Annotated in this window: 37 protein-coding genes, 4 tRNA genes and 1 riboswitch (1 of these 42 only partly in view); of the genes, 20 read left to right on the top strand and 21 right to left on the bottom strand. The window is 72.3% G+C overall.

Translation table 11 applies throughout. The features are described from left to right. On the bottom strand, nt 1-334 hold the beginning of the coding sequence (locus ACFQRI_RS12695) for a bifunctional copper resistance protein CopD/cytochrome c oxidase assembly protein (protein WP_380667973.1). The gene continues 1,688 nt to the left of window position 1, outside the view; the window shows 334 of its 2,022 coding nt (coding positions 1-334); the start codon lies at nt 332-334; the stop codon falls past the left edge of the window. Between the two features lie 90 nt (nt 335-424). Here ACFQRI_RS12695 and ACFQRI_RS12700 point away from each other — a divergent pair, with 90 nt between their 5' ends. Both ACFQRI_RS12700 and ACFQRI_RS12705 read left to right on the top strand, forming a co-directional pair. Then, nucleotides 425-991 (top strand): DUF3558 family protein, encoded by a 567-nt coding sequence (locus ACFQRI_RS12700; RefSeq protein WP_380667975.1) that lies wholly within the window; start codon nt 425-427, stop codon nt 989-991. Nucleotides 992-1,181: 190 nt separating this feature from the next. Further along, nucleotides 1,182-1,255 (top strand) — tRNA-Arg (locus ACFQRI_RS12705). Nucleotides 1,256-1,472: 217 nt separating this feature from the next. Here ACFQRI_RS12705 and ACFQRI_RS12710 read toward each other — a convergent pair. Next, nucleotides 1,473-1,964: a DUF1059 domain-containing protein gene (locus tag ACFQRI_RS12710; RefSeq protein WP_380667977.1), complete on the bottom strand. Its 492-nt coding sequence runs from the start codon at nt 1,962-1,964 to the stop codon at nt 1,473-1,475. A gap of 362 nt (nt 1,965-2,326) precedes the next feature. Between ACFQRI_RS12710 and folP the strand changes: the two genes are divergently transcribed. From folP to ACFQRI_RS12725, 3 genes are read left to right on the top strand one after another with little or no spacing between them, the layout of a single operon-like run. Then, a complete protein-coding gene (gene folP / locus ACFQRI_RS12715) occupies nt 2,327-3,142 on the top strand; it encodes a dihydropteroate synthase (protein WP_380668069.1) in 816 nt (271 codons plus the stop codon). Beyond that, complete coding sequence (locus ACFQRI_RS12720) at nt 3,142-3,882, top strand: dihydrofolate reductase family protein (RefSeq protein WP_380667979.1); 741 nt, start codon at nt 3,142-3,144, stop codon at nt 3,880-3,882. The genes folP and ACFQRI_RS12720 overlap by 1 nt, the downstream gene beginning before the upstream one ends. Continuing rightward, a complete protein-coding gene (locus ACFQRI_RS12725) occupies nt 3,879-4,886 on the top strand; it encodes an acyl-CoA dehydrogenase family protein (protein ID WP_380667982.1) in 1,008 nt (335 codons plus the stop codon). The genes ACFQRI_RS12720 and ACFQRI_RS12725 overlap by 4 nt, the downstream gene beginning before the upstream one ends. Here the strand turns inward: ACFQRI_RS12725 and ACFQRI_RS12730 are convergent, their stop codons facing one another. After that, nucleotides 4,887-6,461 carry a FadD3 family acyl-CoA ligase gene (locus ACFQRI_RS12730; protein ID WP_380667984.1) on the bottom strand — a complete coding sequence of 525 codons (1,575 nt, stop codon included), beginning with the start codon at nt 6,459-6,461 and terminating at the stop codon, nt 4,887-4,889. It lies immediately after the preceding gene. Between the two features lie 369 nt (nt 6,462-6,830). On the opposite strand from ACFQRI_RS12730, the gene ACFQRI_RS12735 reads away from it, so the two are divergent. Beyond that, nucleotides 6,831-8,162 carry an MFS transporter gene (locus ACFQRI_RS12735; RefSeq protein ID WP_380667986.1) on the top strand — a complete coding sequence of 444 codons (1,332 nt, stop codon included), beginning with the start codon at nt 6,831-6,833 and terminating at the stop codon, nt 8,160-8,162. Here the strand turns inward: ACFQRI_RS12735 and ACFQRI_RS12740 are convergent. The 12 genes from ACFQRI_RS12740 to ACFQRI_RS12795 all read right to left on the bottom strand — a co-directional run bounded on the left by ACFQRI_RS12740 (nt 8,155) and on the right by ACFQRI_RS12795 (nt 26,873). Then, nucleotides 8,155-8,328 carry a hypothetical protein gene (locus ACFQRI_RS12740; protein WP_380667988.1) on the bottom strand — a complete coding sequence of 58 codons (174 nt, stop codon included), beginning with the start codon at nt 8,326-8,328 and terminating at the stop codon, nt 8,155-8,157. The two genes, ACFQRI_RS12735 and ACFQRI_RS12740, sit on opposite strands and share 8 nt — an antisense overlap. 239 nt (nt 8,329-8,567) lie before the next feature. Next, nucleotides 8,568-9,176 (bottom strand): Rv1733c family protein, encoded by a 609-nt coding sequence (locus ACFQRI_RS12745; protein ID WP_380667990.1) that lies wholly within the window; start codon nt 9,174-9,176, stop codon nt 8,568-8,570. Nucleotides 9,177-9,357: 181 nt separating this feature from the next. Beyond that, on the bottom strand, nt 9,358-11,517 hold the full coding sequence (locus ACFQRI_RS12750) for a GTPase-associated protein 1-related protein (RefSeq protein WP_380667992.1): 2,160 nt from the start codon (nt 11,515-11,517) through the stop codon (nt 9,358-9,360). Nucleotides 11,518-11,768: 251 nt separating this feature from the next. Beyond that, nucleotides 11,769-12,707 carry a heme o synthase gene (locus tag ACFQRI_RS12755; protein ID WP_380667994.1) on the bottom strand — a complete coding sequence of 313 codons (939 nt, stop codon included), beginning with the start codon at nt 12,705-12,707 and terminating at the stop codon, nt 11,769-11,771. After that, entirely contained in the window at nt 12,704-13,093 is a 390-nt protein-coding gene (locus tag ACFQRI_RS12760; RefSeq protein WP_380667996.1) for a DUF3817 domain-containing protein, read from the bottom strand. Before ACFQRI_RS12760 ends, ACFQRI_RS12755 begins: the two co-directional genes overlap by 4 nt. Before the next feature lie 170 nt (nt 13,094-13,263). Then, complete coding sequence (locus ACFQRI_RS12765; protein ID WP_380667998.1) at nt 13,264-14,316, bottom strand: LLM class flavin-dependent oxidoreductase; 1,053 nt, start codon at nt 14,314-14,316, stop codon at nt 13,264-13,266. 120 nt (nt 14,317-14,436) lie between these two features. Continuing rightward, the gene (locus ACFQRI_RS12770) at nt 14,437-15,741 is read right to left on the bottom strand and encodes a lysine N(6)-hydroxylase/L-ornithine N(5)-oxygenase family protein (RefSeq protein WP_380668000.1); all 1,305 of its coding nucleotides are present in this window, start codon (nt 15,739-15,741) and stop codon (nt 14,437-14,439) included. 89 nt (nt 15,742-15,830) lie between these two features. Then, complete coding sequence (locus ACFQRI_RS12775) at nt 15,831-16,658, bottom strand: siderophore-interacting protein (protein ID WP_380668002.1); 828 nt, start codon at nt 16,656-16,658, stop codon at nt 15,831-15,833. A 100-nt stretch (nt 16,659-16,758) separates the two neighbouring features. After that, entirely contained in the window at nt 16,759-18,147 is a 1,389-nt protein-coding gene (locus ACFQRI_RS12780; protein ID WP_380668004.1) for a DHA2 family efflux MFS transporter permease subunit, read from the bottom strand. After that, nucleotides 18,147-18,335 carry an MbtH family protein gene (locus ACFQRI_RS12785; protein WP_380668006.1) on the bottom strand — a complete coding sequence of 63 codons (189 nt, stop codon included), beginning with the start codon at nt 18,333-18,335 and terminating at the stop codon, nt 18,147-18,149. The genes ACFQRI_RS12780 and ACFQRI_RS12785 overlap by 1 nt, the downstream gene beginning before the upstream one ends. Nucleotides 18,336-18,399: 64 nt before the next feature. Next, nucleotides 18,400-25,434 carry an amino acid adenylation domain-containing protein gene (locus ACFQRI_RS12790; RefSeq protein ID WP_380668008.1) on the bottom strand — a complete coding sequence of 2,345 codons (7,035 nt, stop codon included), beginning with the start codon at nt 25,432-25,434 and terminating at the stop codon, nt 18,400-18,402. Between the two features lie 92 nt (nt 25,435-25,526). Next, on the bottom strand, nt 25,527-26,873 hold the full coding sequence (locus ACFQRI_RS12795; RefSeq protein WP_380668010.1) for a GNAT family N-acetyltransferase: 1,347 nt from the start codon (nt 26,871-26,873) through the stop codon (nt 25,527-25,529). Nucleotides 26,874-27,156: 283 nt separating this feature from the next. On the opposite strand from ACFQRI_RS12795, the gene ACFQRI_RS12800 reads away from it, so the two are divergent. From ACFQRI_RS12800 to ACFQRI_RS12810, 3 genes are all read left to right on the top strand, one after another. Next, nucleotides 27,157-28,143, top strand: a complete 987-nt coding sequence (locus ACFQRI_RS12800; RefSeq protein ID WP_380668012.1) for a DivIVA domain-containing protein — start codon at nt 27,157-27,159, stop codon at nt 28,141-28,143. 12 nt (nt 28,144-28,155) lie between these two features. Then, a complete protein-coding gene (locus tag ACFQRI_RS12805; RefSeq protein WP_380668014.1) occupies nt 28,156-28,602 on the top strand; it encodes a hypothetical protein in 447 nt (148 codons plus the stop codon). A gap of 210 nt (nt 28,603-28,812) precedes the next feature. Beyond that, complete coding sequence (locus ACFQRI_RS12810; RefSeq protein WP_380668016.1) at nt 28,813-29,928, top strand: polysaccharide pyruvyl transferase family protein; 1,116 nt, start codon at nt 28,813-28,815, stop codon at nt 29,926-29,928. 28 nt (nt 29,929-29,956) lie between these two features. Here the strand turns inward: ACFQRI_RS12810 and ACFQRI_RS12815 are convergent, their stop codons facing one another. The 3 genes from ACFQRI_RS12815 to thiD form a co-directional block, all read right to left on the bottom strand. After that, nucleotides 29,957-30,283, bottom strand: a complete 327-nt coding sequence (locus ACFQRI_RS12815) for a hypothetical protein (protein ID WP_380668018.1) — start codon at nt 30,281-30,283, stop codon at nt 29,957-29,959. Nucleotides 30,284-30,500: 217 nt separating this feature from the next. Beyond that, a complete protein-coding gene (gene tenA, locus ACFQRI_RS12820; protein ID WP_380668020.1) occupies nt 30,501-31,214 on the bottom strand; it encodes a thiaminase II in 714 nt (237 codons plus the stop codon). Between the two features lie 103 nt (nt 31,215-31,317). Continuing rightward, a complete protein-coding gene (gene thiD / locus ACFQRI_RS12825) occupies nt 31,318-32,115 on the bottom strand; it encodes a bifunctional hydroxymethylpyrimidine kinase/phosphomethylpyrimidine kinase (RefSeq protein ID WP_380668022.1) in 798 nt (265 codons plus the stop codon). Beyond that, a riboswitch (TPP riboswitch) is annotated at nt 32,109-32,205 on the bottom strand. Its footprint overlaps the gene before it by 7 nt. A gap of 127 nt (nt 32,206-32,332) precedes the next feature. Here thiD and ACFQRI_RS12830 point away from each other — a divergent pair. The 5 genes from ACFQRI_RS12830 (at nt 32,333) to ACFQRI_RS12850 (ending at nt 36,079) form a co-directional block, all read left to right on the top strand. Next, nucleotides 32,333-33,070: a hypothetical protein gene (locus tag ACFQRI_RS12830; RefSeq protein WP_380668024.1), complete on the top strand. Its 738-nt coding sequence runs from the start codon at nt 32,333-32,335 to the stop codon at nt 33,068-33,070. A gap of 239 nt (nt 33,071-33,309) precedes the next feature. Continuing rightward, nucleotides 33,310-33,501, top strand: coding sequence for a hypothetical protein (locus ACFQRI_RS12835; protein ID WP_380668026.1), 192 nt, complete (start codon nt 33,310-33,312; stop codon nt 33,499-33,501). 95 nt (nt 33,502-33,596) lie between these two features. Next, complete coding sequence (locus tag ACFQRI_RS12840) at nt 33,597-35,231, top strand: AMP-binding protein (protein WP_380668028.1); 1,635 nt, start codon at nt 33,597-33,599, stop codon at nt 35,229-35,231. Between the two features lie 42 nt (nt 35,232-35,273). Next, complete coding sequence (orn, locus tag ACFQRI_RS12845; protein WP_380668030.1) at nt 35,274-35,894, top strand: oligoribonuclease; 621 nt, start codon at nt 35,274-35,276, stop codon at nt 35,892-35,894. Between the two features lie 109 nt (nt 35,895-36,003). Beyond that, nucleotides 36,004-36,079, top strand: a tRNA-His gene (locus ACFQRI_RS12850). Nucleotides 36,080-36,196: 117 nt separating this feature from the next. Here ACFQRI_RS12850 and ACFQRI_RS12855 read toward each other — a convergent pair. Beyond that, complete coding sequence (locus ACFQRI_RS12855; RefSeq protein ID WP_380668032.1) at nt 36,197-37,366, bottom strand: L,D-transpeptidase; 1,170 nt, start codon at nt 37,364-37,366, stop codon at nt 36,197-36,199. A gap of 299 nt (nt 37,367-37,665) precedes the next feature. On the opposite strand from ACFQRI_RS12855, the gene ACFQRI_RS12860 reads away from it, so the two are divergent. The 4 genes from ACFQRI_RS12860 to ACFQRI_RS12875 all read left to right on the top strand — a co-directional run bounded on the left by ACFQRI_RS12860 (nt 37,666) and on the right by ACFQRI_RS12875 (nt 40,046). Continuing rightward, nucleotides 37,666-37,738, top strand: a tRNA-Lys gene (locus tag ACFQRI_RS12860). A 176-nt stretch (nt 37,739-37,914) separates the two neighbouring features. Then, a tRNA-Lys gene (locus ACFQRI_RS12865) sits at nt 37,915-37,987 on the top strand. 87 nt (nt 37,988-38,074) lie between these two features. Continuing rightward, nucleotides 38,075-38,641, top strand: coding sequence for a sigma-70 family RNA polymerase sigma factor (locus tag ACFQRI_RS12870; RefSeq protein WP_380668034.1), 567 nt, complete (start codon nt 38,075-38,077; stop codon nt 38,639-38,641). Between the two features lie 70 nt (nt 38,642-38,711). After that, a complete protein-coding gene (locus ACFQRI_RS12875) occupies nt 38,712-40,046 on the top strand; it encodes a PepSY-associated TM helix domain-containing protein (protein WP_380668036.1) in 1,335 nt (444 codons plus the stop codon). On the opposite strand, the gene ACFQRI_RS12880 is transcribed toward ACFQRI_RS12875, so the two are convergent. After that, nucleotides 40,028-40,711 carry a zf-HC2 domain-containing protein gene (locus ACFQRI_RS12880; RefSeq protein ID WP_380668038.1) on the bottom strand — a complete coding sequence of 228 codons (684 nt, stop codon included), beginning with the start codon at nt 40,709-40,711 and terminating at the stop codon, nt 40,028-40,030. The two genes, ACFQRI_RS12875 and ACFQRI_RS12880, sit on opposite strands and share 19 nt — an antisense overlap. Before the next feature lie 112 nt (nt 40,712-40,823). Between ACFQRI_RS12880 and ACFQRI_RS12885 the strand changes: the two genes are divergently transcribed. After that, a complete protein-coding gene (locus ACFQRI_RS12885) occupies nt 40,824-41,393 on the top strand; it encodes a DUF5134 domain-containing protein (protein WP_380668039.1) in 570 nt (189 codons plus the stop codon). 93 nt (nt 41,394-41,486) lie between these two features. Further along, entirely contained in the window at nt 41,487-42,419 is a 933-nt protein-coding gene (locus ACFQRI_RS12890) for an ABC transporter substrate-binding protein (RefSeq protein WP_380668041.1), read from the top strand. Between the two features lie 69 nt (nt 42,420-42,488). Here ACFQRI_RS12890 and ACFQRI_RS12895 read toward each other — a convergent pair whose 3' ends face one another. Then, nucleotides 42,489-44,873 carry a glycoside hydrolase family 3 protein gene (locus ACFQRI_RS12895; RefSeq protein WP_380668043.1) on the bottom strand — a complete coding sequence of 795 codons (2,385 nt, stop codon included), beginning with the start codon at nt 44,871-44,873 and terminating at the stop codon, nt 42,489-42,491. Nucleotides 44,874-45,125: the final 252 nt, after the last annotated feature.

Raw genomic sequence — 45,125 nt, forward strand, 5'->3', positions numbered from 1 at the left:
CGGCGGCCCAGCCCGCGGCGCGCACCGCGGCGTAGCCGTCGGCGAGCAGCGCCCCGGAACGGCCCGCCGGGATCCCGAAGGAGGCCAGCAGCAGCGATCCGATGGTGATCACCGCGCCGGCCTCGGCGATGACCCGCACCGCGGGCAGGCCGAACTGGGTGAACGGGCCGGGGTCGGGAAGGCCGAGCAGCGCGTAGTTGGCCCCGGCCGACAGCGCGGTCAGCGCGACGGCCACCAGCGCCGCGAGCAACCCGGCGGTGACGACCAGCACGCCGAGGGTGCCGGACGCGTTGCGTCGTTCCGGTGGGGTTTCGGCGACGGTCTCGGATGCCACGCACCGAGCGTAACGGCGGCTGCGCACGCATCACTGGGCAGGATGTCGCGGACGTGGCACCGGGCACTCCGCGCCCGATACGGTTAGCGGGTGCCCCACGTCCGCTTCCGCGCACTGCTCCCGATGCTCGCGCTGGCGTTGACCGGCTGCGGCCCGGGGATCGCGGGCGAACCGATCCCGGCCGCCGGGTTCCAGGACGAGCCCCGGAGCACCACCCGCGCGCCGGCGGACGAACCGCAGATCCCGCGACCGCGCGACGCCGCGCGCGCGGACCCGTGCGCGCTGCTCCAGCCGGAGGCCCTCGCTGCGCTGGGCGGCCCGGTCGGCCGGCCGCACCGGGGCGACCCGGTGCCCGGCGCCTGCGCCCAGCGCCTCGGCAGCGCCCCGGAGGACACCGCGGCGGCCGGCTTCTACGCCCCCTACGAGGCGGTGGTGGACAGACAGCCGCGCGGGGTGGCGGTCGCCGTGGAAGGCCATTCGAGCTGGTTGTACTGCGAGGAGATCACCGAGCACCAGACCTGCACCGCGGCCACCGCGATCGCGCCGGACCGCACGCTGCTGACCATGCTCTCGCTGCGCGGCGCCTCGGCGGCCGACACCTCGGACCCGCTGTTCCGGCTGACCAGGACGGCCCTGGGCGCGCTGCCCCCGGCGTGATCTCATCGCGATGAGCTGCGCGCCTCCACCCCGCCGACACCCCTGGTGACCAGGCGTTACACATTCGGGCTGTCGGATTGCTTGCCGTTTTGTACCGGCTCGGCAACGGTGCAGCGTCGTTCGCACACCCGATGATGCAGGCGGCTACCCTGCTTGCTGCGCCACATAGGGCTGGTCGCCTGGCCAAACGGCCCCCATAGCTCAGCTGGATAGAGCAAAGGACTTCTAATCCTTAGGTCGCAGGTTCGAGTCCTGCTGGGGGCGCTCATCCCCGGGTCGCAGACCTGGGGACCAGCAGCCACCAAGATCAACTCATGATCTGCCCCCGGCTCCGGGGCTCGTGGCCAACGAGGGCGCTCGCCCACCTGGCGATCTCCCCGGGCGCACCGCGGTGGGCGAAGTGCCCGCACTTCTTCCATCAAGAGCACCGGCCCGGTGGCTGGACCCTCGATGAAAGAAGTGCGCGGGCGCTGTGCGGCGGTCACAGGGCCTCGGCGCGCACGACGTCGAGGTTGTGGAACGTCGGCTCGCCGTCGCAGAGCTCGCGCATCCGCTTCGCGAACGCGTCGGTCTCGGGCAGCCGGGAGTTCTCCATGGCCCGCTCGTAGGTCGGGAACTCGACGAACTCGAAGTACCGCCCGGGCTCGTCGTGCTCCGCGGTCAGCACCGCCTTGGTCGCGGTGCGCTTGCCGCCGGTCTTGGCCTCCCACTCGTCCAGCAGCGCGTTGATCTCGTCGCGGCGCGAGCTCTGGAACTCGATGACCTGGACGAAGTGGTTGCCGTCGTCCGAGGTCGCCTCGTCCTCCAGGAACTGGCGCACGTCCTCGCGCAGCTGCGGGGTGTCCTCGTGGCCGTGCACCGACACCGCGTGCTCGGCGGCGGCCCGGGCGACCTCCTCTTCCTCCCCGATGATGATGAGCGAGCAGTTCATCTCGCTGGGGTACTTGCGGCAGTCCGCAATCTTCCTGCTCATGGCGCTCTCCCTCCGGGCCCTTCCCAGGCCTCGCCCCCAGCATCCGCCGCCGCGACCTATCCCCACCAGGGACTTTGGACACCAGCAACCCGGATGACGCGCAGTTCCACCGGGAAACTGCGCGGGCGTCGCGTCGACGGCTCCGCCCGGACGCCTCCGATCGGGTGGTGGTCGTCGTCGGGGCCGCCGGCGGCCCAACCGAGCGCGAGGGGATCGCGTCCGGTCCGGCAGACTTGGAAGCGGCCCTCCGCCGCTTCGCGGCTCTGCTCGTCCCGGAAGGAAACGCCCCCGTGCAGGACACCGAGAACGCATTCGACTTCGAGTTCCGCGGCCGCCGGGTCGTGCGGGACCGTCCGCTGGTGATGGCGATCGTCAACCGCACGCCGGACTCGTTCTACGACCGGGGCGCGACCTTCGCCGAGGAGCCGGCGCGGGAAGCGGTGCGCAAGGCCGCCGAGGAGGGCGCCGACATCATCGACATCGGGGGCGTCACCGCCAGCCCGGGCGACGAGGTCGACACCGACGAGGAGATCGCGCGGGTGCTGCCCACCGTCGAGTGGACCCGGCAGCACTACCCCGACCTGCTGATCAGCGTGGACACCTGGCGGCACGAGGTCAGCGACGCGGCGTGCCGCGCGGGCGCGGACATCATCAACGACGCCTGGGGCGCCGCCGACGACAAGATCATGGACGTCGCCGCCGAGCACCGGGCCGGCTACATCTGCACCCACGCCAACCGCGACCCCCGCGCCACCCCGGTGCGCTCGGACTACGAGGACGTGGTCGGCACCGTGGTGGACGAGATCGTGCGGCTCGCCGAGCTGGCCGAGTCCAAGGGCGTGCCCCGCCGCGGCGTGATCATCGACGGCACCGGCTACGGCAAGAACACCACCGACCACCTGGAGCTGGTGCGCCGCGTGCCGGAGATGGTGGCCACCGGCTGGCCGGTGCTGATGGCGCTGTCCAACAAGACCTTCGTGCGCGAGTCGCTGGACCTCACCGCCGAGCAGCGCGAGGAGCTGCTGACCGGCACCCTGGCGGCGACGGCCATCGCGGCCCGCTCCGGCGCGGCGATCTTCCGCGCCCACCAGGCGCTGCAGACCCGGCGCACGCTCGAGATGGTGGCGTGCATCAACGGAACCCGGCAGCCCCTGCTCCCGGAGGAGTGGATCTCCTGATGCGACAGATCTGGCCCGAGCCCGGACCGGAGCTCGACCACGCGCAGCTCGAGGACCTCTACACCTACCCCGCCGCCGACCGCAGGTGGCTCGCGGTCAACTTCGTCTCCAGCGCCGACGGCGCGGTGGAGGCCGGTGGCACGGCGCGCGCGCTGTCCAACCCGCCGGACCGCGCGGTGCTCCAGCTGGGCAGCGACCTGGCCGACGTGGTGCTGGTGGGTGCCACCACCGCGATGGTCGAGGGCTTCCGCGGCGTGCACCCGAGCGCCGAGACCCTGGAGATCCGGCGCAGGCGGGGGCTGGCCGACATCGCCGCGACCGCGGTGGTCACCACCGGATCCCTGCCCGGCGATGCGCCCGCGATCGCCGAGGCCGCCACCCCCACCTTCGTGCTGACCTGCGAATCGGCACCGCGCGCCCGGCAGAAGGCGTGGAAGGAGACCGGCGCGGAGGTCATCGTGGCCGGTGAGCAGGAGGTGGACCTCGCCGTGGCCGTCGGCGAGCTCGTCGATCGCGGGATGCGGCGCATCGACTGCGAGGGCGGCCCGCACCTGTTCGGCGCGCTGCTGTCCGCCGGCGTCGTCGACGAGCTGCGGCTGACCGTCTCGCCGCTGCTGGTCAGTGGAGCCGCGTCGCGCATCGCGGCCGGGACCCCGCTGGACCCGGTGGACCTCGAGCTCGCCTCGGTGCTCGCGGAGGACGGCGTGCTGCTGCTGCGCTACCTGGTCGGAGGGGCATGACCGCCGAACCGCTCGCCCTGCGCTCCGCGCGGGAACTCGCCGAGGAGGTGCTGTTCCCGGCGTCGACCGCTGTGGACCGCTCGGACCGGGTCCCGGCCGAGCACCTGGACCTGCTGGCCGGGCGCGGCCTCTACGGCATGGCCGCGCCCGAGGAGTCCGGTCTGGACCTGCCGGACCAGGCCGCTGCGCTGCGGCTGCTGGAGATCCTGGCCGGCGGCTGCCTGACCACCACCTTCGTGTGGATGCAGCACCACGGGGCGGTGCGCGCGCTGGCCGAGTCGCGCAACCGCGCGCTGCAGCAGGACCTGCGCCCGGAGCTGATCAGCGGCAAGCGGCGCGCCGGCGTGGCGATCAGCTCGGCGGTGCGCACCGGCCCCGCTCCGCTGCGCGCCCAGCAGGTCGTCGGCGGCTACCTGTTCTCGGGGACCGCCCCGTTCGTGACCGGGTGGGGCATGATCGACCTGCTGCACACCGCCGCCAGGGACAACGACGACGCGCTGGTGTTCGCGCTGCTCGACGCCGAGGAGAACGAGGGCGTCACCGCGGAGCCGCTGGACCTGCTCGCGGTGCGCGCCAGCGGCACCGTGACCCTGCGGTTCCACCGGCACTTCGTGCCCCGGGACAAGATCGTCCGGGTGGTTCCGCAGGAGGAGTACCTGCGCGGCGACGCCGAGTCCTTGCGGTTCAACGGCGCGCTCTCCCTCGGCCTGGCCGGGCGGGCGATCTCGCTGCTCGGCGAGGACGCGGGAGGCCTGCCCGCGGAGCTCGACGCGGCCCGCGACCGCCTGGTCGACGCGACCGCCGAGGAGGTCCCGGCCGCGCGCGCGATCGGGTCGGAGCTGGCCGTGCGCGCCGCCAACGCGTGCGCGGTGCAGCACGGCAGCGGTGCGCTGCTGCCCGGCGCGCACGCCCAGCGCCTGGTCCGGGAGGCCACCTTCCTGCTGCTGTTCGGCTCCAGGCCGAGCGTCCGCGCAGAGCTGCTGGACCGGTTGACCGACCGCTGATCAGCCGCGCAGCTCGCGCTTGAGCAGCTTGCCGGAGGCGTTGCGGGGCAGCTCGGCGCGGAACTCGACCGAGCGGGGCCGCTTGTAGTTGGCCAGCACGCGCTCGCAGTGGGCCAGCACCTCGCGCTCGGTCAGCTCGGAGCCTACGACGAAGGCCTTGCCGACCTCGCCGAGCCGGTCGTCGGGCACGCCGACCACCGCCACCTCGCGGACGCCCTCCAGCGCGTCGAGCACCTGCTCGACCTCGGCCGGGTAGACGTTGAAGCCGCCGCAGACGTACATGTCCTTGAGCCTGTCGGTGATCGCGAGGTGACCCCGCTCGTCGAGCACCCCGACGTCGCCGGTGCGCAGCCAGCCGTCGACCACCGCGGCGGCGGTGGCCTCCGGGTCGTCGAGGTAGCCCAGCATCACGTTCGGCCCGCGCAGCACGACCTCGCCGGCCTCGCCCGGCGGAAGCGCCTCGCCCCGCTGGTCGACCACCGCGACCTCGAAGCCGGCCGCGGCGCGGCCCGCGGTGCGCGCGACGGTTTCCACCTCGTCACCCGGGCGGCACATGGTGGCCACCACCGCCTCGGTGAGCCCGTAGGCGGTCAGCACGGTCTCGAAGCCGAGATCGGCGCGCATCCGCTCGATCAGCGCGATTGGCACGACCGCCGCGCCGGTGACCGCCAGCCGCAGTCCGGGCGGGGTCCCGTCGCGCTCCGGGGCGTGCAGCAGGGACTGGAAGATCGTGGGCGCGCCGGCCAGGATCGAGACCCGCTCGGCCTCCAGCAGGCGCAACGCGGCAGCCGGCTCGAACAGGGCCTGCGGCAGCATCGTGGCCCCGGTCAGCAGGCACACCAGGATGCCCGCCTTGTAGCCGAAGCTGTGCGAGAACGGGTTGACCAGCAGGTACCGGTCGTCCCGGCGGACCTGACCGCACTCGGCCCAGGCCTCGGCCACGCCGAGGGTCTGCCGGTGCGCCGACATCACGCCCTTGGCGCGGCCGGTGGTGCCGGAGGTGAACAGCACGTCGGCCAGGTCGTCGGCGGTGACCTCGTCGGCGCGTCGCTCGACCTCCTGCGGCGGGACCGCGGCGGCCAGCGCCGGGATCTGCGTCCAGTCGTGCACGCCCGGCCCCGCCTCGCCCGGTTCGCCCAGCGGGACCCGCAGCACCGCGCGCAGCTCCGGCAGCCCGGCGACCACCTCGCCCGGCCCGTCGCCGGCGGCTTCGCGGATGCCCGCGAGGCGGTCGGCGCCGAGGAAGTCGTCGGCGACCACGAGCGCGCGGACGTTCCCGCGGCGCAGCAGGTCGACGGTCTCGGTGCCGGTGAACCGGGTGTTGACCGGGATCAGCGCGGCTCCGGCGTAGGAGGCGCCGAGCGCGGCCAGCACCCAGTGGTGCGTGTTCGGCGAGTTCAGCGCCACCCGGTCGCCCGGGCCGACGCCGAGCGCGACGAACGCCCGCGCCAGCTCGCGGATCTGGGCGGCCAGCTGCCCGAAGCTCAACCTGACGGGACCGTCGACCAGCGCCTCGACCTCGCCGAACCGCTCCTCGGCGGCCCGCACCGCAGCAGGAATCGAGTCCACGACCATCTCGCGACCTCCCCGAACTCGCCCGGATCACCCAGACCCTAACCGAGCAAGCAACCGCTTGGCACCCCTCGATCACCACCACCCCCGAGAACCCCCGGAAACCCGACCCCGATTGGAAGGCTTTTCGGGGGACGGATTGGGAGGCCATTCCGCACGCCGATTGGGAGGTGATTCGGGGTGCTGACGGGGAGGTCTTTTCGGGGGTGGAGCGGGAGGTGGTTTCGGAGGCGCGGGGTGGGCCTTTCGGTCGAACTTGGAGGCGGGGGAACGATTCGGATGGATTTCCACCGTTTCCGGGGGTCGGCCGGCGTGGCACGATCTGGCGCGATCACGACCGAACCAGCAGGGTCCTCGCGCCGAGGAGTGTCGATGAGCAGCGCCGCCATCGGTTCCGGTACCGCCCCGACCGACCCCGGGGAGCTCCGCCGGGTCGTCGTTTCGTCCGTGGTCGGCACCGCCCTGGAGTGGTACGACTTCTTCATCTACGGCTTCGCCGTGACCCTGGTGTTCAACGAGCTGTTCTTCCCCACCGGCGATCCGGCGACCGGCACGATCGCGGCGTTCGCCACCTTCGGAGTCGGCTTCGCCGTCCGCCCGCTCGGCGGGTTCCTGTTCGGACACCTCGGCGACCGGATGGGCAGGCGCACGACGCTGGTGCTGACGACGCTGATCATGGGCGTGTCGACCGGCCTGATCGGGCTGCTGCCGACCTACCAGAGCATCGGCGTGGCCGCCCCGGTCCTGCTCACCCTGCTGCGGGTGTGCCAGGGCCTCGGCGCGGGCGCGGAGTTCGGCGGCGCCTCCACGCTGCTGTGCGAGCACGCGCCGCCGCACCGGCGCGGCTACCTCAGCTCCTACGCGCAGACCGGCGTGCAGATCGGGCTGCTGCTGGGCACGCTGACCTTCCTGCTGGTCGAGCGGCTGGGCACCGAGGCGGTGCAGGCCTGGGCCTGGCGGGTTCCGTTCCTGCTCAGCTTCCTGCTCATCGCGGTCTCGCTGTACGTGCGGCTGCGCGTGGCCGAATCCCCGGTGTTCCAGCGGATGTCCCGGCACCGCGGCGCGGCCGCGCTGCCGGTGTTCGACGCGCTGCGCCGCTACCCGCGCAACTTCCTGATCGGCATCGGCGCGCACGTGTGCGACACGGCGGTGGTCTACATCTACGCCACCTTCACCGTGGCCTACCTGCAGGAGACCCTCGGGATGCCGCGCTGGGTCGGCCTGACCGGGGTGATCACCTCGACGCTGGTGGTGATCGCGCTGCAGCCGGTCTACGGCGCGCTGTCGGACCGGGTGGGGCGCAAACCGCTGAACCTGTTCGGCGTGCTGTTCACGGCGCTGTTCGCCTTCCCGTTCTTCGCCCTGCTGGGCACCGAGCAGCCGGAGCTGATCTGGCTGGCCCTGGTGGTCGCGGCCGGTCTCGGCCTGGCTCCGATGATCGCGGTGCAGCCCGCGTTCTACGCAGAGCTGTTCGGCGCCCGGGTCCGCTACACCGGCTTCGCCGCCTCCCGCGAGATCGGCGCCGCCCTGGGCGGCTTCTCGCCGCTGGTGGCCTCCGCCCTGGTGCTCCAGGCCGGAGGCACCGGCTGGTTGGTGGCCGCGTGGATGATCGCCACCGCGATCGCATCGCTGATCGCCTTCGCCTGCTCGCGGGAGACCAAGGACGCCGACATCACGGCCGCGGAGACCGACGGCGTCAGCTGACCGCGGCCGCGGCCTCGTCCTCCTCGTCGCGGTCGGCGACCAGTTCGTGGACGAAGGCGGGTGTGGGCGGGAAGTGCCAGGCCTCTTCGGCGGGATCGCACAACTCGCTGGCGAGCTCTTCGTAGATCGGAACGCTGTCGGACTTCTCGGGCTGCTGTTCCCCCATGCCGCATCCCCTCATCGTCGGCAGGCGAGCCTTGTCGTCCCTGCGAGGATCGCGCGGCCGCCTCGGCACCGACGGCCCCGCAACGCGAATCCCCTTGTGCGGGAGATCCACACGGACCCAAACACAACGACGGGCACCTCTGCCAAGCCCGGGTCGGCCATTTAACACGACAGGGTGAACTGCCTCTACGTCCCGGTCGCCGCTTCGTAACGGTGCGGGCACGAGCCCTCAAGTCGCGCTCACGCCTGCGACCAGCTGCCGCCCGCCTGGAAGTCGTGCCACTCGCGCCCCCAGGCGCGCATCGCGATCCGCCTGGCCGCGTGCTGGGTGGCCGCGATCAGCGAGAGGAAGCCGAACTCGAGGATGACCAGCAGCAGCAGCGCCGCGAAGACCGCCGAGGCGGCCAGCGAGCCGCCGTCGGCCGGCGGCGGGACCCGGTTGCCCTGCTGGTCGACCCACACTGTGGCGGTGTCCCCGACCTTCGCTCCCGCGGGGACCCGGACGGTCGAGCGGTGCTGTTGCGCACCGTCCCGCCACTCGACCACCGCGGTCGAGCTGACCGCGTCCTGGCTGTAGGCCTCGGAGACCGGCACGCTCAGCGCGGGCTCGGTCGCCAGCACCGCCTCGACCGGCTTGCTCTCCCGCGCGGCCGCCCGGGCCCGGTCGGTGAGGTCGTCGTGCAGCGAGCCCGCGAACAGCGCCGAAGCCGGTACTGCGATCAACGCGCCCATCAGCAGCAGCAGGGTGATGCCTGCCGCGACCCGGTCGATGGGCCGGCGCAGCGGGTTCGGGCTGATGCTCAGCGCGTTGACCAACCACGACGCGTGCGCCTTGAGCGCCGTTCCCATGCAGAACCTCCAGTCACGGTGTGCGGTGCAGTCCCCACGTGGAGTATCTCGCGTCAGGCGGCGATCGTTATGGCTCCGTGACCAGTTCTACACTATTGATGCCGTGGACGTCGGGTAGCCACGCTCCGTGCGGAACCGCCCGAGAGGCCTGGGGCGCGCGTCTTTTCGCAGCGCAGCGGGATCACCGGGCTCTGCGGCGCCACCACCGGCCGCGCCCCGGCGCGCCGGAGCCCCGGTCGGCCCCGGCGTTGTGCAGCCATTCGTGCCACGCGGCCGCGTCATCGGCGCCCACACCGCGTAGCAGCCTGCTGATCCGCCGGTGAGCGGCGCGGTCGTGCTCGCGCGCCCAGCCCTCCAGCTCGCGGTCGAAGGCCGTGCGCACCTCGGCGGCGGCCGCGTCCTGCCAGCCGGTCAGGAACGCGAGCGCGACGGCCCGGTCGCGCTGGCCGGAGGTGGCCCGCTCGTCGCGCCACAGGGCGGGCAGCTCGCGCGCGAGGGCGCGCTGCAGCCCCTCGCCCGCTTCGGTGACCACTCCCAGGGCCTCCCCCAGCGCGAGCTCGCGCAGCACGCCGAGGATCTCCGGGCCGCGCGCCTCGATCACCCGCGCGCTGATCCCGCGCAGCGAACCGGCCTGCGCACCGCGCTTGGGGTAACCGGTCAGCCAGGAGCGCACCCGCCCGTCGTCGGTCCACAACTCGCGCAGGCCGCCGCGGTCGCCGATGTGGTGGCCCAGCATCCGCAGCAGGTCGAGGTGAGGCGCGGTGACCTCGGCGCGGTCCAGAGCGGCGAACACCCGCTGCGCGACCGGTTCGGGCACCGCGGTGGCCGGCATCGCCGCGACCAACCGGTGCAGCTCGTCGACCTCGGGTTCGGCGGCGCCGAACAGCGCGGCGAACACCGCCTCCGGCAGGCCGCGGCCGGGGTCGCGCAGCTGCTCGGCGAAGGTCGTCACGACCTGCTCGCGGGCCGGTCCGCCCGCCGCGACCGCGGCGCCGATCACCTCGGCGTCCAGCGGCTCGCCCGGTTCGGTGGCGGCGTCCAGCAGCAGCGGCCACCAGTCGGCGGCCACGTCGCGGCGGACGTTGTCGGCCTCGGGGCCGGCTAATCGGTGCGCCAGCAGGTCCCGCAACCGCCCGACCAGCTCCTCGCGGCAGGGCCACTCCCCGGGGACGACCTCGACGCGCGGGTGATCGGCCCACCAGCGCACGAACCGGTCGGCGTCCTCGGCGAAACCACCCGCCCGCAGCGGAACCCCGAACCGGGTCGCGGTGCGCAGCAGCAGGTCGAAGCGCTCCGCCGGAGCCGCCGCGGCCGCGTTCCGGATCAGGATGCGGGCCTGCTCGGCCTCCTCCTCGGTCCAGGGCAGCGGTTCGAGCGGCTGCGGTTCGGCCACCGGGTCGCCGTGCAGGATCTCGTCGAGCTCGTCGCGCAGCAGCGCGATCCGCACCCGGCCGGTGTGCTCGCCCACGTTCTCGGCGAGGTCGACCAGCACCGCGCGCGGCGGCTCGGCGGCCAGCACCGCCGAGAGCACCGCCCCGCGCACATCGGTGCCCGACGGCGCGGGGGCGTCGCGCAACCAAGCTGCCAGCGGGCGGCAGTCGGCGGGGCTGGCGTGCTCGCCGAGCACGATCAGCCCGGCGGCCAGCCGATCGGCCTGCCCCGCGCTGGCCTCGGAGCGGGCGCGGGCGAACTGGTGGGCCAGCTCCACCGCGTCGACGACGTCGACCGGATCGGCCACCAGGAAGCGCGGCACCCAGTGCTTGGCCGAGCCGGTCGGTTCCACCTCCGGCGGGGCCGCGGCGAGGTCGAACCGCACCGCGCCCGGGTGCTCGCCGGGCTCCGCCGCGGCCAGCACCTGCGCGCCGGTGTCGCCCGCGAAGGCGCTGAACGAGGCGCGCAGGGCGCGCTCCTGCGGCAGCAGCAGGGTGGCCGCGGCGATCCAGCGCACCGCGAACTCCACGTCCGGGGCCACCAGCACGACGCGGGGGCCGCCGTCGAGCGCCCGGTCGATCGCCGAGTGCAGCGCGGTCAGCAGGGCCGCCCCGTCGCGTTCCAGGACCCAGCCGCGCAGCTCCTCCGCGGTCAGCGGGCCCGGTTCCGGCTCGGCTTGCACCTCGGGCGCGTCGGGTTCGTCGGCCCACCACGGCGCGCCCCACAGCTGAGCCGGGCGGATCGGGCCGTAGAGCTGCGCGTCGGCGGTGGTCAGCGAGTGCGTGCGGCCCTCCGCGGTGGTGCGCGCGGTGCGGTAGCCCTCCTGGTCGTGATCGTGCGACAGCGCCGGGGACCCGGACACCGGTGGTGCGCCGTCGCCGTAGCGCGATCGGAACTCCCGCCCGCTCATCGCCCGCTCCCTTGGTTCCTCCGCGTGGTCGCGACCGAGATTATCCGCGCGTCCGTTGATCTCGTGCGTCAACGGGTTCCAGGAGCGACCAAAAGGAGCAGCATGATCGTCGACGCACTGGAGCGGGCCCGGCGGGTCTGGGCGTAGCTCCGCTCCGAGCTCGACGAACCGCGGTGGCGCGAGCGAGCGCCTCTCGTTGAAAGGAGTCCCCCGACGCTCAGCGCTCGGGGGACTCCTTCAACGAAGGGCTGTCAGCCGAGCACCGGGAGGCCCACCGCGGCGTCGATGGCGATGGCCACGAAGACCAGGGCCAGGTACGAGTTCGACAGGTGGAACAGGTGCATCGGGTTCATCGCCCCGCCCTTGCGAGCGGCGGCGTAGAGCCGCTGCGCGACGATCAGGAACGCCGCACCGCCCAGCACCGCGAGCGCCACGTAGATCCAGCTGGTCACCGGCACCAGCAGCAGCGTGCTGCCGACCGTGGCCCAGCTGTAGACCAGGATGCGCGCCGAGACCTGGCGCGTCGTGGCCACCACCGGCAGCATCGGCACGCCCGCGCGGGCGTAGTCGTCCTTGTACTTCATCGCCAGCGACCAGAAGTGCGGCGGCGTCCACAGGAACACCACGGCGAACATCACCAGCGCCGGCCACTCGACCGAGCCGGTCACGGCGGCCCAGCCGACGACCACCGGCATGCAGCCGGCCGCCCCGCCCCAGACGATGTTCTGCGAGGTCCGGCGCTTGAGCACCAGGGTGTAGACGAAGACGTAGAACAGGATCGCGCTGGTCGACAGCGCGGCCGCGAGCAGGTTGGCGCCCAGCCACAGCACCAGGAACGACACCACGCCCAGCACCACGCCGAAGATCAGCGCGTTGCGGCGGGGCACCTCGTGGTGGACCAGCGGGCGCTTCTTGGTGCGGTCCATCACCGCGTCGATGTCGGAATCGGCCACGCAGTTGAGCGCGTTGGCGCTGCCCGCCGACATCGCGCCGCCGACCAGGGTGACCAGCACCAGCCAGGGGGACGGGATGCCGCGGTCGGCCAGGAACATCGCGGGGATGGTCGTGACCAGCAGCAGCTCGATGACGCGCGGTTTGGTCAGCGCGAAGTAGGCCGCGGCGATGCTGCGCCGGCTGACCTGGCGCGGCTCGTCGGCCGACGTCGTCGCGGGCTCGGAGATGGACCTCATGAGGCGCGGGTTTCCTCCGGGGTGTTCGACGGCACGATCGGCTTGCCGGCCATCCGGAGCTCGTGCCAGCGCACGACCTTGCGCTCGGCGAAGAACGCGCCGAACGGGATGGTCCCCGCCAGCAGCACCAGGAGCATGCGCCCCAGGGGCGCGCGCAGCTGGGTCGTGGCGATCACCGCGACCAGCAGGTAGACCATGTACAACCAGCCGTGCGCGACGCCGATGCGGAAGCTCCAGGTGGTGCCGAACTCCTGGGCGGTCGAGCCGGTCGGCCACAGGCCGACGAGATGCCCGTACTTGAGCACCACCGCGGCGCACAACAGGATCAGCAGCACGGCCGTGACGTACGCCATGATCCGGTAGAAGATCAGCACACCAGGCTTCACGCCAATCCCTCAATCCCGCCTCATGCCTAGCATTACCGGTGTCAATAGACGGTACGCCACGCGCGCGAGGGGGCTGCTCTCGACCTCGGCCAAGAGTGGCGATGCACACTCCGCATGTCCCGCACCCGCGGGCTGACCAGAGGTTTCCCGCGCGGCCCAGCGGCCGGCGATCAGCGCATCCCGTGGGCCTCGGCGATCAGCTCGAAGCTGCGCAGCTTGGTCTCGGCGTCCGGGACGTTGGCGGTGAGCATCAGCTCGTCCGCGCCGGTCCGGCCGCGCAGCTCGTCGAGCTCGGCGCGCACCCGCTCCGGGGGGCCGAAGATCGCGTCGGACAGCCAGTCGTCCAGGAACGCCCGGTCGAGGTCGGTGCAGGGGTAGTCGCGGGCCTGCTGCCTGGTCGGCTGCTCGGCGGGCAGGCCCTGGCGCAGCTTGAGCATGCTCAGCGCGATCGGGCGCACCACGTCGAGGGCTTCCTCCTCGGTGTCGGCGGCGACCGCCTGCACGCCGATCAGGCAGTAGGGCTCGTCGAGGACCGCGGAGGGCTGGAAGGAGCTGCGGTAGAGCTCCAGGGCGGGCTCGGTGTTCCGCGCGGCGAAGTGGTGCGCGAAGGCGAACGGCAGGCCGAGCCGGCCGGCGACCTCGGCGCTGAAGCCGCTGGAGCCCAGCAACCACACCGGCGGCACCGGGCCGCGCGGGACGGCCTGCACGTCCGCGCAGGGGTGGTCGATCGGGAAGTCGTCGCCGAGGAAGCCCAGCAGCTCGCCGAGCTGCTGCGGGAAGTCGTCGGCCGACAGCGGCCCCTCGGTGCGGCGCAGCGCCCGGGCGGTGGCCTGATCGGTCCCCGGCGCCCGCCCGAGGCCGAGGTCGATGCGTCCGGGGTGCAGCGCCTGCAGCGTGCCGAACTGCTCGGCGACCACCAGCGGCGCGTGGTTGGGCAGCATCACGCCGCCCGAGCCGAGCCGCAGGGTCCTGGTGTGCGCGGCCAGGTGGGCGAGCACCACGGCGGGCGACGAGCTGGCGATGCCGGGCATCCCGTGGTGCTCGGCCAGCCACATCCGGTGGTAGCCCCAGCGCTCGGCGCTGCGCGCCAGCTCGGTGGTCCCTCGCAGCGCCTCGGGCGCGGAGGTCTCCACGCCGACGGTGGACAGGTCCAGCACCGACAGCGGCACCGCCGCGTCGCCGCGCGCCGTCCCGCGGACGACGTCGTTCTCGTTCGCACTCATCACCGCGGGACAACCCCGGCCGGTCCCGCGGTGTTCCCGGCGCGCGGCCGCGCGCCCCCTTCCATCGAAAGTCCCAGGGCGGTCCGCGGACTTCTGATGAAAAAGGGGACGTCGGGCGCGTCAGGTGGTGAAGGCGTAGTCGCGGGAGCGGGCGGTGCGGCCGGCCAGCAGCGAGTCGCGGATCTCGCCCGCGCGCACCGCGCCGTTGGACAGCAGCGACGAGGTGATGCCGTGGGTGTGCTCGGTGCCGCCCTGCAGGTAGATCGCGCCGGGCAGCTCCTCGGTGGTGCGGACGCGGTAGTCGCGCTCGACCTGGAGGTTGCCCTCGACGTCCCGCGCGCAGCACTTGGCGGTGTCGCCGAGCAGCCGCCGGGGATCGCGGGGGCGGCAACCGGTGGCGTAGACCAGCAGGTCGGTGTCGAGCACCGCGCGCTCGCCGGTGGGCTGGAACTCGGTGGTCACCGTTGCCCCGCCGGAGCGCACCTCGACGTCGGCGAGCCGCGTGGCGTGCATGATCCGCAGACGCTGCTCGCCCGCCACCTTCTCCCGGTAGCTGCGGGCGTAGAGCTCCTCGATGAGGTCGAGGTCGACCACCGAGTAGTTGGTGTTGCGGTGGTAGTCCATCAGCTGGGCGCGGAACTCCGGCGGGGCCGCGAAGAAGTCGTCGACCGCCTGCGGGTCGAAGATCCGATTGGCGAACGGGCTGTCGTCGGCCGGGCTGTACCCGTACCGGCCGAACACCGCGCACACCTCGGCGCCGGTGAAGGTCCGGTGCAGGTAGTCCACGACCTCGGCGGCGCTCTGCCCGGCGCCGACCACCACGCAGCGGCGCGGCTCCTCGGGCAGCTCGGGAACCCGGTGCAGCAGGTCGAGGTTGTGCCAGACCCGGTCGCCGAGCTCGGCGCCCCCGGGCACGTGCGCCTCCAGCCCGGTGGCCAGCACGACGTTGCGCGCCCGGTGCACCGCGAGCCTGCCGCCGTGGCGCACCACGACCTGGAAGTGCTCGTCCGCCGGGTGCAGCTCGACGACCTCGGAGCCGTAGTGCACCCGGTCGGCGACCCGGGAGGCCGCCCACTCCAGGTAGTCGTGGAACTCCACGCGGGTGGGGAACAGCGTCTTGTGGTTGATGAAGTCGGTCAGCCTGCCCTTGTCGTGCAGGTAGGACAGGAAGGAGAAGTCGCTGGCCGGGTTGCGCATCGTGACCAGGTCCTTGAGGTACGAGACCTGCATCGTGGTGCCCTCGATGAGCATCCCGCGGTGCCAGCCGAAGGTTTCCTGGCGTTCGAAGAACACCGCGTCGAGCTCCTCGGCCGCGCTCGCGGTGCGGTTGTGCTCCTCGACCGCGATCGCCAGCGCCAGGTTGGACGGCCCGAAACCGATCCCCAGCACGTCGTGGACGTTCTCCTCGTTCAGCGCCGCAGACACGTCGTCCTCTCGGTTCGCCGGTGCCCGACGCGCGGGCGGTTTGCCTCCCGGCGAAACCCCTGGGTTAGGCCGGTGTTCGCCTGCGTCGGTCAGTCCCGATCGTGGTTGTGCTTGTCGTGGTACTCCGTTTCGGCCATGCCCTGCTTCCAGTAGCCGATGGCCAGCACGGACCTGGCGTCCATGCCCCGCTCGTCGCGCAGGTGCCGCCGGATGCCGCGCACCACGCCGGACTCGCCCGCGACCCACGCGGACACGTCGAGGTCGGCGGGCACGTCGAGCCCCTGGACGGCGTCGTGCAGCTGCCGCGAGCGCCCGGGCGCGGCGCCGTTGCGGTGCAGCCAGGTCCAGCTCAGGTCCGGCGGGCAGGGCACGCGCTGGTGATCGGCCGCGGAGTCGACCTCGACCAGCACCTGCCCGCGCGCGGTCGGCGGCAGGCCCTCGACGATGCTGGAGATCGCGGGCAGCGCGGTCTCGTCGCCGACCAGCAGGTACCAGTCGGCTTCCCGGCAGGTCTTGCCGCCGGGGCCCATCACGCCGAGCCGGTCGCCGGGCCGGGCGCGGCGCGCCCAGCTGGAGGCCACGCCGTGCTCGCCGTGCATCACGAAGTCGACGTCGAGCTCGCCGCGGGCCTCGTCGTAGCGGCGCACGGTGTAGGTGCGCATGGTCGGCCGGACCTCCGGCTCGGGCCAGCGGTAGCGGCCGGTCTCCTCGTCGAGGGTCGGCAGCACCGGGCGCTGCTGGCCCGGCCGCGGGACGAAGACCTTGATGTTCGGCCCGGTGTGCTGGTCGAGGAAGCCTTGGAGCTCCTCGCCGCCGAGGGTCACCCGCCGCATCGACGGGCCCAGCTCGGCGGTCCGCACGACCTCGAGGTCCCGCGCCGGTGGCCGGTTGCGCCGGAGTCGATCCGTGGTTCCCATCGACCGCCCGCTCCTTTCCGTCCCGCCAACGATCTTCACTAGTTTAGGCTAGCCTAACCATATAGCGGAAGATTGTCTTCCCCGGGGTGGCTCAGATCTCCTAGCGCGTCGCGGGAACCGGTTCCCCTTGCGGTGCGGCGGGTTCCGGCATCCGGAGCACCAGAAGACCGCCGAGCAGCGCGAAACCGGCCGACAGCAGCATCGCGGCGTGGTACGAGCCCAGCCCAGGACCCGCCATGGCCAGCACCGACGCGGTCACGGCCACCCCCAGCGCGGAGCCGACGTGGCGCTGCACGTTGAACAGCGTGGAAGCCCCGCCGGTGGCCGCCTCGTCGATCGTGGAGAACGCCACGACCTGCAGCTCGGCCGATGCTGCGCCGACGAAGAAGCCGGAGGCCAGCTGCACCAGCGCGGCCAGCCAGAAATCACCCGGTCCGACGATGTTCATCGCCGCGAACGAGGCCGCCGCGCCCAGCATCGCGCCCCCGATCAGCAGCCGCGGCCCGTACCGGCGGTGGACCCAGGCGACCAGCTGCGAGGCCACCATCAGCCCGATGGCCTTGGGCAGGGTCACCAGCCCCGTCTCCCAGGCCGACGCGCCCAGCTCGACCTGGAACATCAGGGTGAACCCGTAGAGCGTGCCGAGGAATCCGGCCACGCAGCTGAACAGGATCAGGCTGGCGCGGCGGAACGAGTCGTCGGCGAACAGCCGCAGGTCCAGCATCGGCTGCGCGGTGCGCAGCTGGGCCCGCACCAGGGCGGCCAGCAGGATCAGCCCGGCGATCCCGGCCGACCAGGGCAGCGGGGCGCGCGGACCGGAGTGGGCCAGCCCCTCCAGGCCGAACATCAGCAGCCCGAGACCCGGTGCGGCCAGCGCGAAGCCGCGCAGGTCGAAGCGCTTGCGCGGCGACTCCACGTGCTCGGGCAGCAGCAGCGCGCCGAAGAGCAGCGCGGCCAGGCCGACGGGCAGGTTGACGAAGAAGCCCCAGCGCCAGCTCAGGTGCTCGACGAAGAACCCGCCGAGCACCGGCCCGAGCGCGGGGGCCACCGCGGTGGGCAGCAGCAGCACCCGGGAGAGCCGGATGCGCTCCTCGGGCGGGTAGGCCCGGAACAGCAGGGTCAGCACGACCGGGCTCATCACTCCCCCGCCCGCTCCCTGCAGCACCCGCGCCAGGGTGAGCTGGGTGATGTCACCCGCCATCCCGCACAGCGCGGAGGCCAGCACGAAGACCCCGAAGGCCGTCAGGAAGACCCGCTTGGTGCCGTAGCGGTCGCCCAGCCAGCCCGAGATCGGGATGCACACCGCCAGGCTGACCAGGTACCCGACGTTGACCAGCGAGGTCGCGCTGGGCGGCACCGAGAACTCCGCTCCCAGGGCGGGCAGCGCGACGTTGACGATCGTGGCGTCCATGCCGTTCATGAACATCGCCGCCACGTAGCAGACGCACACCGCGACCTGCGGGTTGAACCGCCGCACCGCAGCGGCCATCAACGCGCCGGCCGCATGTCGGTCCAGTTCACCTCGATGTGGTCCACGCAGGACTGCCGGTCGGCGGGCCCGTGCGCGACGGTCCAGCCCGCGGGGACCTCGATCGCCGCGGGCCACAGCGAGTACTGGTCCAGCTCGTTGATCAGCGCGAAGTACTGCGCGCCGTCGTCCTCGAAGGGGTTGCTCATCGATGCTCCTTGCTCGCACCCCGACGCGCGGGGCCGCGCAGTTCTGCCGACAACTGCACCGTGATCACGTCCGCTCCACCGGGACGGCTCCCGGCGGAGCCCCCGCCTCGGCGAGGGACCGCTCGACGACGGCCGCGATCTCGGCGATCGGGCCGGCTCGGGTCATGTCCTTGTGCTCGCAGGCGATGTCGTGGTTGACCACCCGGCCGTCGACGTAGGGCCGCCACATCTCCGGGGTCAGCGACTCCTTGGCCTGGTTGACCGTCGCGGTGAAGAACAGGACGTCGCCGCGGAACTTGTCGTGGTCGGCGGAGTTCTCCAGCACCGCGCAGTTGGCGAAGTTGTCGATGATCGCCGTGATGCTGTGCTCCTCCAGGTTGGCCAGCGCGCTGCCCTCGGCCGAGAGGATCTCCAGCACTCCCGTCCTGGTCAGCGTCCCCTCGCCCAGCTCGGAGAGGTCGTAGCCGGCCATGTAGAGCAGCGCCATGAGCGCTTCGTGCTCGGTGGGCAGCTCGTCCCAGACGTCCTTGGGGTAGGAGTCGAGCATGCACAGGAAGTCCACCTGCTCGCCCTCGGCCTGCAGCTGGGTGGCCATCTCGTGGGCGACCACACCGCCGAAGGACCAGCCGAGGAAGTGGTACGGCCCGCGCGGCTGCACCTCGCGGACGTGCTGCAGGTACTCGGCGGCCATCTCGGCCAGGCTGGCGGCGACCGGAGCCGGTTCGGCCAGCCCGCGGGTCTGCACGCCGTAGATCGGCCGCTCGGCGTCGATGTGCTTGAGCAGCCCGGAGAACGGCCAGGCCAGACCGGCCGCCGGGTGCACGCAGAACAGCGGCGCCTTCGCGCCGCCGGTGCGCAGCGGGAGCAGGATCTCCAGCGCGTCCCGGTCGCCACCGGTGCGGATCCGCTCGGCCAGACCGGCCACCGTGGGCGCGGCGAACAGGCTGCCGACGTTGACCTTGATGCCCAGCGCGTCGCGGATCCGGCCGATCAGCTTGGCCGCCAGCAGCGAGTGGCCGCCCAGGTCGAAGAACCCGTCGTGCACGCCGACCCGCGGCAGCCCGAGGACCTCGGCGAAAAGCCCGCACAGGATCTCCTCGGTGGGGTTGCGCGGCGTGGTGCTGCCGACGACCTCGGCGAGGTCGGGCGCGGGAAGGGCGCCGCGGTCCAGCTTCCCGTTGGGCATCAGCGGCAGCGCGTCGACGAAGACCACCGCGGCCGGGACCATGTAGTCGGGCAGCGCCTCGGCGACGTGCGCGCGCAGGGCGGCCGCGTCGGACTCGCCGACGACGTAGGCCACCAGGCGCTTGTCGCCGGGGGCGTCCTCGCGGACCACGGCAGCGACCTGCGCGACGTCGGGGTGCTCGGTCAGCACCGCCTCGACCTCGCCGAGCTCGATGCGGAACCCGCGGATCTTGACCTGGTCGTCGGCGCGGCCGGCGAAGTCCAGGGTGCCGTCGGCGCGCCAGCGCACCAGGTCGCCGGTGCGGTACATGCGCGATCCCGGCGGGCCGAACGGGTCGGCGACGAATCGCCCCGCGGTCAGCCCCGGCCGGTTCAGGTAGCCGCGCGCCAGCCCGGTCCCGGAGACGTGGAGCTCGCCGACCACTCCGGGCGGGGTGGGTTGCAACCGCTCGTCGAGCACGTAGACCCGCGCGCCGGGGTCGGGCACCCCGATGGGCACCGAGCTGAACACCGCGTCCGGGTCGCAGTCCCACAGCGTGGTGTTCACGGTGGCCTCGGTGGGCCCGTAGCAGTTGAGCATGGTGCGCCCGCGCGCCCAGCGCAGCACCAGGTCCGAGGGGACCTTCTCGGCGCCGCACAGCAGGGTCGCGCCCTCGGGCAGCTCGGTCGCCGGCGGGAACATGCCCATCATCGACGGCCCGATGGCCAGGTGCGTGACGCGGTGCCGCCGCGCGTACTCGGCCAGCGGCTCGCCGGGGACCCGCCGGTCGGCGGGCACCACGACCAGCGTGCCACCGCCGAGCAGGCCCATGCAGATCTCCCAGAAGGCCACGTCGAAGCTCGGCGAGGCGAACTGCAGCACCCGGCTCTCCGGTGTGATGCCCACCCGCTCGGTCTGGGTGGCCAGCAGCTTGCCGATGCCGCGGTGCGGCACCACCACGCCCTTGGGCGTGCCGGTGGAGCCGGAGGTGTAGATGACGTAGGCGGCGTCGTCGAGCGCGGGTACCGGCAGCTCCGGCTCGCCCAGCGGCTCCTCGGCGTGGTGCACCAGCTCGGCGGGCAGGTCGGCGTCGAGGTCGTCGGTGATCACCAGCCGCGGCCGGGCGTCGGAGACCATGTGCCGCAGCCGCTCCGGCGGGTACTCCGGATCCAGCGCGAGGTAGGCCGCGCCCGCGTGCATCGCGGCGAGCAGTCCGGTGATCAGCTCCGCCGAGCGCGGCAGCAGCACGCCGACCACGTCGCCCGGGCCCACGCCGCGCTCCACCAGCGCGCGGGCCTGGGACAGCACGCGCTCGCGCAGCTCGGCGTAGCTGAGCTCGGCGTCCTCGAAGACCAGCGCGGGCGCGTCCGGGGTCGCCTCGGCGCGTGCGGCGAACAGCTCGGGGAAGGTGCCCGCGGGCTCGGCCCGGCCGCTCGCGTCGCCCCACTCCAGCACCCGCCTCCGGGTGCGCTCGCCGAGCACGTCCAGCCGCCCGATCGGGGTCTCCGGCGCGGCCACCGCCGAACCGAGCAGCTGCACGAAGCACTCCGCGATCTCGGCCGCGGTCTCCTCGGTGAACAGGTCGCGGCTGTACTGCACGAGCCCGTCGGCTCCGCCGTCGGGGCGCTCGTCGAGGTTCACCGCCAGGTCGAACTTCGCCGCGCCCGCCGACCGGGTTCGCACCGCGGTGTCCAACCCGGGCAGCTGGGCGGTGACCGACTCGGCCGCGCCCCAGTAGGCCAGCATCACCTGGAACAGCGGGTGCCGGGCGAGCGACCGGGTCGGGTTGAGCACCTCGGCGAGCCGCTCGAAGGGCAGGTCGGCGTGGTCGAAGGCCGCCAGGTCCACCTGCCGCACCCGGTCGACGAGCTCGCCGAAGCCCGGGTCCCCGGAGGTGTCGGTGCGCAGCACGAGGCTGTTGACGAAGAAGCCGACCAGCTCGTCGAGCCGCTCGTCGCCGCGACCGGCCACCGGGGATCCGATCGGGACGTCGGTGCCCGCTCCCAACCTGGTCAGCAGCGCGGCCAGCCCCGCCTGCAGCACCATGAACGCGCTGGCCCGGTGCTCGGCGGCCAGCTCCCGCACGCGCCGGTGCAGCTCCGGGTCGAGCTCGAAGCGCGCGGTCCCGCCCCGGTGGCTGGGGACCGCCGGGCGCGGGAAGTCCGCGGGCAGTTCGAGCTGGTCGGGCAGGTCGGCGAGGGTCTCGCACCAGAAGTCGAGCTGGCGGGCGGCCAGCCCGCCGGTCTCGTCGCCGAGCAGTTCGCGCTGCCACAGCGCGTAGTCCACGTACTGCACCGGCAGCGGCTCCCAATCGGGCGCGCTGCCGCGCAGGCGGGCGGCGTAGGCGGTGGACAGGTCGCGCACCAGCGGGCGGATCGACCACTCGTCGCCCGCCACGTGGTGCAGCAGCAGCATCAGCACGTGCCGGTCGCCCTGCGCGAAGAGCGTCGCGCGCAGCGGCGGTTCGGCGGCCAGGTCGAACCCCTCGCGGGCCGCTTCGTCGATCGCCGCGTCGGCGTCGCGGGTGCCCACCACCACGAGCTCGGGCGGGGTGTCGAGCACCAGCTGGTGCGGTTCGCCCAGCTCGTCCGGGAACACCGTGCGCAGGCTCTCGTGCCTGCCCACCACGTCGACCAGCGCCAGGCGCAGCGCGGCGACGTCCGGAGCGCCGTTCATCTCCAGCAGCAGCGGCATGTTGTAGGTCGCGCTCGGGCCCTCCAACCGGTTGAGGAACCACAGCCGCTGCTGGCCGAAGGACAGCGGGATCCGCTCCGGGCGCTGCGCCGGGCCCAGCTCGGGACGGCCGCCGGCGCTGCGCAACCGGGGTGCGAGCTCGGCGACGGTCGGGTGGTCGAACAGGGTGCGGATGTCCAGCTCGGCGCCGAGCTCGGCGCGCACCCGGGCGAGCAGCCGCGCGGCCAGCAGCGAGTGCCCGCCGAGGTCGAAGAACCCGTCGTCGATGCCGACGTCGTCGACGCCCAGCACCTCGCCGAACAGGCGGCACAGCGCGGATTCGACGGCGTCGCGGGGCTTCCGGCCGCCCGCGGAGGAGAACTCCGGCGCGGGGAGGGCCTCGGCGTCCAGCTTGCCGTTGGCCGTCAGCGGGATCTCGTCGACCGCGACGAACGCGGCCGGGACCATGTACGACGGCAGCCGCTCGGCCAGGTGCGCGCGCAGCTCGGCCGGGTCTGCCGCGCCGACGACGTAGGCGACCAGCCGCTGGTCACCGGGGTCGTCGGCGCGCACCACCACCGCCGCCTGGCGCACCTGCCGGTGCGCGGTCAGGTTGGCCTCGATCTCGCCGAGCTCGATGCGGAAGCCGCGGACCTTGACCTGCTGGTCGGCGCGACCGACGAACTCGATCGACCCGTCCGGTCGCCAGCGACCCAGGTCGCCGGTGCGGTACATCCGGGTTCCCGGTGCGCCGTGCGGGTCGGCGACGAACCGCTGGGCGGTCAGCCCGCGCCGGCCCAGGTAGCCGCGCGCCAACCCGGCCCCGGCGACGTAGAGCTCGCCGACCACGCCCGGCGGCACCGGCCGCAGCCGCGAGTCCAGCAGGTAGACCCGCAGGTCGGGGATGCCGCGCCCGATCGCGCTGCCGTCGCGCGCGGCGACGAGCTCGCGGTCGAGCTCCGCGTACGAGACGTGCACCGTGGTCTCGGTGATCCCGTACATGTTGATCAGCTTCGGCGCGTCGTCGGCGTGCCGCTGGTACCAGTCGTCCAACCTGGACAGCTCCAGCGCCTCGCCGCCGAAGATCACGTAGCGCAGCGCGAGATCGACCCCGGGGTTCTCCCGATCGGCCTGGCTGAGCTGGTAGAAGGCCGAGGGGGTCTGGTTGAGCACGGTGACCCGCTCGCGTTCGAGCAGCTCCAGGAACTCCTTCGGCGAGCGGCTCACCTCGTGCGGCACGACCACGAGCCTGCCGCCGCGCAGCAGCGCGCCCCAGATCTCCCACACCGAGAAGTCGAAGGCGTAGGAGTGGAACAGCGTCCAGACGTCCTGCGCGCCGAAGTCGAACCAGCCCTCGGTGGCGCTGAACAGCCGCACCACGTTCTGGTGCGGCACCGCAACGCCCTTGGGCTTGCCGGTCGAGCCCGAGGTGTAGATGACGTAGGCGGCGTGCTCGCTGGTCAGCGGCCCGCGCTCGCCGGGCTTGGGGTCGCGCGGCGAGTGCCGGGTGACCTCCTCGCCCGCGTCGTCGAGCAGCACCCGGACGATGCCGCCGGGCAGCCGCCCGGCGTGCTCGACGTCGCTGATCAGCACGCTGGGCAGGGCGTCGGCGACGATGTGGCCGATGCGCTCGGCCGGCTGCTCGGGGTCCAGCGGCAGGTAGGCCGCGCCGGACTTGAGCACCGCCAGCAGCGCGACCACCAGCTCGGCCGAGCGCGGCAGCGCCAGCGCCACCAGCTGCTCCGGCCCCACGCCCAGGTCGATCAGGTGGTGCGCGAGCTGGTTGGCCCGCGCGTTGAGCTCGGCGTAGCTGAGCCGCTCGTCGTGGTGCGCGACCGCGATGGCGTCCGGGGTGCGCTGGGCCTGCTCCTCGAACAGCTGCGGCAGCGTGGCCGGTTCGGCCTCCCGCGCACCGGGGATCGGTGCGTTCCACTCCTCCAGGACGCGGGTGCGCTCCTCGGCCGAGAGCAGGTCGATCGAGCCCACGGTCGTCTCGGCCGAACCCGCGGCGAAGGCCTCCAGGTAGCGCAGGAAGCGGTCGCGGTGGGCGACGAGCTCCTCGGCGGTGTAGCGCTCCGGGTTGGCGTCGAACTCGAAGCGCAGCCGGTCGCCCTCGGAGCGGACCAGCACGCTGAGGTCGTCGACCGGACCCGCGGCGACGTTGTGGACCTCGGCGGGCGCACCGGCGAAGGACAGGTCGTAGTCGAAGGACTTGATGTTGAGCACGGGCCCGAACAGCGCGCGGTCCGCGCCCAGCAGCCTGAGGTCGCGGCGCAGCTGCTCGCTGCGGTAGCGCTGGTGCTTGCGCAGCTCCCGCACGGCCCCGACGACCTGGGCGATCAGCTCCCCGCGGGTGGTCCCCTCGGTGACGTGCAGCCGCAGCGGCAGCACGTTGACCACGGTGCCCGGGACGCGCAGCGCGGCCGAGCCCATCCGACCCATCACCGGCAGCCCGAGCACCACGTCGCGCGCCCCGGTCATCCGGTGCAGGTAGGCGGCGAACCCGGCGATGAGCGCGTCCGGCCAGATGGTGCGCGCCTGCTCGGCGGCGGCGCCGAGAGCCGTCGCGTCGATCTCGGCGACCTCGCGCCGGAAGGCGGCCGCCGCCGGCCGGTTCCGCTCGGTGAGGGTGACCGCGCCGGGTTCGTCGGAGAAGCGCTGCCGCCAGTGGTCGCGGTCGCGCTCGTGCTTCGGCGAGTCGCGGTAGTCGCGCTCGTCGGCCAGCAGGGAGGCGAGATCGCCGAAGGGCGACTCACCGGGGTCCTCGCCCGCGGCCAGCGCGGTGTAGATCTCGGCGACGCGTCGGATGATGATCGAGAACCCGTAGCCGTCCACCGCCACGTGGTGGACGCGCTGGTACCACCACCAGCGGTGCTCCCCCAGCTTGCACAGCGCCGCGGTCCACAGCCGACCGCCCTCGGCGCGCGAGCGGGTCAGGTGCACCGGCGCGCGCATGTCCGCGCGGATCCAGTCCTGGGCGCGGGCGTCCGGGTCGGCCTCACCGGAGAAGTCCAGCACCGGCAGCTCGACCGCGTCGAGCTCCTCGACGACCTGTCCCGGTTCCTCGCCGTCGACGACGCGGATGCGCAAGGTCTCGGCCTCGCGGACGACTCGCCGCAGGGCGTCTGCGAACAGCTCGGGATCGACCGCGCCGCGGATCTCCACCCGCTCCGCGGTGTTGAAGATCGGGTTCTCCTGGTCGAGCTGCTGGGCGAACCAGATTCCCGCCTGCGCCGCCGACAGCGGCAACTGCCCCCGCATCGCACTCCCCACGATCCAAAAGATAAGTAAGCCTTACCTTAGTTCAGGACTGATCTCGAGTACAGGGTTCCGCTTCCGCCCTCGGCGTGGCCCTACTCACCCGAGCGCTCGAAGACCATCAGCGCCGAGTTCTTGTTGGCCAGGCCCACCTCGGCCGCCCGCGCGAATCCGGCCTTGCCGAAAGCGCCCACCGAAGCCCGGTTGTGCACGTTCGGCTCGGCCACCACCCGTTCGGCCAGCGGGTCCGCCTCCAGCAGACCCTCGGCCGCGGCGCGCAGCAACTTCGACCCCACACCCCTGCCGATCGCGTCCGGCTCGCCGATCGCGACGTGCGCGCCCAGGTCGCGCGGCCCGTGCGGGTAGCAGCTCGCCAGCTTGTCCGGCCGCACCCGGTAGAGCTCCAGGTAGGCGACGTCGCGACCGTCGAGGCCGACGATGCACGGCAGCGAGTGATCGCCGGCGACCTGCTCGGCCAGCTCGTCGCGCCAGACCGGCAGCGACCAGTCCTGGTTCCAGTTGACCGCCACGTGCTCCCGGTTCATCCAGCGGTGCACCAGCTCCACGTCCGGGCCGCCGTCGTCGCCGGTGACCCGCACCGGGCGCACGGTGAAGCCGTCGAGCTCGGGCAGCGGCACCCCCGGCACCGCCGGGGCCGGGCCGACCAGCGGATTGCGGAACTCGAAGGGCACCGGGCGCACCCGCACCGCGCCCGAATCGTCCCGGTAGCGCAGCCCGGAACCGTTGAGCGCGGCCAGATCGGTCAGCGTCGGGCTGGTCAACCAGTGCTCGACCAGTCCCGCGGCGCCCGGGTTGCGCTCGGCGAGCGCGGTGAGCCTGCGGGCCAGCTCGCCCAGCAGGTGGTCCTCGCGCGCCACGCCGCGGCGGCCCAGCAACCCGATGACCACCAGCGCGCCCCTGCTGAGCAGCTGGGCGGTGATGTCCCCGCGATCGGTGCCGTCCCAGGCCAGCACCTCCGGCAGCATCCGCTCCTCGACGTGCGCGGTCAGCCAGCGCTGCACCTCGGCGGCGTTGGACAGCGAGCGCGCGACCGCGACGAGGTCCTCGGCGTGCGGCAGCGGGTCGACCTCGCGGCGCGGCAGCGCGTGCAGCAACCACTCCACCAGCGAGCCCGACTCGGGGCGGTTGATCGGCGACTCCGGCGACGAGCGCGCGCGGGCGTCGGCCGAGCAGGCCGCGACCAGCAGCGCCGGGTCGGCGGAGACGACGTGATCGCCGCCGGCGTCGAGCACCCGGATCGAGCCGAAGCCGTGCGCGCCGGTCGGCGAATCGTAGACGACGTCGACGTGCAGCGGAAGCGAGCCGATGGTCACCCGCAGCTCGCCCTCGACGACCGGCGTGTGCGTTTCGGCCAGCCATCGCCGCAGCAGCACCGATGCCCGCTGGTGCGTCCGCCCGACCAGGTCGGCTCCGTTCCCCACGCCGCGCTCCTCACCGCTCGAAGTTGATAAGTGGAGCCTAACCTAATCGATCAGCCCGGAGTCGGCCCACGACTTGAGACGGACGCGACCCTTCCGCCCCCCGGCGCCGCCGAACCGCTCCGAAGTGCACAGTGGACTCGACCGTGCCATGATCCGCCCGAACGGCATTTACCCGTAGATCAACACCTGATCCGGTGACGAACGTTGTGTCTCGCTGGGCGATGTCGGACCCTCGCCCCTACTCTCCGAGCCAACGGATCGACCGACCGGAGAGGAGTTCCCCATGGAAGACGCCGACGCCGTCGTGCCGCTCCGGCCGGGTTTCGACATCCAGATGCGCGGCTTCAGCCGCAACCAGGTGATCGAGCACATCGAGGTGCTCGAGGACCAGCTGCGCATGGTCACCATCGACCGCAACGAAGCCGTCCGGCTGAACAACGACCTGCGCAAGCTCTGCGAGGACACCAGGCGCAGCCTCGACGAGTCCGAATCCCGGCTCAAGCGCATCGAGTCCTCCGACACCGGGCTTCCCGCGGCCTCGCAGCGGGTGCAGAACATGCTCTCGATGGCCGAGGACGAGGTGCAGCAGCTCCGCGACCGGGCCAAGCGCCAGGCCGAGATCATCCGGGGCAAGGCCGAGACCGAGGCCAGGGCGCTGATCACCGATGCCGAGCAGGCCGCCTCCGAGCTCCGCGACGAGTGCAACGAGCTGGTCACCGACGTCGAGGAGCGGCGCGCCGAGCTGCAGCGCGAGCACGAGCAGAAGCTCAGCGAGCAGCGCAACCGCGAGTACCGGATGCGCCAGGGCATCCGCAACGAGTACAAGAAGGTGCTCGCGCAGGCGCAGGAGGAGGCCGACGCCCTCGTCGCCGAGACCCACCAGCAGTGCAGCGAGTGGGACGCCGAGACCGAGCGGATGCGGCTGGAAGCCCTGGAGGAGATCCGCGCCGAGCGGGAGAAGCTCGAACGGCTGCGGAGCGAGGTGCTCGAAGCCGTGAACCTCACCAGGGAGAAGCTGGACAGCTCGGTCGGCCTGCTGCACCTGGGCGCACCGGCCGACGGCTCGTCCGACGGCTCCGCGCAGGACGGTGCCGAGCAGGACGGCGAGGTCGAGACCGCCGGCATCGTCGAGACCCCGGACGCCGACTCCGCTCCCGAGGTCACCCTGCCCGAGCAGCGCGAGGACACCCGCACCTACACCATCTCGCTCAACCCGGAGCACACCACGAACGGCGCGTCCCAGGCCTCGCCGGGAGTGCGCCAGAACTGATCGGAGAAGCCGGTGGAAATGCTGTTCCTGCTCTTCCTGTGCGGATTCGCCGCGGCGACGCTGATCTTCTGGCCGCTGCTCAACCGCGCCAACAAGCGGGCGGGCGATTCCGGCGCCCCGCAGCGCGGCAGGCACGCGCTCGACGCCGCCGCGGCCCCGGCCAAACCCGCGACCAAGGCGGCCACCACGACATCGACCGCCACGACCTCGACCACCGCGACGTCCTCCTCCGCGCAACCCGAGGACGACCCGAACGGCGAGGAGACCGGCACCGAGCAGACCGGCGGTGAGTCCACCCAGCCGGTCTCGATGGACGCGGCACCGCAGCCCCGCGAACCGGAGGAGGACCCGATGCCGGAGCTGCCGACCGACCTCTTCGAAACCCGCTACCAGGCCAAGTTCAACCGGCCGAAGCGCCGCCTGGAGCGGATCCGGGCCGAGATCGGCCAGCGCGAGTAGAAAACCTCGCGACTGACCGATTCGCGCGGAACGGGTGCCCCTCGCACGAGCAGTCCACGGCCTGGCCAGGGACTCCTCGCGCGGAGGGGCACCCGTTTTTGCGCAGTGCGCCTGCTCCCGGCCGCACGATGCCGCCACTCCCGATCCCCGGCCTCCGGGGGATTGCTACGTTCGGGCAGGGACAGGTAATCGAAGGCTGGAGCCCCACTGTTGAAGAACCCGCCCAGGATCTACCTGGTCACCACGACCGGGCACCCCAACTACGGGGACGAACTGATCGCAGCGACCTGGTTGAAGCACCTCGCCCGCGTGGCGCCGGACAGCGAGGTCTGGGTCGACTGCCCCAACCCCGGCCCGAGCGAGGTCATGCTGGGGCACCTGCACCCGCGCGTGCGGTTCACCGACACCTTCTGGCGGCTGTGCTGGGACGCGCCCGGCGAGGGGCCGTGGGAGGTCGCCTCGCACGTGCAGCACGCGATCCAGAACCCGGGCCTCGCGCCCTTCTGGGTGGCCGGCATCGAGCTGGCGGCCACGGTCGACCTGTTCCACGTGATCGGCGGCGGCTTCATCAACGGCATCTGGCCCCGCCACATCGGCCTGCTCGCGGCGACGGTCGCCGCGGCGCGCCGCTCCGGCGGGCGCGCGGTGATGACCGGGCAGGGCCTGTGGCCGGTGGCCGAGGAGGCCGAGCCGCTGCTGCGCAGCCTGGCGGCGCAGTTCGAGATCGTCGACGTCCGCGACACCCCGTCGGCCTCCTTGCTGGGCGACCCCTCGGTGACCGGGGACGACCTGTTCTTCGGCATCGAGCCCGCCCTCTACCGCGAGGAGGAGGACCGGCCGGAGGTCATGGTGTGCGTGCAGTCGGACATGCTCGACGTGACCGCGCACGCGCTGGCCGGCTTCCTGCTGGACACGCTGCGGTCCTGGAACGTGCCGCCGGACCGCATCGGCTTCGTCGAGGGCATCCCGCGGGTGGACCGGGACATCTACGCGCTGGTCGAGCACGACCTGCCGGGCGCCCGCTTCTACCCGTTCTCCAACATCATGGCGCACGGCCTGCCCGCGGGCCCCGGCCAGAAGTGGATCTCCACGCGGTTCCACATGCACCTGGTCGCGGCGGCCGCGGGCGCCGACGGCGTGGCGGTGTCGATCAGCTCGAACTACTACGCCAACAAGCACCGCTCGCTGATCGAGCGCGGCTCCGGCTGGGCGCTCAACGAGGACCTGTCGATCCCCGCCGTCCCCACCGCCGGCGGCTACGGGCAGCCCGCCCTGCGCGAGCTCCAGCAGGGCAAGGCTGCCCTGGCCAAGGCGATCTACGGCTGAACCACCGCGCGCAGCTGCTCGACCGGGCTCAGGCCCGAACCTCGACCTGCTGGGCTTCGACGCCCTTCGGGGCCTCGACGACCTCGACGAGTTCGGGCAGCTCGCCGTCCTCGGCCGCTTCGCGCGCCTCGGGGATCTCCAGGGCCGCCGAGTCGCGCTCGTCCGCCGCCTCGGCGGCCTCCGCCGGCTCGTCGCCCTCGGGCTGCGCAGCGGGTTCGCCCTCGTCGGCACCCGCGGCGGCGGCCGCTTCGGCCTCCAGCCGGAGGGCTTCGCGCCGGTCCGCCACGTAGAACGGCGCCGCGGCGAGCACCGGCACGAGCATGCCCAGCAACACGATCAAGATGGAAGTGCCCAATGCCCCGAACTCCGTCCAAATAGGAGTGGATCTAACCTGGATCTTTCGCCGCTTAACGAGCGTCGCGCCCAGCAAATCGGCGAACGCCCCCGGCATTGTTATCCAGAAGATATCGTGAGGCGAATCACAACTCGCACCGTGCTGTCCACACTACACAACGTGTCCAGTTGATCACCCGTCCGGGAGATCAGCAATCACGCTGCGCGCACGAAAGTCCTTACCGGTCGCGGAATTCCGCGGTCGGCCAGCTCTCCCTGCGCCACGCGCTGTCCCAGAACATCCACTCGTACTCGGTTCCGCGCAGGAAGGCCTCGTGCATCCGCTCCCTGGTGGACTCGTCGGAGTTCGCGGCGACCTTGTCCACCAGATCGCGCGCGGCGAGCACTCCCCGGGCGAACTCGTCGTCGGCGTAGGTCTTGATCCACGCCTCGTACGGGTGCCCCTCGGCCCCGCCCGTGGCTTCCAGGATCGCCGTGCCCACGTGCTGGTAGACCCAGAAGCAGGGCAGGATCGCCGCCAGCAGCACCGGGTAGGACTCGGTGAGCGCGCAGGCCCGCAGGTACGAGGTGTAGGCCAGGCAGGTCGGCGAGGTCTCGACACCGGCGATCTCCGCGTCGGTGAGCCCGAACTCCTCGACGTAACCGGCGTGCAACCGCCGCTCCTCCAGCAGCGCGGCGTTCGCCGCGGCCGCCAGGAACGCCGCGTCGTCGGCGTCGTCGGAGCGGGTCGCGGCCGCCGAGAGCGCCTGCGCGAAGCCGACCAGGTAGCGGGCGTCCTGCACGATGTAGAAGGCGAAGACCTCGCGGGAGAGGCTGCCATCGGTCAGCGCCTCGTTGAACGGCAGCTTCAGGATCGCCTCCCGCAAGCGCGCGGTGCGCGCCCAGGCCTCGGCGCAGAACCCATCGGCTGGCGGATCGGGCAACTCGCTCATCAAAACCCCTCGGAGTTCGGTGGTTGCGACTCCACCGGGAACGATCCCGGCAAAGCGGACATCGGGCCGCGCGGCTCCGGGAGGAACCGCGCAGCGGGGTGGCTCACCACCAGGTGTGGAAGTGATGGACCGGGCCGTGGCCCCGGCCCACCTCGAGGCGCTCCGAGGCCCGGAGCGCCTCGGTCAGGTAGAGCTTGGCCTCGCGGACGGCTTCCGGCCAGCCGGAGCGCTGCGGGCGCAGCGCGGCGATGGCCGCCGACAGCGTGCAGCCGGTCCCGTGATCGTTGGTGGTCTCGACCCGCTCGCTGCCCAGGAACTCGGAGACCCCGTCGCCGTGCAGCAGGTCCACGCTGTCGCCGCCGTCGAAGTGACCGCCCTTGAGCAGCACCTGCTTGGCGCCCAGCGCGGAGAGCCGCTCGGCCTGGGCCGGCATCTGCTCGACGTCGGTGATCTCGGGCTCGCCGAGCAGGTCGGCTGCCTCCGGCAGGTTCGGGGTGATCAGGTCCACGCGCGGCAGCAGCTGCTCGCGCAGCGCCCCCACGGCCTCCGGGGCCAGCAGCCGGTCACCGCTCTTGGCCACCATGACCGGGTCGAGCACCACGTGCCGCGGCGAGTAGCGGTCCAGCACCTCGACCACCGCGCGGATGATCTCGGCGTTGGCCAGCATGCCGATCTTGACCGCGTCCACCCGCACGTCGTCGAGCAGGGTGACCAGCTGATCGGTGACGAAGTCGGGCGCGACCTCCTGCACCCGGACCACCCCGGTGGTGGTCTGGGCGACCAGCGCGGTGATCACCGACATGCCGTAGGCGCCGTTGGCCGAGAACGCCTTGAGGTCGGCCTGGATGCCGGCACCTCCGCTGGGGTCGGTTCCGGCGATGGACAACACGTTGGGTGCCATGGCGATGACGTCCCTCCGCTAGTGCGAGCTAGGTCAGGTTCAACGGGTCTGTTCTCAGCCCGGACCTGCCGGGCACCCCGCGTCACTGCCCCCAACCTAGCAATCGGCGACAAGCCCCCGGGACACGCCGCCGAACCGCGGAGGGCGACCGAACTCACACCGCATCACACCCGTAGGCAGGCAAGGGTTCCCTCCGACACGGATTAACCTGGAGGGGATGGAAACCACGACCGATGCTCCGAGCTTCGCCCGCTCACGCCGCCAGCGTCCCGAAGAGGACCCGGCGCAGATCTGGGCCCCGCTGGCGGACCTGACCGAGGCGGCCGCAGCGGCGGCCGGATCGGGAACGGTGGCGATCACCCGCGGGTTCGACCGCAACAGCCGTCTGCGCGCCAAGGCGCTGCGCGACCTGCTGGCCAAACGCGAGGTCCCCGCCATCGAGATCACGCCGGCCCCGGGCAGCGACCGCCTGGTCGAGGGTGTCCCGGTCGCCGTCGTGGTCAACCTGATCGGCGCCGGTTCCTGGCAGCCCTACCGCCTGGCCGCCCAGCTGAAGGTGGAGATCCTCACCCCCAAGCCGGGCGAGAACCCGGCCGCCGCGGCCACCCGCGACGTCATCGCGGTGGTCGGCGACTCCGGCGCGCGGGGCGTGGCGCTCTCGCACGTCGCGGTGCGCGCCGAGGAGCCGTCCGAGGCCAAGCTGACCCTGACCTACGACGGCACCGAGCAGACCGTCGCCGGCGGCTGGCTGAGCGCCACCGTCCAGGGCGACCAGCTGCAGGTCCAGTTCGGCGGCAACGAGCTGCCGGAGCGCTCGGTGAGCACCGCCGAGCTGCGGGTCGACGCGTCCGACGCGCTGCACCGCCTGGTCCGCGACGAGCTGCCGATCGCCGACTTCGAGGGCGCGGTCACCTTCACCGCCGAGAGCAGCGGTCTGCGGGTCCGTCCGGTCTGACCGCGTGGTCCGGTCGGGGCACCCCGGCTAACGGCTCGGCCGCGAGGGCGATTCCCACGGTGGGGATCGCCCTCGCGGCGTTTTCGGGGCCCGGCCGGACGCCCGCCTGCCCGCCGCGCGATTCGTCTCCGATCAAATCGCGCAACCCGCCGTCATGCGCCCGGCCCCGGCTCGTCCCTAGATCGAGAGCAACGCGCGATCAGCGCGCTCGCGCAACGGCACGAGGAGGCTGGGGAACAGTGGGGACCAACGAGTGGCACGTCAGCTGCCGGGACGTCGCGGGCAGGCGGCGGGACATGTCGGTGTTCGTCAACCACGGCCAGGTGGTGGTGATATCCCCGCCGGGCGAGACGGCGGTGCTCTCACCGCTGGAGGTCGGCAGGCTGCGGGCCGCGCTGCGCGACGCGGTGGTCACCGCGGCCGAGGAGTAGCCGGCGCACCTGCACCGGTTCCGCGGGCCTTGTGACCGCGCCGCGACACCGGCATTATTTACTCACGAGTAGGTAAGGCGTCGAGAGGTGAGCGCGTGAGCTTTGTGCGTCGGCTGTCCGAACTCTTCGTTGGCCGCGCAGCGCCCGTCCTGCACGCGACGTACGTGCTGGTCAAGCAGGGCGTGGTGCGACCGGTGCGGCCGGATCGGCTGGCGCGGATGGCCCTGGCCTACCGCCGCTGGGGGATCTCGCTGCCGCTGGGCTTCGCCATCGGCGCGATCCGGCACCCGGACCGCCCCGCGGTGATCGACGAGCGCGGTGCGCTGAGCTACGCCGAGCTGTCCCAGCGCACCACCCGGCTGGCCGACGCGCTGCGCGACCGCGTCCCGCCGGGCACCCGGATCGGGCTGCTGGCCCGCAACCACCACGGCACCGTCGAGGTGATCGTGGCCGTCGCCAAGCTCGGCGTGGACGTGGTGCTGCTCAACGTCGGGCTGAGCAGCAAGCAGCTCGCCGATGTGCTGGAGCAGCAGGACGTCTCGCTGCTGGTCGCCGACGAGGAGTTCACCACCCACCTGCCCGAGCTGCCCGCCGAGCCGGACGTGGTGCTGGCCTGGGTGGAGTCCACCACCGAGCGCGACACCCTCGACCACCTCATCGCGACCACGCCGCTGCGCGGCATCGGCAAGCCCAAGCGGCACTCGCGGCTGATCGTGCTCACCTCGGGCACCACCGGCACGCCCAAGGGCGCGCGCAGGCCGGACCCGCCGAGCCTGACCCCGGCCGCCTCGATCTTCTCCCGGATCCCGCTGCGCGCCGGCGAGCGCGTGCTGATCCAGGCGCCGCTGTTCCACACCTGGGGGGTGGCCGGTTTCCAGCTCTCCGCGGTGCTGGGCGCCACGCTGGTGCTGCGCCGCCGGTTCGACCCGCAGGACGCGCTGCGCACCGTCGAGCGCCACCGGGTAGGCGCGATGTGGGCCGTCCCGGTGATGCTGCAGCGGATCCTGGACCTGCCCGAGGAGGAGCGCACCCACCGGCTGGAGTCGCTGCGCATCGTGGCCAGCAGCGGTTCCGCGCTGCCCGCCGACCTGGCCACGCGCTTCCAGCGCGCCTTCGGCCCCGTGCTCTACAACCTCTACGGCTCCACCGAGGTCTCCTGGGTCAGCGTCGCCCAGCCCTCGGACCTGCGCGCCGCGCCCTCCTCCGCGGGCCGCCCGCCGTTCGGCACGGCGGTGCGGATCCTGGACGAGGACGGCCACCCGGTGCCGCGAGGTCGACCGGGGCGGATCTTCGCCGCGAACAACATGATCTTCGACGGCTACACCAACGGCGCCGGCCGGGAGAGCCGCGACGGCCTGATGTCCACCGGCGACCTGGGCCGCTTCGACCGCTCGGGGCGGCTCCACGTGGTCGGGCGCGAGGACGACATGATCATCTCCGGCGGGGAGAACGTCTACCCCAAGGAGGCCGAGGACGTCATCGCGGGCCTGCCCGAGGTCGGCGAGGCCGCCGTGCTGGGCGTCGACGACCAGGAGATGGGCCAGCGCCTGGCGGCCTTCGTGGTGCTGCGCGAGAAGGGCTCGCTGGACGCCGAGGAGATCCGCGCCCGCGTGCGCGACGAGGTCGGCAAGTTCGCCACCCCCAGGGACGTGGTCTTCCTCGACGAGCTCCCCCGCAACCCCACGGGCAAGGTCGTGCCCCGCGAGCTCCACCCGCACCTGGAGGGCTGAGGGAGGCCCCGCGGCCGGGACCGAGGAGTTAGGCTTCTTCGGGTGAACGACCGTCTAGTGTGGATCGACTGCGAAATGACGGGGCTCGACCTCGGCAAGGACGCGTTGATCGAGATCGCCGCCCTGGTCACCGACGCCGAGCTCAACGTCCTCGGGGAGGGCGTGGACATCGTGATCCACGCCGACGACGAGGCGCTGTCCGGCATGCCCGACGTCGTGCGCGACATGCACGAGCGCTCGGGCCTCACCAAGGAGGTCCGCGAGTCCTCGGTGACCCTGCAGCAGGCCGAGCAGCAGGTGCTGGACTACATCCGGCAGTACGTGCCCGACGTGCGCTCCGCGCCGCTGGCCGGCAACTCGATCGCCACCGACCGCGGGTTCCTGGCCAGGGACATGCCCGGGCTGGACGCGCACCTGCACTACCGGATGGTCGACGTGTCCTCGATCAAGGAGCTGTGCCGGCGCTGGTACCCGCGGATCTACTACGCCCAGCCGGGCAAGGGCCTGGCCCACCGGGCGCTGGCCGACATCCGCGAGTCCATCCGCGAGCTGGCCTACTACCGCCGCACCGCGTTCGTCCCGCTGCCCGGCCCGAGCAGCGAGCAGGCCCAGGCGGTGGCTCGCGAGCTGGTCGACGGCAGCGACCCCGAAGGGAGCCGCTGAGCAGCGAAAACTCCAAATCCGGAGGTGGTGTGAACCCCGCCCGGGCCGCACGCTAAGATAGATCCGTTGCTCCGGGCAGGGGCCGAGAGGAACCGGTCCGGCAGCTGTGGTGGGTGTAGCTCAGTCGGTAGAGCACTGGGTTGTGGTCCCAGGAGTCGCGGGTTCGAATCCCGTCACTCACCCCAAGGCCGAGAAGGGGCCCCGCTCGATCGAGCGGGGCCCCTTCTCGTGTCCCAGGTGTTGACCTCCGGGCCAACGATCAGCCCCCGCCGCGACGGGGGCTGATCGTTCGAGGGCGCTCGTCAGCGATTGCCCGCCTCCCACTCGCTCCAGGGCACCTGCCAGTCGCCGAAGCCGTCCCAGGAGCGCAGGTCCGGCCCGCCGGAGTTGGTGATCTCCACGACATCGCCCCGCTTGAGCAGGTTGAAGACCCACTCCGCGTCGGCGTTGCTCATGTTGATGCAGCCGTGGCTGACGTTGCGATGTCCCTGGTCGGCCACCGACCACGGCGCGGCGTGCAGGAACTCGCCGCCGTTGGAGATCCGCACGGCCCACTCCACCTCGGTCCGGTAACCACCGGCGTTGACCGGCAGGCCGTAGGTCGACGAGTCCATCAGGTACTTGCGGTGGCGCGACATGACCACGTGCACGCCGTTGTTCGACGGGAACTCGGGCTTGCCCAGCGAGACCGGCATGGTGCGGATCACCTCGCCGTTCTTCTCGATCGTCATCCGGTGGCTGGCGCCGTCGGCCTTGAGCACCACCCGGTCGCCGATGTGGAAGGTGGCCTGGCGGTCCTCCTCGCCCCAGACGCCGTCGCCGAGCTCCTTGCCGTAGACGTCGATGTCGACGTCGATCGTGGTGCCCGCCGCCCAGTAGTCCTTCGGCCGCCAGTGCACCTCGCGGTCGTCGTACCAGTAGAAGGCGCCCTCGACCGCGGGCTCGGTGCGGATCCGGATCGCCTCCTCCGCCTTGGCCTTGTCGGGTGCGGGTGCGTTCTCGCTGAACCGGAAGACCAGCGGTTGACCGACGCCGACCGTCTCGCCGTCCAGCGGGATCATCGAGACGTAGGTCTTCGCGGCCGGGTCGAGCGTGGTGAAGGTCGACTGCTTTGTGATCTCCGGGCCCTCGGCGCCCTTGGCGGTCACCGACAGCGTGTAGGTGCGGCCGTAGCCGAGCTTCTGGGTGACCTTCCAGCTCTTGCGGTCCGCCGCCAGCTCGCCGTCGACCGGCCCGCCGTCGGCGTTGGTCAGCTTCGCCTCGACGATCCGACCCCGCTGCACCTCCGCGGTGACCGGATCCAGCGGCGAGATCCCCTTGGCCCCGTTCTCCGGGGCTAGCCGCACCTCGGGCGCCTGCGCCTCGGCCCCCTCATGCGCCCCCTGGCCTCCGGCGGCGCCGCTGCAACCGGCGGCCAGCAGCGCCACCAGACCGGCGGCGAGCACGGCCGAGGACCGGCGAGCCCGCCGCACAAACCCGACCGAGTTACGCCTTTGATTCATTCCCAACGTTCCGTCCCCGTCCAAGACGCAGCAACCTCACCGACAAGTGTGCAGCAACTCCCCAGACGTGATTTAAGTGGCCAGCTGAGCACTCTTCGTAACCCCCTGTCGCCCGACTCGTCCCGTTGGACGCGCGGGTCCGGCTCCCGGTTGCTCCGCGGTCGCCACCGGCCGTCGGCGGCGACCCCCCGCGCCGACGCCCTCCGGCCGCGTGCTAAAGTTCTTCGCGTTGCCGGGGAGACCGACGGAATCCCCGGGCGACGCCGCAAGCGCCAATAGCTCAATGGGCAGAGCAACTGACTCTTAATCAGTGGGTTCGGGGTTCGAGTCCCTGTTGGCGCACTTCGAAAACGCCCCCTGCGCGCGCAGCGGGCGTTTTCGCGTTCCGGGAGGATTCGATTCCCGGGAACGCGACGCAGAACACAACGGGCGCAAAACCGGGAGGCCGTCGTCAAGCCCCAGAACGGGTCGTGCTAGTCTTTTTCCCGTCGCCAGGAAACCGGCAGGAATCCCGGCGGGCGCCAATAGCTCAATGGGCAGAGCAACTGACTCTTAATCAGTGGGTTCGGGGTTCGAGTCCCTGTTGGCGCACCGAAAGCCCAGGCCGCGAGGCCTGGGCTTCTTCTTTTTCCGGAACCGCCCGGTCTTCCGCGGCCGCTGGCGGCTAGGCTCACCGCCATGATCCACTCCGAGGCCGAGGACGCGCGCGTCACCGAACTGGCGCTGGCCGCCCGCTCAGGTGACCGAGCCTCGCTGGAGGGATTCGTCCGAGGCACCCAGCGCGACGTGTGGCGCTTCCTCGCGCACCGCGCGGGCGTGCGGCTGGCCGACGACCTGACCCAGGAGACCTACCTGCGGGCGCTGAAGTCCCTCCGCGGCTTCTCCGGGCGCTCCTCGGCCCGGAGCTGGCTGCTGGCCATCGCCCGCCGCGTCGTGGTCGACCAGATCCGCCACGAGCGCGCCCGCCCCCGCACCGCCCCCGGCGTCGACTGGGAGCGGGCCGCCGACCGGAACGCGCGCGACTCGGCCGATTTCGCCGACGTCGTCGAGCTCAACGCGCTGCTGGCCGATCTCGACGACGACCGCCGCGAAGCCCTGCTGCTCACCCAGGTCCTCGGCCTGAGCTACCAGGAGGCGGCCGAGATCTGCGGCTGCGCGATCGGCACCATCCGCTCGCGGGTGGCCCGCGCCCGCGCGGAGCTCATCGACGGACCCGGCGAGGGCACCAGGACCAGTTCGGCCTGAACCGCCGGGAACTCTCCCCTCCCGCCGGCCGACACCTCCCTCGGACGGTGACGCCGAGGAGGGAAAGCGCATGGCAATCGACGAAGCCGGTCTCGCGCCGGAGCACGCCCCGCCGAGGACCGGGTGGTGGGCGCAGCTGAGGCCGATGCTGCTGCGGCTGCACTTCTTCGCCGGCGTGCTGGTCGGCCCGTTCCTGCTGGTGGCCGCGTGCACCGGCCTGCTGTACGTGTTCACGCCGCAGCTGGAGCAGCTGGTCTACGACCGCGAGCTGCACGTGCCCGCGAGCTCGGCGCACCAGCCGCTGGCCGCGCAGGTCGACGTCGCCGAGCGCGCGCTGCCCGGGGCGGAGCTCAAGGCGGTGCGCCCGGGGCCCACCGCCACCGACACCACGCAGGTGATCTTCCACGCACCGGACCTGCCGTCGAGCTACTACCGCACCGCCTTCGTCGACCCGCACACCGGCGAGCTGCGCGGCGTGCTGCAGACCTACGGCAGCGGGCAGGCCCTCCCGCTGCGGACCTGGTTCGACCAGCTGCACCGCAACCTCCACCTCGGCGAGCCCGGCAGGCTCTACAGCGAGCTGGCCGCCAGCTGGCTGTGGGTCGTGGTGCTCGGCGGCGTCGCGCTGTGGTTGGGGCGCAGGCGTTCCCGGCTCGCGGAGCTGGTCACCCCGAAGCTGCGGCCCGCGGGCAGGCAGCGGGTGCTGTCCTGGCACGGCTCGGTCGGGCTGTGCGCCGCGCTCGGGCTGCTGTTCCTGTCGGCGACCGGCCTGACCTGGTCGACCTACGCGGGCGCGAACATCGGCGAGCTGCGCTCCGCGCTGTCCTGGGAAACCCCCGCCGTGCCCACCGACGTGCCGCACCTGGGAGGCGGCGACGTCGGCATCGATCGGGCGGCCGCCACCGCCGAGGCGCACGGCCTGTCCGGACCGCTGGAGATCACCCCGCCCGGCGACGGCGCCTACCAGGTCCAGGAGATCGGGCGCTCCTGGCCGACCCAGCAGGACGCGATCGCGGTGCACCCCGCCACCGGCGAGATCACCGCCGCGCTGCCGTTCGCCGACCACCCGCTGATGGCCAAGCTCTCCCGGTGGGGCATCGACGCGCACATGGGCCTGCTGTTCGGCTGGGTCAACCAGCTCGTGCTGGCAGCGGTGGCCCTCGCGCTGATCTGCGCGGTCGTCTGGGGCTACCGGATGTGGTGGCTGCGCAGGCCCTCCCGCGGGTTCGGGCGCGCGCCCGCGGGGCGGCCGTGGTCGCAGGTGCCCGCCCGGATCCTGGTGCCCGCAGCGGTGCTCGCGCTGGGCCTCGCCTGGGCGCTGCCGCTGTTCGGCATCCCCCTGCTGGTGTTCCTGATCGCCGACACCGTCGCCGGGGCCATCGCAGGTCAGGCGGTGCGCCGGTAGGCCGTCGGGCCCAGATCACCCGGTCGGGCAACCGGCTCGGCGCCCGAAGCGGGCGCCGCCGATCCCACCGGTCCGGGCACCGCACGAGCGGGCCCGGGCCGGTGCTCGCCCCGCCGCACCGCGACGAGCGCGACCAGACCGGCCAGCAGCAGGCCGTGCGTGGCCAGGCGCCCGGCGGTCACGGTGCCGAGCAGCAGGTCGTGCACGCTGAACCCGGTGAGCACCAGCAGGAACGCGGAGAGCACCGGCAGCATCCCGGCCGCCGCGGAGGTCCGCCACGCGGTCCACGCCAGGCCCAGGCCCATCGCCAGGTTCCACGCGGTGCTCTCGTTGAACAGGTGGCCCGCCGAAGCCGCCAGGTGCGCGCCGCCGAGCCCCGCGGCCTGGGAGATCCCCAGCAGCAGCTGGCAGGCGCCGATCCCGGCGAGGGCGATCCGCCGCCGGTCGCGGCGCGGCGGTGCGGCGGCGAGCACCGCACCGGTCGCGTCCGGGATCGGCGTCACCGCGCGCACCCGCAAGGTTCGGTTCAGCTCCACCGCCCGCTGGTGCCAGGAGCGGCATCCGGCGCATCCCGCGAGATGCGCGTCGAGCCGCTCCGCGGGCACGGGCGAGTCCTCGCCGTCCAGCCGGGCCGACAGCGCCTCGCGGTAGTCATCGCAGTCCACGTGAACACTGTCGTACCGGCCGCCCGCGGAGTTCCCGGCGGGGGTCGGCCGGAACCGAAGTCGACACGGACGGAGGTGTCTCCGGCCCGGGGCGGGCCGAACAATCGATCACGTGAGCACGCTCGGACAAGTCGCCGCCGCCGCGGTGCTGGCGGCGACGCTCGCCGCGCTGCTGCGCCTGGCCGCGCGCCTGCGCGCAAGAACCCGCCCCGACCACGTCGAGATCGCGCACGCGCTGATGGGCGCGGGCATGACGGCGATGCACCTGCCGGCCGGAGCACCACCGACCGCGTGGGTCGTGCTGTTCGCGGCGCTCGCGCTCTGGCTCGGCGCGCTCGCGCTGCGCGTTCGGCGACCGTCCTACCTGCACCACGTGATCGGTTCACTGGCTATGATCTACATGACGATCGCGCCGCGAACCGGGCACGCCGGTCACTCCGCGCTGCTGGTCCCCTCCGGCCATCACCACCACGCCAACGGCCCCGCGATGGCGGTCAGCGCGCACGCTCCCGGCTACGCGATCCCGCTGCTGGCTTGGCTGTTCGCGGTGTATTGCCTGCTCAGCGCTGGATTTGCGGGCACCGACGCGCTGCGCCACCGGGATCGGCGCAAGAAGCTCAGCTCCGCCGTCGAGCTCGTCCTCTCGGCCGGGATGGCGCACATGTTCCTGAGCACCCTCTAGTCCGCGGTCGAAGTGGAAGTGCTGGCTTCCGCTCGAATTATCAGGTTAGGCTTCCCAAACTTCCATCCGGATTACCAACACGTAAGGTGCAAAATGCTGCGTCATCGACGACTGCTCGCGGCGCTGCTCTCCGCCGTCGCGCTGGGAGTGGCCGGCTGCGGGGCGCCCGCCGAGCAGGAGCAGAAGCCCGCTCAGGGCCAAGAGCGCGTCATCAACCACGCGATGGGCCAGACCAAGATCAACGGGACGCCCGAGCGGGTCGTCGTGCTCGACACCGGTGAACTGGACTCGGCGCTCGCGCTGGGCGTCAAGCCCGTCGGCGCGGTGCTGCCCGCGGCCAACTCGAAGATCCAGCCCTACCTTGCCGAGAAGGCGGGCAAGGTCGAGATGGTCGGCACCATCGGGTCGCCGAACATGGAGAAGATCGCCGCGCTCAAGCCGGACCTGATCCTGTCCAGCAAGACGCGCGACGAGGAGAACTACGACGCGCTGAGCAAGATCGCGCCGACGGTGATGGCCGAAACGGTCGGCAAGACCTGGAAGGAGAACTTCCTGCTCGACGCCGAGGCGCTGGGCAAGAAGCCGCAGGCGGAGAAGATCCTCGCCGACTACGAGAAGCGCGCGGCCGAGATCGGCAAGCAGGTGGGCGACCCCGCGGCGACGAAGGTCAGCATGCTGCGGTTCAGCACCGGCAACATCCGCCTCTACAGCGAGAACTCCTTCATCGGCACGATCCTCAAGGACGCTGGCTTCAGCAGGCCGCCGAACCAGAAGATCGAGAAGACCTTCGCCAAGCTCAGCCGCGAGCAGATCTCGCAGGCCGACGGCGACATCCTGTTCTACGGCGCCTACGGCGAGACCGGCGCCAAGGAGATGAACGACGTCGTCAACTCGGTCCAGTGGAGCACCCTGGGCGCGGTCAAGGCGAAGAAGGCCATCGAGGTCCCGGACGACACCTGGTACCTCGGCCTCGGCCCGATCGCGGCCAACCTCGTGCTGGACGACCTGCAGAAGTTCCTCCGCTGAGTCGTCCCCCGGTGCGTCCTCGTCGCCCGGGTGGGCGGCGGGGACGCACCGCGCGGGGCCAACGCAGCCTCAGTCGGTCCCGTTCGTCGCGGTGACCCGGAGGTCGTTCGCGCTCCGCCCCACCCGCAGCTCGTCCGTCCTGGGCTCGACGTCGACGGCGACCTCGACGGTCTCCCCGGGATCGGCCTCGGCGACCGCGAAGCCCGCCAGGCGCAGCGGTTCGGCGTCGTAGACCTGCACCACCTCGCGCCCCCGGCGCTCACCGCTGTTGCGCAGCGTCACCCGCACCTGCGCGCCCTCGCGGCCCGCTTCCAGGTACTCCCACGTCGTGTAGCCCAGGCCGTGCCCGAAGTGGAACGCCGGTTCCTTGCCCGCGGCGTCGTAGCCGCGGTAACCGATGCTCGCGCCCTCCGAGTAGCGCAGCAGCCCGTCCACCGGCTGCACGCCCGGCAGCGCGACCGGCAGATCCGCGAGTTCCGCGGGCAGCGTCGTCGGCAGCCTGCCACCCGGTTCGGCCGCGCCCAGCAGAACCTCGGCCAGCGCGTCGCCGTACTCCTGCCCGCCGAACCACGTCCACAGCACCGCCGGCACCCGGCTCGCCCACGGCATCAGCACCGGCGCGCCCGCGTTGACCACCACCACGGTGTTCGGGTTGACCGCCGCGATGCTGCTGACCAGCTCGTTCTGCAGCCCCGGCAGGTCCAGGGTCACGCGATCGCGCCCCTCGGTCTCCACCTCGTCGTTGGTGCCGACCACGACCACCGCCACGTCGGCCTCCCGGGCCGCGGTCAGCGCTGACTCCAGCTCGGCCCGATCGTCGCAGCGCCCCGCGCGATAGCCGATGCCGAGGACGATCAGGTCCGCGCCGAGGTCCTGCGGCGTGAACTCCACCGACACGTCGATGCGTCCCCGGTCCAGGTCGGAATCGACCAGCAGCACGCTGCACCGCTGCTCCGGCGGCTCCAGCAGGTCGGCCAGCGGATCATCGTCGCTGCGGGTGCGCGCGACGTCCGCGTCCAGCACCTGGCGTCCGCCGAAGTCGACCCGGAAGTGCCCGGTACCGCTGACGCCGAACGCGTGATCGCCGAGCTCGGCCCGCAAGCGGCCGCGCAACCTGATCTTCGTCGTGTTCCGGGGCAGGCCGCCCGCCTGCCACACCAGCCGCTCGGTCCCGCGGAGCTCGCTGCTGACCACCTCGCCGGCCGAGCCCAAGTACTCGACGCGGAACCCGCTGCCCTCGCCGTCCGGGTCGTCGACCTCCTCGCGCGAGATCGGGTCCAGCAACCGCCGGTGCCACACGCCGCGGCTGTAGGTGACCTCGGCCTTCGGCAGCGCGTTGCGGATGCCCTCCAGCGGGGTGACCACGTGCGGTGGGCTCACGTGCGAGGAACCACCGCCCTGCGCCGCGGGCAGCACGGCGTTCTCCCCGATCACCGCGACCTTGCCGACCCCCTCGCCGAAGGGCAGCGCGGGCTCGCCGTTCACCGCCTCGTTGCGCAGCAGCACGAAACCGCGCGTGGTCAGCTCCCGAATCGCCGGGCGGGCACCGTCCGGCGGCGCGGGCGTCCTGCCCTTCTTCTTGGTCTTGCCGCCGAGAACGCCCACCCGGTCGGCCAGCCGCAGCAGGCGCAGCACCTTGTCGTCCAGCGCGGATTCGGCGACCTCGCCGTTCTCCACCGCCTTCTGCAGCGCGCCATCGCTCCACGGGCTGGTCGGCCCGGGCATTGCGAGGTCCAGGCCGCTCTCGGCGGACTCCCGGACCGAGCGGGTGGCGAACCAGTCCGACATCAGCACGCCGTCCCAGCCCCACTCGTCCTTCAGCACCGCGTTGACCAGCGTGGAGTTCTCGGTCATCGTGCGACCGTTGACCGAGTTGTAGGCGGCCATCATCGCCCACGGCCGCGCCTTGGCCACGATCCGCCGGAACGGCTCCAGGTAGATCTCGCGCAGCGTCGTCTCGTCCACGACGACGTCGTAGGTGAACCGCTCGGTCTCGGTGTCGTTGGCGACGTAGTGCTTCGGGGTGGCCCCGACTCCCTTGGACTGGATGCCCTCGACCACGGCTGCCCCGAGCTCGCCGGTCAGCATCGGGTCCTCGGAGAAGTTCTCGAAGTGCCTGCCGCCGTAGGGGCTGCGGTGCAGGTTCACCGTCGGCGCGAGCACCACGTGCACTCCGCGGCGCAGGGCCTCCTCGCCGAAGAGCTCGCCGGCCCGCTTGGCCGCGTCCCGGTCCCAGGTCGCGGCGATCCCGGAGCCGACCGGCAGCAGCAGCGACGTGTCGCGCTCGTCCCAGCTGGTGCCGCGCACGCCGTTCGGTCCGTCGGAGCACACCAAGGTCCGCAGCCCGATCTTGGAGTTGGAGTGCAACGTCCAGAAGTCCGCACCGGTCACCAGGCGGGCCTTCTCCGCCAGCGTCAGCTTCTCGAGCAACGAGCGGAGCTCGCCTTCGTCCACGGCACACCCCTTCCACGGTGAACTCCCGGCCAAGTCTCAACCACGAAGTCGACCTTGTCGACCGGAGACCACGACAGGCCACCACCAGGACCAGCAGCATCGGAGACGCCTTCACGATCGCCTGAGGCCACACCGCCACCGCCCCCACGCCCTCGGGACGAGTGCATAAAAAAGTGGTGGGGTGGAAACACGTTAATGTTTCCACCCCACCACACAGGGAATGTGTCGGCGGTGCCTTACTCTCCCACACCC

Source organism: Saccharopolyspora griseoalba, assembly GCF_042665275.1.
Classification (GTDB): domain Bacteria; phylum Actinomycetota; class Actinomycetes; order Mycobacteriales; family Pseudonocardiaceae; genus Saccharopolyspora; species Saccharopolyspora griseoalba.

Coding starts and splice junctions, on each gene's coding strand:
- ACFQRI_RS12785 (WP_380668006.1), bottom strand. CDS start 18,335: ATGAGCAACCCCTTCGAGGACGACGGCGCGCAGTACTTCGCGCTGATC.
- ACFQRI_RS12870 (WP_380668034.1), top strand. CDS start 38,075: ATGATCCACTCCGAGGCCGAGGACGCGCGCGTCACCGAACTGGCGCTG.
- ACFQRI_RS12725 (WP_380667982.1), top strand. CDS start 3,879: ATGACCGCCGAACCGCTCGCCCTGCGCTCCGCGCGGGAACTCGCCGAG.
- ACFQRI_RS12730 (WP_380667984.1), bottom strand. CDS start 6,461: ATGGTCGTGGACTCGATTCCTGCTGCGGTGCGGGCCGCCGAGGAGCGG.
- ACFQRI_RS12720 (WP_380667979.1), top strand. CDS start 3,142: ATGCGACAGATCTGGCCCGAGCCCGGACCGGAGCTCGACCACGCGCAG.
- ACFQRI_RS12745 (WP_380667990.1), bottom strand. CDS start 9,176: ATGGGAACGGCGCTCAAGGCGCACGCGTCGTGGTTGGTCAACGCGCTG.
- ACFQRI_RS12830 (WP_380668024.1), top strand. CDS start 32,333: ATGGAAACCACGACCGATGCTCCGAGCTTCGCCCGCTCACGCCGCCAG.
- ACFQRI_RS12750 (WP_380667992.1), bottom strand. CDS start 11,517: ATGAGCGGGCGGGAGTTCCGATCGCGCTACGGCGACGGCGCACCACCG.
- ACFQRI_RS12735 (WP_380667986.1), top strand. CDS start 6,831: ATGAGCAGCGCCGCCATCGGTTCCGGTACCGCCCCGACCGACCCCGGG.
- ACFQRI_RS12740 (WP_380667988.1), bottom strand. CDS start 8,328: ATGGGGGAACAGCAGCCCGAGAAGTCCGACAGCGTTCCGATCTACGAA.
- folP (WP_380668069.1), top strand. CDS start 2,327: ATGGCGATCGTCAACCGCACGCCGGACTCGTTCTACGACCGGGGCGCG.
- ACFQRI_RS12775 (WP_380668002.1), bottom strand. CDS start 16,658: ATGGGAACCACGGATCGACTCCGGCGCAACCGGCCACCGGCGCGGGAC.
- ACFQRI_RS12755 (WP_380667994.1), bottom strand. CDS start 12,707: ATGAGGTCCATCTCCGAGCCCGCGACGACGTCGGCCGACGAGCCGCGC.
- ACFQRI_RS12890 (WP_380668041.1), top strand. CDS start 41,487: ATGCTGCGTCATCGACGACTGCTCGCGGCGCTGCTCTCCGCCGTCGCG.
- tenA (WP_380668020.1), bottom strand. CDS start 31,214: ATGAGCGAGTTGCCCGATCCGCCAGCCGATGGGTTCTGCGCCGAGGCC.
- ACFQRI_RS12765 (WP_380667998.1), bottom strand. CDS start 14,316: ATGAGTGCGAACGAGAACGACGTCGTCCGCGGGACGGCGCGCGGCGAC.
- ACFQRI_RS12790 (WP_380668008.1), bottom strand. CDS start 25,434: ATGCGGGGGCAGTTGCCGCTGTCGGCGGCGCAGGCGGGAATCTGGTTC.
- ACFQRI_RS12800 (WP_380668012.1), top strand. CDS start 27,157: ATGGAAGACGCCGACGCCGTCGTGCCGCTCCGGCCGGGTTTCGACATC.
- ACFQRI_RS12710 (WP_380667977.1), bottom strand. CDS start 1,964: ATGAGCAGGAAGATTGCGGACTGCCGCAAGTACCCCAGCGAGATGAAC.
- ACFQRI_RS12780 (WP_380668004.1), bottom strand. CDS start 18,147: ATGGCCGCTGCGGTGCGGCGGTTCAACCCGCAGGTCGCGGTGTGCGTC.
- thiD (WP_380668022.1), bottom strand. CDS start 32,115: ATGGCACCCAACGTGTTGTCCATCGCCGGAACCGACCCCAGCGGAGGT.
- ACFQRI_RS12875 (WP_380668036.1), top strand. CDS start 38,712: ATGGCAATCGACGAAGCCGGTCTCGCGCCGGAGCACGCCCCGCCGAGG.